Genomic DNA, 45,012 nt, shown 5'->3' on the forward strand with positions numbered 1-45,012 from the left:
GCCTTACGGACCTTTGCAGTTAAGAACGGATTAAATGAATCTTTTGTAGAAGTATTCAAAAAATTTCCTCCTTTTAAATCTGAATATGGAGCATATTCTGCCAAGGCAATAAAGAAATTGTTGCCTTTGATGAGATGTGGAAAGTATTGGGATACATCTTTGATTGATGATGCGACGAGAGATAGGATAGAAAGGATAATAACAGGTGAGTATGATAGGAATATAGCTGCTAAGGTTAGAGAAAAGGCGATAAACTTGTCGGATATATATTGTTTTAAGAGACTTCCGCTATGGTTGGCTTGCTATGTTGTATATAATCGTCATTCTGAAAATAAAGAAATTGCTAAATGGGAAACTCCGGCGGATATTGATGCTTATTTGGCTTCTTTCAAACAACATTCACTACGCAATCCTATTGTAGAACAGGTGATAACAGAAACACTGAGGGTTGTTAGGGATATTTGGAAACAGGTTGGGAAAATTGATGAAATTCATATTGAATTAGGACGTGAGATGAAGAGTCCTGCGGACAAACGAAAAAGAATGACTGCACAAATTCAAGAGAATGAAAAAGCTAATCTACGTATAAAGACATTACTTGTTGAATTTATGAATCCGGAATATGAGGTTGAGAATATTCGTCCCTATTCACCAAGTCAGCAAGAAATATTGCGAATTTATGAGGATACGGTTTTGAAAAGAGAAGAACCGATTCCGGAAGATATAGATGCAATATTGAAAAAATTCAATAATAGCAAATTACCGACAAAATCAGAGTTTTTACGTTATAAATTATGGCTGGAGCAGAAGTATCGTTCGCCTTATACCGGTGAGTTGATACCTTTAGGAAAATTGTTCACGACTGCGTATGAGATAGAACATATAATTCCTCAGTCTCGCTATTTTGATGATTCTTTTTCTAACAAAGTGATATGTGAATCTGCTGTGAATAAACTGAAAGATAATCAATTGGGGTATGAGTTTATTAAGAATCATCATGGGCAGAAAGTTGAAGTGGGTTTTGGGAAAAAGGTAGAAATTCTTTCTGTGGATAGTTACGAACGATTTGTAAAAGAACAATATGCTAAATCAAGCGTGAAAATGAAGAAATTGTTGATGGATGATATTCCCGAACAATTTATTGAACGCCAATTGAACGATAGTCGGTATATCAGTAAGGTTGTCAAAGGGCTTTTATCGAATATTGTTCGTGAAAAGAATGATAATGATGGATATGAACCAGAGGCTGTTTCAAGAAATGTGTTAGTTTGTACGGGAAACGTGACGGACAGGTTGAAAAAGGATTGGGGAATGAATGATGTTTGGAACTGTATTGTATATCCTCGTTTTGAACGTTTAAACGCTTTGACTGGAACACAGTGCTTTGGACATTGGGAGAATAAAGATGGAAAAAAAGTTTTTCAGACGGAATTACCCCTTGAATATCAGAAAGGGTTTAGCAAGAAGCGTATTGACCATAGGCATCATGCTATGGATGCAATAGTGATAGCTTGCGCTACGCGGAATCATGTGAATTATTTGAGTAATGAGTCTGCAAGCCGGAATACCAATATTTCCCGTTATGATTTGCAGAGATTGTTGTGTGATAAGAATAGAGTAGATGGTGGTGGTAATTATAGATGGGTTATAAAGAAGCCATGGAATACTTTTACGCAAGATACAAGGGAGGCATTGGATAAAATAGTGATTAGTTTAAAGCAGAATTTACGTATAATAAATAAAACAACTAATATTTATCAACATTTTGATATAACAGGAAATCGTATTTATAAAAAACAGGAAATTGGTGATAATTGGGCTGTTCGTAAGCCAATGCATAAGGATACAGTTTTTGGGGCGGTGAATTTGCGAAAAGTAAAAAGGGTACGGTTGTCTGTAGCTTTGGATACTCCTACTATGATTGTTGATAAGAGAGTGAAAGGTAAGGTTCTTGAATTGTTATCATATAAATATGATAAGAAGAAAATTGAAAAATATTTCAAAGAGAATGTTTTCTTTTGGAAAGATTTGGACATAGCTGAAGTTGCAGTCTATTATTTTACAGAAAATACTTCTGAACCTTTGGTCGCAGTACGTAAATCACTTGATTCAACTTTCAATGAGAAGAAAATAAAAGAATCAGTAACGGACACTGGCATACAGAAAATTCTTTTGAATCATTTATCTGTAAAGGGGGGAAAAGCGGATTGGGCTTTTTCTGCAGAAGGAATAGAAGAAATGAATCGTAATATTTTACAGTTGAATGATGGAAAAAAGCATCAGCCAATATATAAGGTGAGAGTGTATGAATCACGTGGAAATAAATTTAGCGTTGGTGTATCAGGTAATAAAGGAACTAAATGGGTAGGAGCTGCTAAAGGTACTAATTTATTTTTTGCTATTTATGTAACAGAAAATGGAAAAAGGACGTATGTGACTGTCCCTTTAGACGTGGCTATAGAACGTGAGAAACAAGGGCTTATTCCTGTTCCTGATAGAAACGATAAAGGGGATAAACTATTGTTTTGGTTATCTCCTAATGATTTGGTGTATCTGCCAACTGAAGAAGAACGGGAGTTGGGTAGGATAAATGAACCAATAGATAGGGGGAGGATTTATAAAATTGTAAGTTTTACAGGAAATCGTCTGTATGGAGTCCCTTGTAATGTTGCTAATGTAATAGTTGATAAATTAGAATATTCTTCATTAAATAAAGTGGAATTGACAGATGCTAAAGAGTCAATAAAAGAAATATGTATTCCTATAAGAGTTGATAGATTGGGGCATATAATAGAAGTTAAGTATAGAATAAATGAATAGTATAAAGTTATTTCAAGAAAAGAAAATCCGTTCTATGTGGAATGAAGAAGAACAACAGTGGTACTTTTCAGTTGTTTATGTAGTTGGTGTGTTGGCTGATATCGTGAATTCTACGGACTATTTGAAGAAGATGCGAAAATGGGATGAAGAATTGGCTACTTATCTGGGGACAAATTGTCCCCAAGTAGAAATGTTGACAGATACAGAAAAAAAGAAAAACTTTGGTAACAAATGTATAGGAAATAGAAAATTCGGAATTAGTTCAGGAGTGTATGAAAGAACTGTATGAGCAGAAAGGTTATCCAAAGGATTGGATTGACAAACGTTTGAGAGGACCTACCATTCATCAGAATTTGACGGATGAGTGGAAAGAAAGGGGAGCTATGGAAAAGTGACTATGCTATTCTTACGCCAGAAATATCTAAGGCAACGTTGGGATTAAGCCCTTCGGATTAAAATATATAAAGGACTGACAAAGAAGAATTAGAACCTTTGTGACTATATGCTCGATTTAGAATTGATATTCGCGATGCTTGGCGAACACGTCACTACGGAAATTTCTCAGAAAGAAAAACCATATACATTTACTATTGAAAAGTAAGTTGTACAGTGTGGTGGAAATGTTGTTGAAGTAGTGCGTGAACAAGCTGAAAAAGAACTAGGTAGAAGTATTATTTTTTCCGACAATTTTTGTTGGATTCAGATAATCATGATGATACCTTAAAACTTCCTTTTGAGGAAAACAACGAATGAATAACTTTAAAATCTGTATACTATGATTAAGAAAACATTTTATTTTGGAAGTCCAGTTTATCTCTCTTTGAAAAATGCTCAGTTAGTGATTAAATTACCAGAGGTCATAAAAAACGGTGCTTTGTCCGAGGGTTTCAAGCAAATATCTGAGGTGACTAAGCCGATAGAGGATATTGGGATAGTGGTATTGGATAACAAGCAGATAACCATTACTTCGGGAGTGTTGGAGGCTTTACTTGAAAAGAATTGTGCAGTTATAACTTGCGATTCTAAAAGTATGCCGGTTGGTTTGATGCTTCCTTTGTATGGAAATACGACACAAAATGAGAGGTTCCGACAGCAAATTGGTGCTTCTTTGCCATTAATGAAACAACTTTGGCAACAAACGGTAAAAGCTAAAATAGAAAATCAGGCAGCGGTATTGAATAAATGTGTTGGAGAGGAAATAAAGTGTATGAAGATATGGGCTACTGATGTGAAAAGTGGAGATCCGGACAATTTGGAGGCTCGTGCAGCTGCTTATTATTGGAAAAAATTGTTTAAGATAGAAGGTTTTACAAGGGATAGGGAAGGTATTCCACCTAATAATCTGTTGAATTATGGGTATGCTATTTTGCGGGCAGTCGTTGCCCGTGGTTTGGTTGCAAGTGGACTTTTGCCCACTTTGGGAATACATCATCACAACCGTTATAATGCTTATTGCCTGGCAGATGATATAATGGAGCCTTATCGCCCCTATGTGGATAGGTTGGTATATGATATGATTAAGGGAGGAGAAATAAATTGTAGAGAATTGGCTAAAGAACAAAAAGTACAACTGCTTACTATTCCTACGTTGGATACTATTATTTCGGGAAAACGTAGTCCGTTGATGGTAGCTGTTGGGCAAACTACAGCTTCTCTGTATAAATGTTTCAGCGGTGAGTTGCGCAGAATATCTTATCCTGAGATGTAATGGAACGGTTTAGCGAATATCGTGTTATGTGGGTACTTGTACTATTTGATTTGCCAACCGAAACAAAGAAAGATAAAAAGGCATATGCAGATTTTAGAAAAAATCTGCAAAAAGATGGATTTACAATGTTTCAATTTTCTATATATGTTCGTCATTGTGCAAGTAGTGAAAATGCGGAGGTACATATAAAAAGAGTCAAATCGATTTTACCTGAACATGGAAATGTTGGAATAATGTGTATTACAGACAAACAATTTGGGAGTATAGAACTTTTCTATGGGAAAAAGACTATAGATGTGAATACTCCCGGACAACAGTTAGAATTATTCTGAAAAGAAAATCCCGCTATATGGCGGGATTTTTTTGGGGGAAACCACATCTTTTTTTAATTCTAATATTTAATATAAATCTTTGTATATTAGGTTACTATTAATAATGAGCTGTTTCCAATGGTTCAAAGATACTAAAACTCGCCCGATTTCGGATGGATTTAGGAAGAATAATGTAAACTATTGGGCTTTCAGGGAGATACGCAGCATTATTCCGCATTTGTAAATGTGTGCTTTGAAGCCGTTTTTTGAATAGTTAAGCGAAAAAATTGCTACCTATCCGTTGCCCATTCCAGTTGTATGGATTTGTTTGAAAATCCTTTCTGCTCCGACCGTAAAGAACGCAGTTTCATCATTTTGGCTTAGCGAAGGTACTTATTTTTTTTGAGATATGAAAAATATAGGTTCCGGAAGTCAATGGTGATAGCTTTGTCGATGTCTGACGATATTTTACATGCCGATGATTAACTCTGTCTCTGTTAATTTTGCAAACAATGGAACAGATTATGAATCAGACAGATGTAAAGGTTTCGTTCTACCTTAAAAAGAGCGAGGCGGATGCCGGGGGAAACTGTCCCGTGATGGCACGGCTTATTGTCGGCAAGCACTCTGAAACAGCATTCAGTGTCAAGTTTCGTGTGCCACAGTCATTGTGGTCATCCGGACGGGCGTGTGGAAAAAGTGTTGCGGCAAGAGACATAAACAACAGACTGGATGAAATACGTGCTGCCGCGCTCGGCATCTATGCGGAACAATCTGCAATCCGTGAGGATGTAACAGCAGAGGATGTAAAGCATCAACTTTTGGGTATGGCTTCGGAACAAGAAACCCTATTAAGCTATTTCAGACTTTTCATTAGAAATTTCGAGAAACGCGTTGGGATCAATCGTACGGAAAAGACATTGAGGGCTTACCGCAATTCCTACAATCATCTGGTACGTTTTTTACAGATGCAATATAAGCTGTCAGATATCCCTTTTGCCGCATTGGACCGTTCTTTCATTGAAAAATATGACTTGTATCTACGTACGGAATGTTGTCTGGCTTCAGGCACAATAGTCAATCTTACCGTCCAACTGAAAACAATTGTCGGAGAAGCTATTGCTGACGGTATAATAACAGTATTCCCGTTTGTCGGATATGAACCGATACATCCGAAACCGGAACAGAAATATCTCACCTCCGAAGAATTGAATAGGATTATGACAACACCTCTCCATGATCAGATTCTTTATCATGTGAGAGATATGTTCCTGTTTTCCTGTTATACGGGTATTCCCTATAGCGACATGTGTCTGCTGACAAATGAAAACCTTTCTCTCGCGGAAGATGGTACCTGGTGGATCAGGAGTTCTCGCAAGAAAACCGGTGTAGATTTTGAAATACCGCTTATGGAACTGCCGTTCCATATTATTGAAAAATACCGCGATATGGCTCCTGAAGGAAAGCTTCTCCCCATGTATTCCAACAGTTCATTGAATCGTTATTTGAAACGCATCGCCGAAATTTGCGGTATAGGACGTAAGCTGGTCTTCCATGCAGCCCGTCATACCTATGCGACAGAAATTACACTTTCCCATGGCGTACCGCTTGAAACGGTCAGCAAGATGTTGGGGCACAGTCGTATTGAGACCACACAGCATTACGCAAAGGTGACAGACAATAAGATAGATACAGATACGAAAGCATTGGATAAAATAATTGCTGAGCGGTTTTCTGTAGTTATTTGATAATGGCAAAAAATAGGATATGAAAAGAAATACTGACAATATGGAAATCAAACGTCGCAGTACATTTGCGATACTGTTTTATATAAACCGCACCAAAGTCCGTAAGGATGGAACGTGCCAGTTGCTGTGCAAGATAAGCATAGATGCCAAATGGGAACAGATAGGAACGAAAGTATCCGTCAATCCGGCCATCTGGAATCCTGAAAAAGGACGGGCTGACGGCCGCAGTGAGAATGCAATTACCGTCAACCGGGCTATTGATGATCTGACCAAAGAAATCAAGGAGCATTACAGGCGGATTAAGAACAGTCTGGGATTTATTACGGCAGAGCAGGTGAAGAATGCCGTGATGGGAGTCGGTCAGAAACCGCTAACTCTGCTGGCTCTTTTCAGAGAGCATAACGAGGAGTTTAAGAAACGTATCGGTGTGGATCGTATAAAGGAGAGTTATGATTCCTACTTACGTTCATATAAGCACCTTTCGGCTTTCGTGCAGGAAAAACGCGGCGTAGAGGATGTACTGCTACGTAGTCTTGACCGTGTGTTCTACGATGACTTTGAACTTTTTCTCAGGACGGACAGGAATTTAAGCCCGAAGAGCGTGCATGAACATCTTTACAGGCTGAAGAAGATGACCATGCGGGCTGTCAGCCAGGGAACAATCCGCCGTGATCCGTATTGTCGCCTTCATCCTGAACTGCCCAAACGGAAAAGTCGTCATCTGAAGCTGGAAGATCTGAAGACGCTGCTTACAACACCTGTCGAGAAGCCACAGCTTCAGTTTGTAAGGGATATGTTCATCTTCTCCACTTTTACCGGACTTGCCTATACGGATTTGAAAAAATTGAGGGTAAATGATATTACCCAATCTGAAGACGGTTCATGGTGGATCCATATCCATCGCCAGAAAACAGGAACACTGTCTTCTGTCCGATTGCTGGATATTCCGTTGAAGATAATAGAAAAATATCGGGAACAGAGAAAGGATGACAAGGTCTTCAATCTGTATAGTCGTACGTATTTCATTATGCTCGCCCACCAGTTGGGTGAAGTTTACGGATTTGAACTTACATTTCATAAGGCACGACACAATTTCGGAACCCATATAACCCTTTCATTAGGTGTTCCAATCGAGACAGTCGGTAAAATGATGGGGCACATGCGTATTGAGACCACGCAGCTTTACGCCAAAGTGACTGACAGGAAAGTGGACGAGGACATGAAACGGCTGAAAGCAGCCGGAATGGATCGGATTCCTGGTCTGTATGAAGAAGATGTTATTGTCAGGAAACGAAGAAGGAGATTCGGATACCAATTGTCCGACAACAAAGAAACGACCTTGTAAAGAGGCCGTTTCTTTTACTTTTGCTTCATACCCATCGCTGTTCTTCCCTGCATCTTTTATAAGCGTCATCAAGAACTTTTTGTATGTCTGACTCTTTGTAAAGGGCTTTTCCCTGCACAAGATAGTAAGGTATCACACCGAGGGTCCGGTATTCCTGCAATGTACGCCGGCTTACTTTCAACAGCTTTGAAAGTTCCTCGTCCGTGAGGAAATAATCACCGTGAAATGTGGGCCTTGGAGTCGTCCGTATTGCGTCTATCATGCGCTCCATGTTTTCCAGCCCTTTGAAAATAGTATCAATCCGCTGGTCTTTTCTGTTTATAAGATCGTAACTCATGGCTTTCTTTTTTGTGGGTGATAACTTGATTCCAACAGGCTTTGTACATCTTCCGGTTTGTAGAAGAACTTGTTCTTGATCCGGGTGAAAGGCAACAGTCCTTTCTCGCGATATACCTGAAGTGTTCTTTTGGATATTCGGAGAATCCCGCATACCTCCTGATTGTCCATCCATTTTTTCAGTCCCGCGTCTTTGGTCTGACTACATAGACCGATGACTTTTTTCTCAATCAGGCTGAGGCGGACAACCAATTCGTCAAAGGTCTGTTTTTCCATACATATAATTTCCATACCGTCATTTTATTAGGATTGAAGACCGAGTTCCTTTTTTATTTTCGCCGGCAGCACCTTTCCCTTTTTGTTCAGGAAGTCCTGGACTTCCGAAGCTTTGTAATAGGTACGTCCGTCAATCATGTAGTATGTGACGAGCTTCTTCTGGCGGTAGCGTGCAAGGGTACGCTTGGTAACACCAAGGAGTTCGCACATATCCTGGTTGTCAAGCAGCTTGTCACCCTCAAGGGCGGCCGTCTGCCTGTTCATGCGGTTCAGTCTGTCATCTATCCTGTCAAACCGTTCCATTATCTGATGGAGCATCATCTGGAATGTCTCCCTGTCTATCTGTATCATAATGAATTCTGTTTTTAGTGTAATAATTCCATTTTTTACACCGTGTTGCGCAACAGGTTTCATTATGATATAGGCCAAAACATGGACCAATGCAGCAATACACACCCACATAAAAATATATCCCACTGGATTACAGTGAGATAAAAAATAGAAATTCAAAAAGACATGTTTGGGTAACGTTGCAGAAACATTGCAGTTGCGAGAAGCTATTGCAATGTTTTGCGATATATCAGACGGCAAATACCGTTACGGAAACTTTTTGAGGAGTGCAGATTCCAGGAGCAGGAATCAAGAAAATCAGATATTCGTATTCCATGGCCGGAAATTACAGGCAGCATATAGATGACAATTTCGTCGGGAAGGTGATATACAGACAGTCTGCGTAATATTTCCGTATCTTCACGTTCGGATATTATTGCCTGGAATATGGAATCAGAGGAAGTGGTATCCTTGAAACAGATAAGATCGACCATCGGGTAGTCAGGGGCTATGGAAAATGTGCTGTGCTGTTTCCAGAGAAGGAATCCGTTCCTGTCTTCTCTTATCCATTCCATCAGCCTGTCATCATCCGGGAAGTAACCGTCGATGGTCATTGCGAATACGATCTGAATTTTTGCCATACCTCTACCTGTTATAAATAAAAGCGTGAAACTCACACATTTTCAGGTAGGGGCTCTGGTAAGCCCATTGTAGATAATGCATGAGCTCACGCTATTTTTAGGCATAGCATAAGCTGCACGCAAAAGTCTCTACAATTTGAAATTTACCAGATTCCTACCTGAGACGTCTTGCGACTTATGTATAATAGGCGACAGCCGCTTTGCGGCGTCGTCATATTTTATTTCAAAATACAGACATGGCCAATAGACCAGTCTGTTACAAAATTAGTCATTTTGCTGGAATTACAGGCAATTCACTGCAAAAAATATTCATTTCAGCCCATATTTGTTCATCTTACGGTACAGTGTAGCAGGATTGATGCCGAGCAGTTCTGCCGTTTTTTTCCGGTGGCCGCCTGTGGCTTTTAGAGCCTTGATGATGGACAGTTTTTCTTCTGTCATGCCATCATAATAGACAGAATTTGCAGATACGGTATTCGTATTGATGCCGATATCCATGCACTCCGGTTCGATGACCGGTTTTTCTGTCAGCAGCACGGCCCTTTTTATCTTGTTCTGCAACTCCCTGATGTTCCCCGGCCATTCGTAGGAAAGGAGAAGCTGCTGGGCTTCTATGGAAAATCCTTCCGTATTTCTTCTCAGTTTGGTGGAAGATTCTTTCCTGAAAAATTCCGCGAGTGGCAGAATGTCTTCGGGACACTGGCGTAATGGAGGTTGCGTTATCTCAAATTCTCCCAGTCTGTGATAAAGGTCTTCACGGAAGCGTCTTTCCGCTATGGCTTTGGGAATATCCTCGTTCGTGGCCGCAACTATTCTTACATCCGCATGTCTTTCCTTGCTGTCCCCTACAGGTATGTACGTGTTTTCCTGCAAGACTCTTAAAAGGACAGACTGTACGGAATAAGGCAGCGTCCCTATTTCATCCAGAAACAGTGTCCCTCCTTTTGCAAGATCGAAATATCCCTGTCTGGCTGTATCAGCTCCGGTGAATGCCCCTTTTGCATGGCCGAACAGAAGTGAAGCCGCGAGCTCCCCGGGAATGGCTCCGCAGTTTACCGCGACAAACGGAGCTTCATGCCTGTCGCTGTAGTTATGTATCATCCTCGCAACCGATTCCTTACCGGTACCGTTTTCCCCCAATATCAGTACCGACATATCGGATGGAGCGACCAGTTTTGCCTGTTTTTCACATTTTACGGCTTGTGCGCTTGTCCTTTTGAACAGATGCTTTTCACCGTTCCAGATAGCGGACATGTGCTTGAGGAATGTATCCACAAGTTCAAGGAGTTGTTCCCTGTGAACCGGTTTCACCAGATAGTCCTTTGCTCCGAGTTTGATCGCACGCACCGCGTCAGGATAGGAAGCGTATTCGGTCATTACCACAAATGGAATATGAATGTGTTCCCGGTTTATCCATTCAAGCAGTTCTATGCCATTTCCTTGAGGCAGTCTTACATCTGAAAGAATCAGGGCAATATTTTCGGCTTTCAGTACTCTTTTTGCCGCAGGTTCATCCATGGCGGTTGTGACAGCATAGCCGCAACGTTCAAGCCAGTCCCTTTGCAGTTGGGACAAGGCTACGTTATCTTCAACTATCAGTATTTTCCTTTTCATTTTCCTGTCTGATTAAACTGTTTATCTCATTTTCTGCTGCCGAGACAAGTCTGTCAAGGCTGGTTGTTATTTTCAAGGTCCATTCTTTCATGACCTGATCTCCGGAGCTGTCATCGTGGACAAGGTTTCTGTATTCTTGCAATTCTTCTGCAATTCCGAGCATTTCCCACATGGGAAACATCCGGTGTATTATCTCCTTTATCCGCATTCTATCCTTATTCCTTATTGCTTCCACAAGTTCTTCCTTGTTCGTTTCGGATTCTTTTACAAGCATTGTCAATACCTTGCGTTTGTTTCCGGAATCCGATATGAGCGGCCTGAAATCTATTGATTGTGATTCAGGCTTGTTCATCTTTTCCATAATAGAGGACAGGAACAGAAGCAGTTCCGGGCTTGAAAAAGGCTTATGGATACATCCGGTGAAACCAGCCTTGATGAAATTCTCCTTCTCTTCATCTCCTCTTGCAGTCATGGCAGCTATCGGAATGCTTCGTGAACTGCCAATATTGGAGTTGCGCAGCAGATTGAGCAGACTGAAGCCGTTGGTTCCCGGCATTTGTATATCTGTAAGTATCAGATCATAATCCTCTTTTCTCAAAAGACAGACCACTTCTTTTACATTTTGGCAGGCATGACAACTGACTCCATTCCTTTCCAGGATGTCGCGTGTTATTTCCATCTGGACAGGATCGTCTTCCACGACTATGATACGGTGTGGAAGTCTTTTTGCCGGATCTGGAAGCGTTGTGCATTTTTCCTCAATTGTTTCTGATGTTTCTTTCAGCGGAATGCTCACCTTGAATGTACTGCCTTCTCCGATTTTGCTTTCCACGGAGATATTTCCTTTCAGTAAGGTTACGAGTCCTTTTGTAATGGAGAGGCCAAGTCCGAAACCTTCAGGACAAATCTCTACTGCTGCCCTTTCAAATGGAGAAAATATGCGTTTTAAGGTTTCTTCGCTCATGCCGATACCTGTATCCCTGACTGTTACTGTCAGAATATCGTTTCTGAATATGGCAAAGAATCCAATAGAACCGGATTCTGTAAATTTTATGGCATTGGACAGCAGGTTGCTGATTATTTGCTCTATGCGGTCCGCATCGCCGGTAACGGTAATGTCGGTTCCGATAAAGTCTCCGGATAGCATTATTCCCTTGTCATTGGCTATGCGTCCATATTCTTTTTCGATGTCTGAAAGGAAGGTATTCAAGCGGAATGGAATTTCATTTAGAGTTTCCTTGGCCTCATTCAGGCGTGACAGGTCCAGAAGGCTGTTTACCAGCCGCATGATATGTCCAGTAGAGCTCAGGATGTTGTTCAGATAGGAATTTCGCCGTTTTCTGTCTTTGGTATCCATTGCCAGTTCTGCACTTCCCCGGATGGCATTCAGGGGGCCCCGAATGTCATGAGAGAGCGTGATGATAATCTTTTTGCGTATCTCCAGCATTTTACGGTTATGCAGGTCTGAGTCCTCAAGTTCTTTTCTCTTGCGGTGTTTTCTGTGTATATCCTTGGTTATGAATATGGATAGGAACAAGGCGCATAATAAGGCTGCTGATGATATGATACATATTGTGTCGAATGCTTCTTCCCTAAGTTCAGAAACCCTTTGATGCCGTTCTGCAGTACGCTCCAGGGCGTCTTTTTCCAATTCATTGATCAGTCTGGAGATGTTCCGGTTGAGAATATGGTTCTTATGCTCAAGAGAGTCCGCGAGTGATTCAAAAAGCCGGTTTTGCCTTTCCAGTACCTCGTACATTTCATCCCCGAACTTTCGGATGTTATGGGCGTTATCGGTTTGTCCGGCTTTTTGCTGTATTGATGTTTCTGTTTCCTTCTGTTTCCTTTTCCGGGAAAAAAGGCGGCTCAGAAAATTTTTCTTTTCAGGTTTCGTCGGTTCCGTATGTAATATTGTAGCGGAAGAAGTCATTTTTCTTTCCAGTACCGGAAGCTGACTTGAGAGGATACTGTCCATCTGTGTGAGTACGGAAGGGATATTCTTCAAAGAACGGATATGGTCATGCTTTTGATTGAGTAGGAACTCGACTGTATCAATGCGTGCCTGCTGAAGGGAGTCGGTATATACTTTTCTCAGTTCATCAAGCATGAAGAAGACCCTGTTCTCTTTTTCATTGTACTCTTTTTGGTCCGATATGTCACGCAGATATGCCGATTCGTTGTCCAGAAAGAGTGAAACAAGCGCTTTGAATGTCCTGCTGGTCAGTTCCCGTTGTGCAAGCATTGCGTTCTCTTCCGCTTCTGCTTCCGCAAAAACCTTTTTTTCATGCCATAAAGCAGCGATGATTCCTATAACCAGCAGTGTCAGGATAGTGTAACCGGCAAATATTTTTATTAGCAGGGAACCCGAAGGTTTTATTGGATTTTCTTTTTTCGTTTCCATAACCTTGTATCGTGATTTTTACAAAGTTACGGAGGTGACGATGAAGTGATGTTCTGATTACTAACGGATTTTTTCTGATTTTTATCGGACTGTGTCGGCAAGCAGTTCTTTTCTTAACTGCAAGGGAGTTTTGTTAAAATTCCGTTTGCAATAGTCGGAGAAGGTTGACTCTGACTTGAAGCCGTTGTTTTCCGCTACCCGATATAACGGTATCGCCGGATTTTTTAGCATTCCTGCTATTCTCTTTTTCTTCCTTTCACGTAGCCATTGTGATACGTTCATGCCGAATTCATGCTTGAACCGTTCCCGGAATACGGTATTCGACATGTGGCATTTTTTCGCGAGCTCCTCTCCGGTCATATTTGCTGTAACCCGCAAAAGGACTGTTTCTCTGAAACCTGCTCCCTTGAAATCCGGGATATATTTTTCTGCAAGACGGAAATCGGATTCGGTCATGAAAGAATCGTTTGTTTTCATGTGCCGTTTGAATTCGCTGATGACATTTCCGGCCATAAGGTTATACAGGAAGTTCAGGTGCGGATATTCTTCTTCCGGGCTTATTGCATGAAGAATTTTAGCGCAAACCAACAGGCCGTGGGCATTACGGTTTTTGTATTGGTACATATAGGTATCGATTACGTAGCCGAGCACTCTATTGTTCCGACAGAAACTTGCCAGTATGTATAGCGCGGTTTCAGTCTTGTTTTCAAGCGAAGGGACTGACTGTAGTTTTCTCAGTTTTTCTGTCAGCCATATCATGGCCGGTATGTTCTCGGACAAAGGTTTCAGGATGGTCCAAGTCCGTGGAATACGGATATCTGTCTGCCGGACAGCTTCGGCAACTTTGAGTACCCATTCCTCCCATTGTGTCCGGAATGAGTCGTGTTTAAGAGATTCTATAAGTATGTATTCCATGATTCGTAAGTTTCTGTGCAAAAATAAAATTTCTTGTATGACAGAGCAAATAATGGTTACCGAAACTTTTTGATTCTGTGCACTTTTCGTTAAATTTGCAAACGGCAGATGCCGTTGTTTTCTTAAAAGTATTATTATGGAATGGTTTGAAAAGGTCAAAGAATTCATAACCGGTTTCCCGCAGTTGCTTCAGACAAGCCCGAGGTACGGTTATCTGGTAGTGGCGGCAATACTGCTGCTGTGGCTTTTGGGTATAATCTGCGGATGGAAGTGGACCTATACACGTCCGGGTAGCTGGGGCGGGAATTTCTGGCTGGATACACTCGGACCAAAGGCTTTCCGTTTCTGGCTGGGGGTGATCCTTGCCGTCGGGATAGGACTGGCTTTGTTTCTGTTCTCTATTTCCGGCAAGTAGCCGAACATTCTTTCCTCAGATGAAATCTGTAAACATAAAAAAGAGATTGAGTATGAAAACAATTCCAATTATGACCTTCTTCCTGTGTACGGCGATGTATGCCCAGGCACAGCTTAACATCGTTCCCAAGAGCAATGGACTGAAAGAGTACACGGTGACAAATGCCCTTCCCTATGACAGCCTGACGAACGTGGAGAAGCGGAGTTTCGCTTCCCTTCCGGGACAGACCCTGTACATGCACGGGGCGAAAAATGACGGGGACGGCTACTGGGATGCCTTCTACACATCCAACTTCCTTGCCGGGGATGACCGGACGGTGTACAAGGCGGTCAATATCAGTTCGACCCCCGCTAAAGAGGTGGTCGGAAAATATTACGAGGTGGTGAAGGTCTGGACCAAGACAGACTACCTGTCGGCAGGATGCTGCCTGCTGCTTCGTGAAAAAGAAAGCGGCGATGAGATGTATTATAACCCGTTCAGGTATCCGCTGAGCATGACCTGTTTAGGGTATTATGAGAAACTGAAACGCTTTGTCGGGCAGACATTCCTGTCGCTTGCCAAGGCCGTGGAGACCGAGGACGGTCAGGTCATTACCCCGGCTGAAGGTGCGGAGTACCGTTGTGTGGACGTCGGCCTGAAGATGAACAGTGACGGGGCGTTTCTGCTGATGGAGGATGCTGACGGTGTACGAGTGGAAGCATTTCCTATAGGCGGTGACGAGGTGTATGAGTTTGTAAGCACTGCACGTATCGGCCAGCTGGAAAAACGGTACGGCAAGAAATACGGGAAGCTGATTGCCTTCCGCAAGGTCGATACCGGCATGACGAGGGAAATGGTCATCTCCGCATGGGGTGAACCATACCACAAATCGGAAGTCAAAAAGGAAGGCAGGACTCTGGAGACTTTGCGCTTTTCCGACGACCGCTGTGTGGAACTGCTTGACGGGAAAGTACAGTATGTGCACGTCTATTGAATGGAGGCGCATCTTTGCCTGTAAAGTCCCAGGCGAGATTTGCGTTTATCGTTTATTAACAGACAAAAGCACCAAAAAATCAGGGAAAAATACCTATCTTGCGTAACCCTATTTAATAGAGGAAACATTGTCCAAAACAGTAATTAAAAAAGAATTGATATGGACATATACCAGAACAAGCCCAGAATCAAACTTACGCCTACCGTCAGGTATGGTAGGAAGTTCATTGAGGCAGCCTTTGATGATGACAGCCTGCGGATACCTTTGTCTAAAGAGGAAGGCATTCAACTTGTGGGCGGCAAAGCCTATTTGCCGGAAGAGCACTTTGTGCTTGCGGAGTTCTTTGACCGTTATGTAAAGATGGCTTTTATCGACTATTCCTCCATCAGGGAGCTGGGGCCCAGGAAACAGGAAGACAGTCGTCCGCCTCTTCCGGAAGGTTATCTGGAGAAATTGGAGCAGGTGCGGTACAGCGGACATACTGTCAGGGTTTATACATCCTATTTCCGGGATTTCCAGCAACATTTCAAAGGTCGTGACATCGGGACGATCACTTCCGGTGAGATAAATGACTATCTGCTTTACCTTATTCACGAGAAAAACATATCCTCTTGCCAGCAGAACCAGAGAATCAATGCCATCAAGTTTTATTATGAGAAGGTACTCGGACAGGAACGCCGATGCTACAAGGTGAACCGTGCAAAACGGGAAAAGACACTGCCCGACGTGTTAAGCAAGGAAGAGATAAAAAAGATACTTGATGTGACAGCGAAAGACCTGCGCTTCTTCTGTGTGTTTTCCATACTTTATTCCGCCGGGTTGAGAATCAGTGAACTTTTGAATTTGAAACCCGGAGACATCAGTGAGTCACGTTTCATGATCCGGGTGCGACAGGGAAAAGGCAGGAAAGACCGCTATACCCTGCTGTCCAAACCATTGATGAAGAAGTTGGCAGAATACAATCGACTGTACAGACCGAAAGTGTGGTTCTTTGAGCGCAGGCCTGGAGAGCCTTTCACGGAAAGCATCATATCGAAACGCTTGAAGGCTGCCGCACTTGAAGCCGGCATAACGAAACGTATTTATCCTCACCTGTTACGTCATTCCTTTGCCACGCATCTATTGGAGCAAGGCACTGACATTAAGATTGTAAAGGAGCTTATGGGACATAACAACATTAAGACAACGGAAAGATATGTACATATAGCTGATACATTCAAAAGCAATATCAAAAGCCCGTTGGATGACCTGTTGACAGAAGAGGAATAGATATGATACTTAGAAAAAATAACAGCCAAATCGGCTGATAGCATAACATTCAAGACAATAAACAACTAATAATCAAAAGATTAGATGTTGAAATAGAGTAAAAAAGGATTTGTGTGCGAGCTATGAAAGAAGTGCTAAACGACATATATACAGACGGTTGCAAAGAAAAGAAGTACCGCTTGTCCGATTTCTTCAATCGGTGGTGGGATGAATACGCACAGCACCCGGCGGAGTACATCACCCCCGAACAGTACAAGGCGGTGAACGCTATCCGTGTATGTCGCACAACCACTTTGGGGATAGACACATACGTTTGTCCCGATTGTGGGGAAGTACGGGAAATCAGCCATAGTTGCAAACACCGTTTTTGCCCGTCATGCGGCTGGCGTGACACGCTGAAATGGGCGGCACGCATGAAAGAAAAGATGCTGCGGGTGCCGCACCGCCATGTGGTGATGACCTTGCCGCATATCCTGCTGGACTTGGTGAAGCGCAACAGGAAAGAAATGCTGAATATACTGATGCGTACTTCGGCTGAAACGCTGAAAGACTGGATGATGCACAAGTTCGGCTTGAAAACCGGAGTGATTGCCGTACTGCATACCTACGGGGAAACGAAACAGCTCCATGTACACACGCACATGATTATGTCATGGGGCGGCATAGATAACGACGGTAAGATAGTCATCCCCGAACATGACTACGTGCATATCCCCTCTATCTGTAAGGTATTCCGCTACAAGTTTGAACACGCCCTGATAGGGTTGTTCGATGCGGGCAGGTTGGAGCATGATTTCCACGACCGCATGGAGTTTATGGGCTTCATCAAAAAGGTGGTGAACAAAAAGGACTGGATTGTACATTTGGAGCAGCCCATACAGATGCCGGAACAGGTGATACAATATGTGGGCAGGTATTCCAAACGGGCGTGTCTGAGCGAGTACAAGATTACGGCAATGGACGGCGAAAACATTTCATTCCGTTACCGTGATTACAAAAACTCACCCGACAGGAGGAACCCGGTTGAAAAGGAACTGACGCTGCATTACCGGGAGTTCTTCCCCCGGCTGCTGCAACACGTTCCACTGCGCTATTTCCGCATCGTGAGGTACTACGGCTTCTATTCCAATAAAGGCAGCCTGCCGGAAGAATACTTCGGGCAGGATGAAAGCGAGATAGAGGAAGCCGAGTTGCAACAGGCAGAAAGCGGATATGAAAACCCGTATTTCTGCGAGCGTTGCGGACGGACGAGAGTTTACAGCCATACCACGGTAACGGGTGGCGGCATGACATACACGGTAATACTGGAGCATTGCGACATACACCGGAAAAAAGCGGCATGACAGCAACATGGGATAGCTATGTCCTGCCGTGAACAAGAACAGTGAAATCCCATGAAAAGAAAGAAAGGAGAACTGAAAAATGAATGAAATACGGATAAGAGCAGTAATGAAACGAACGGGGTGCGGGCATGAACTTCACACCTCTTTCTGCCGGAAACAGCAGTCAAAAATTGAAGTTCTATATAGTATGTAATAAAGGAAATAAAAATTGTCTCGAACATGAGGATGAACCGCCCTAAACGGTCGGCTATCCTCTAAACATTATTGATGAATATGAAAGAACAAAAATTAATACCTAAAGATAAAATGGATATAGATATAGCTCCCAAGCCGCCAAAATACATAGATGTGGACTATATGACTTTGCCTAACATCGACAACAACCCGCTGTTCTATGATGAGGACGCGCAGGAGATCCTGGACTATTGGACGGACGGGAAAATGGTCTACTGGGGTTTTGACCCGGTGTCCAAGGATGTAGAGCATTTTGTCTGGTTCAATCGGCGCTTTGCCAAGGATAGCAAACACTGTTTTCTCCAGTGCAAAAAGCTGCGGAATGTGGATCACGCCTCGTTCACGGCACTCAATAACTGCTACGCCAGGGATTGTAAAAGTGTCTGGACGACCGGCGGCCGGTTTGAGCCGGAGGACATCAGCTCTTTCGTTGTCTGTGATGATGGAGTCAAACTGATTGAAGAGATCCGGACCATGTCCGATGGGACACAGCGCCCCATCCGAGTGCGGATTCCCTACGGATATGCCAAGGACAGCAAGGCCGTGTACTATGAAAACTTTGCCGGCAAGATCAAGATACTGAAAAAAGCAGACCCTGCCACCTTCGTTTCCAACAATGACGCCCATTTCGCATGGGATGCCAAGTCCATCTTCTGGGGCGGTTATCTTCTGCCGAAAGCCGACTTGCAATCCTGGCGAATCGTGAATGCACAAAAGAGTCTCTCAAGGGATGATAAGCACTTCTATATCCTGAATAAACTGGTCACAGAAGAAGAATGGAACCAAAAACTGCTCGGATAAGAAAGGACAAACCCTATGGCACTACAAGATAAGAAAATCATGCCTCCCCCTTGGCTGGCCCACCGGGAGATCGAGCGATACTCCATTGGCTGGCGCATGGGATATGGGGAGGATTACATAGACCGATTTGGCGATTGGCTGGACACCCTCTCCCCGGAGGAGCGGACGGAATACCGCACTCTCTTTCCCGAGCCAGTGACCTGGAAGGGCTGGTGGGATGACGAGGACAGCAGCGAGGTACTGGAGCATGGTGACTTCTTGGTGGATGCGTGGCAGCCGGAAGGCCAGCCAAAGTACACCCGCCAGTGGCTCCAGCAGGAGTTTGCCGCCGGGCGGAAGCGGGAGCTGTGCCTGTTCTGGGGCCATCAGCCTTCCGAGGACGGCCAACTGACAAAAAGCTGCCTCAGCCAGTGGTGGATGGAGGACTTCTATACGATGGCTGACTCCTACCTCTGCATGGAGCAGTATATGATGGCTGCCAAGGCCGAGCTCTTTGGTGACAAAGAGATCCGAGACCAGATTTTGAAATGCAGCGACCAAAAGCAGATCAAGGCCCTGGGCCGCAAGGTGCGGGGCTTTGAGCAGAAGGTATGGGACAAGTTCAAGTACGCCATTGTGCTGCTTGGCAACTGGCACAAATTCAGCCAGAACCGCGAACTGCGGGAGTTTCTCCTTTCCACCGGGGACAGCGTGCTGGTGGAGGCCAGCCCCTACGATGCCATCTGGGGCATCCGCCTCGCGGCCAGTTCGCCGGAGGCCCAGGACCCCATGAAGTGGCGTGGACAAAACCTGCTGGGCTTTGCGCTGATGGAGGTGCGGGACGAGCTACGCCGAGTGACACAGAACGAAATGCTTTGCGATTGGAGCACAGTATGGGAACAGAAAGGAACTGGTGCGCGTCCGGGCTGAGAATAGCCTCCCCCAGTGGGATAGTTTCTGTGATATCCTGATGGACTATCTTAAGAGGGGCGTTATTTCCTTTGCGACAGCAACAAGAACTATCCCTACCATAAACCGGAGGAACCGCAGACAAAGGAATATCCATTTGGAAATATGGATTAGTACAACAAAAAAGAACATTCATCAATAACAAACAGCACTACCGCTTAAAGCGGAACGCTGCCAAACATTAGCATCAAATAAAAAAGAATGAAAACAATAAAAGAATTGCTTGATGAAGTCATTGATTTAGAAGGTAAGGTTCAAATAAGCCAAGCTATCGACTTTCATAAGGGAGTGCCTACCCTTGAAAAAGGAGTTTATAGAAATGTCTCTCCTATGTTGAAAATCAGGTATGGGGCATTTGGTAAATGGATTAATGCGACACATGGAGATTGGCTTGATACAAAAGAAATGGAAAGTCTATGGAATGAAGATGAAAAGGATGAACGGTTGATAGGAATTGTTCGCGACATAAAAGCTTCAAAGGATTATTGGGAAGACCATGCTACTGGACTATTTGCGCCAAACAGAATTTCCATTTTTGCAGCAAGCGATAATGGCTATGAAATGATTTGCCTAATATGGTTTGACGGTACAGAAGAACCGGAATTATGGGTATATGATTGCAACGGTGAAAGTCGATATAAAGATTTAGCTGCTTATTTGCAAGCATATATTGATGATGATGTATCAGCTTCTGAAGTAAAGTGGAAATTAGCTGATATGTGATTCTTTTATTAGAAGTGATGCTAACATACACCTTAATCGCCCAAAATGGCGATTAGCTGCCGAACATTAGCGATATAATAGAAAAAACATGAATGCTTTAGAAAAGATATTAGAAAATATACCCTACTTGTCAGCAGATGACATAATTCAAACATTAGGGGCAGAAATGTATAAAGGAGAAGATAAGGATTTTCCAGAACTCGACAAGTTAGGAAATTATCCTAACTTTATTCAAGATGCAATCTATATTATAGCATTTGATACAGAACTTGCAGTAAATGGGATAGGTGGAGTTCTTGATAATATGATTGACAGCATTATCCTTAAAATAATTAAAGCATTCCAAAATATAGGGGCGAATCAAGAGGCTGACATATTATCTAAAATAAATGTAATTAATCAAACATCTCCTTTTAGTAATGAAATAGAGACTTTGAGAAAGTCATTATACTTATATACAGATTTTGATATTTGGTCTTTACTTGAAATATACGTTGAACAAGAAAAGAATAAATATATCGCTAACATACACCTTAATCACCTATAAAAGTTGATTAGTTGCCAAACATTAGTTGCTTGATAAACTTAAAGTTAAAAATGTATGAAAAGGTTTATAACACAAAAGGAATTTAATTATAGTACGGAAATTTTTTATTCCTTATATCTATATGATGTAATTCTAAAAATTCCGCAATATGATTGGGTGAATAGAATTTATGATTTCTTGAATCATATTGGAGTTCCGTTAAAATCTGTTTCTTGGGGAAATTCAGAGCATTATGGATTGTGTTCAATAAGCAAATATCTGGAAAGAGGTTGTTCTACCATAAATGAGGATCATTTAATAAGTTTGTATAGCTCCATTGTACAAAGATATTGTGCGGAGTGCTATTTAAGATGTTCTTACATTCATAGTAATTTTTTGAACTATGATATGAGTACAGATATAGAGTTCAAAATTGCAGATACTGCGTTGAGAAAAGTTCAACTGTCTCCGATTCAATTTTATGAGCAATTTATGGAAAATGTATGCGAATTGTTTGAAATACCATATGGAATTTATTTTTGGGGAACATATCAACTCCAACATGAAAAATACCCGAAGGATATTTTTATATATAATAAAAGTGAAAACTTAAATAATTGGTATTTTAATTACTGGAATAAGACTTTAAATGATACCGATAAGAGGAAAAACCATATATGTGCTCCCAATTTACATCAGCAAGGCTATTTCCGAAAAATATATGAATTTAATATAATAACAGATAGACATCTTTGTAAGAAAATAGATGGTGTTACATTGAAAGAATGGATTGTGAACTCTCAGGAAAACGGTAGGCTGCAATTATTAAACTCAAATGTTTATTCCTGGATAATAGAAAAAAATGAAATCCAAAGGATTCAAGTAATCCTTGCTAAAGAAAATCTTATAATTACAGATAAAAACTTTGATTGGAATAATACACAACTAACAAACATATCAATCTCCTAAAGTAGATTATCTGATAAACATTATGTGCAACTAAAAAACAATATAAATATGAAAACTGAAAAAATTAGTGATGTCCTGCAAGGAATGGATGTCAATACAGAAGATGCGATTGTAACCTTATCTGACAAGATTTGGGAGATAGGTAGCATTGATGAAATTAGGCAACAAGTATCCGATGTTACTTTTACTTTTCATGTTGTAACTAATGTGATAGGAAATTGTCAAGGCGATGGTTGGATGTCTATTGTAGAATATCATGCAGACTTGTTACCTTACATATCTTCTGCGATGTATGAAATTGGATTAGACAAGGTTGGTGAAGCAACCAAAAATATAGCGAATATCTTCCCTTTGGATATATCGGTTCTTAGCGATAGTGAGTTTTGTAAGGTTGTAAACTTTATGAAAGGACATAAAACGGACTTAGAGGAGCTAAAAAAATATAGTGAATCGGAACAAGAAAAAATGAGTGAACAATACTTTGATACTATTGACAAGCTGGATGAAATAGCAGAAAAACTATGGTATTATGGCTGCCCAGATAACGAAGGTTGGGGAGTTGTAAGCCGTTATTTAGAGAAGCACTTGCAGGACAATTTTTGGAAATAAATGCACATAACAAGCACCTGTGCCACCTAACGGCGGCAAGCTGCAAACCATTATAAATCAAAAGAAACGATGAAAGTAACAATAAACAAAACACATATATTACTCCCTGTTGCAGGTTTTGTGACGGGTGGCTTATATGTGCTTCTATATGCTTTTATCGATTATTGCGATACTGCACCTTTGGATGAGTCTTTTTATGATATAATATCCCAAATACTATCTCACAATGATGTACGGTTAGCTATTTATTTGTGGGGATTCATTGGATTTACTTTAGGATGTATTGCAAATCTTTTGATCGGTTTTCTTCAAAAACATATTAAACGAGCTAAATAACGGCAGATAACAAGTGGCTGAATTTCCCCTGAAAGGTTTTTACCAACAAAACAAGAAATATAAAATGACTGCAAGATTGAGACGACATAAAGAAATGATAATCATAGCCATTATAGTGGTTCTTGTATTGTTTGGATGGCTATATCGGGAACTTCATCCGACAATTGTTTTTCATAGCCCACAAGAGAGCAAATATCTGGGAAAGGTATCAGGAACAGACGGTAGCATAGAAAAGCTATACATTAAAGACCATACAGTAAAGTACAGGTTGCCGTATATATGGGAGTGGCAAGAAGATGATGAAGTGGCAATTTTCATAAACAATTATGGAGAGGTCATTCATAAAGAGGATTTGTGCTTTTGGAAGCTGGATGTCTATCTGGATGAAAACAATTGCTGTCTAAACCAACGCACGACAGAATACTGTTATGGTTTACGTCGTATTTTGCAGTTCCAAACGGATAAGTAGGTGATGGCATTCTCTTAAATATTTTGAACGATGTCTATTGATTGAGAACCTTTATAAATGAATAGTGGTATGAAAAAATATATACCTGCCATACTAAGTATAATATTCTGCATGGTGTATTGCTTTTGCATCAGTCTGGTCAATATATACAGACCGATTGAACACATGGATATTTCAATAGGAATACTTTTGCGATTAAGTGTAATAGTCATGTTCCTGACTTTATTGACGGGAATGCTAATAGTACAATTCACTAAAAGAAAATATTCAGCGGTAATTCCCGTAATCATACCAATTCTATTATGGGGTTCTTATATGAAGTTATTTCCTTACCGCTCGTTTATCTATATGGGAATATCCGTCCTGATCTATTTTACATACATATCTATCTTATGGCATTTTGGGAAAGTGGATAAGCAGATTAAGTATAAATAAGTGTTTTCTGAAAATTGACTATGTCTCAGATAATAACAATAAAGATGAATAATATAAAGAACATTGCAAAGCATATGAGATACTTCTTGCTGTTTGTTTTTATGGCTTGGTCTTCTTTCTTATATGCCAGTGAAAACAAAACAGATACTGTGAGTATCCATATCAACAATCAGGTTTATGAACTTACCGTATCAGTGGACTCTGCTAAGGTAGAATGCGGAAAGAAGCCAGCTGCATATGTGAAACTTACCAAGGATGGAAGTGCGGCAGGAGAAAGTGCCTTTCCAATGTCTGGCAACTGTCCGATTGAAGAGGATATAGGTATTGAAGTCTCTGGCAAGGAATTTATAATCAGAATTCCGTATTGCGACGGTTTTCTGTTCCGTATCGGCTATGCCCGATTTGGCTATTCAGAAAAATACGATGATTTTGTTTTAACAGAATACAGGGAAGAAAACATAGACAGACTGAATACGGAACAGGAAAGCAAGAGTGTAGGATACAGTATCTTATCCAAAAAACCGATTGTATTCTCCATGTTTTCTCCCGAAACAATAAAAAGAATAATCCGGCAGAATCTGATTCGGGAGCATGAGATTATCCAAGCTTGTACGACCCAATATCCTATTTTCGGTTACTCTTCCAAAGAGAACAAACTGATGTGGATAGAAATTCCGGCCGAATTTGTCATACAGAATAACAGCCCCCAAAGGATATATGTATTTAATCCTTCTTATTATGGCTATGCTTATGAAGCCGGATACAGATTAAAAGAAAATCCTACCAAAGGATGGAGTTTGGTTCTTTTTTATAGGATTGAAAAAGACTCTATAGGCAGTTATTTGCGTAATTCTGAATCCATTTTTCCAAAAGAATCCAACCGTTATATAATTAATTCACGAATATTTGTCTATAAGAATCCTGAATTTCAGAAACTGTTTGGGGATACGGTTGCCTCAATGTTCCAGAGACATAAGGAATCCCACTGGCAGGTTACCCCGTCTGCACTTTCCACAAACCAGCGAAAGTTTCTCAGACAGCTCATTTCGGGTGACTCCCTAAGAGTCCGGCTTTATTCGGATTCACTGGATCGACATCATTCGGTAAATATTCCGCTTGATGTCGGGAAAAGGCTTCCCACATTCTGATACATTTTAGAATGTGGGAAATGATTCTGTTCACAGGTATTTTTCACTTTCTGTCAAGAAATGCAAGATAGTCTGCAACAGCCTTATGGCATCCGGTAAAGTCGGGAGTACGGCGACCTTTGTATTTCCTGAAACTGACGGTTCCGTTCCGGTCGATTGCTGCCACATGTCGGCTGAATGTCCCTTTGGTTCTGATATGGATGTCAAATCCGTCCCTACCGGTAATTTCAAGAAGCTTTTCTGCCGTTATTTTCTCACCATTCAGGAATTTCCGCTTGTTCTCGTCAAGCAATTGTTGCCATCGGGCTTCTTTCTCCTTTCTTTCCAGTTCTTCTTTTCTTTTCCGTTCCAGACGCTTTTCTTCCTGCCTTTTTGCATACGTCTCACGAGCCTGTACCAAAGGAGTGGAGTCAAGACCGAGGGCATTGAATACATGAACAGACAAGAGGGGGATGATTTTTCCATTCTCCGCATCCTTCAGGGTGTTTTCAATCCAGTTCTTGCAATAGGCTGACGCTTCTTCACGGTGCCCCTCCTTGTCAAGTATTCTGCGTGAATACTGTCCGCAGGAAAAATGGACATCACCTATCTTGCAGATCACATGGAAACTGTCTTCACTTTCGTTTCCGTATTCGTTTTTTCTTGCCAGCGAGATAAATACATTCTCCGCATACGGCTCAAGTTCCATGTATGGGGCAACGATGGTGTTGCCGTCAAACTTGTATTTCAATACTTTTGCTTTCATACTTCTATTCTGTTTTTCTGTCGGTACATATTTCATCTATTATCTCTTTCTCTTTTTTCTCACCTTTGAGGAAGGCAAGCATCCGCCCGAAAAAGAACGGGGCTTGGTCTGTCCCCAGCTGTGAGCTTTCCCCGTTCCGGGTGGCGCATATTGCAAACCGTCCCAGTCCGAGACTCTCCTGTGGCGGTACGATATGGAATGACAGGTTTCCCGTACCGTTGATGTGAAGCCCGCCACGGTAGGTGTAGAAAGTCTTTGCGGCTCTACTGTCCGTATCAATGTCCACCCGGCTGTATCCGCGGAGTTTCAGTTCTCTGATGATTTCCCTATTTGTCATAATTGTAACTGTCTGATTGGATTTGAAATGTTCTGGTGTACTGTTCCCGTATTTGGGGATATGCCGTGTTCAGACACCCACTTCCGGTATGCCGTGGCATATTCCTGCCTTTCCCGTTCCAGACTGTTTTCCGTTTCCGGGGTATATCCGAGCAGACGTATGTATCCGCCGTTGCAGCCTGTCAGTTCGCAGCACATTCCTGCTGCCTCCAGTTTCCCGATGCGTTTCTGTGCCGTCTTCGCGCTTGAATACTCCTTGGGCCAGAAATAATGTTCGCCCTGTGAGCCGTAAAAGTCCTCTCCGAGTATCATTTCCCCGACATGTCTCCGGCTTTCGATGAAGCCGAACCGGGCCTTGCCCAGTGCCTGACGCATGGCCTTGTGTGCAGGTCCTTCGGGATGCCTGAACACTTCAGGACTGTCTTTTCCCGTAATCTTCGGCAGTTCCATCCGGTACGGCTGTCTGTAGCTGCCGATTCCGAGTGTCAGATAGAAATTGGTGTGGAAATAGTCAGTCATGGGGTCGCTTTCATCAAAGTTATACGACATGACAAAGTCCCTGACGTTTGTCATCACCTCCTTGGCCCGGTCGGTCAGACTGTCCGATGCCTGGATGTTGTAGTGGTTGATGTCTCCCTGTACCTTTCCGGACTCTCTGGTGAAAGCCTCGAAGTCCGCTTTCATCAGCCGGATAAGGATTGAACTGTATCCGTCCCTGCGGACCGAGAAGGTGTATCTCGGATAGGTTTCCTTGAGCCATGTCCTGACCAGTTCCGTGATTTCTGGCGCGGACTGCCCGTTGTAGTTGCGTCCTTTCCAGCGGTATTCATTGTACACGTATTCGGTGTATTCCCTTGCGGTGGCACCCTGAAAGTCGTGTTCGTAGCCTGTCGGGGCTGTGGAAACGCAGGGCTTGTCTTTCCAGACCTCGAACAGCCTTCCGAATTCGGTGTTCAACTGCTGCATGAGGGCAGTGTCACCACCCTTGTCCGGGTGGTGAAGCATTGCCAGACGGCGGTATTCCTTTTTCAGGTTCGCCAGTGAGTGTATGTTCTGAAAATAAGTCATAAACATTAGTCTTATGCCCCTGCGAGGCGATTGATAAAATATTCCTGGCAGTCAAGGTCAAGTCCGAGGTTGCCGCATGCCGTTTCAATGTCCTCTTCCCTGAGATCCTCGGCTTCCTGTAATTGTTGCAGGTAGTGAACTTCTGCATTCAGGTATTCCTGTGCTTCTTCCTTGCTGCAACTGCATGAATTGCAGATCAGGTCAATGATGTTCCGTGCCATATCCGTTGTCTTTAATTGTTTGTCAGGTATATGTTCCGTTTCTCGTCATAGCTCTTGCCGTTCCACCACTCATCGGTTGCCTCGGCAAATGTCTGCCCGGAATTGGCTGAAGGGAAATCGGAAGTCTTGAATCCGGTCAGGTATTCCAGGTTTTCGGTGTTGTTGGACTTCCACCATTCCTGCATCTTTTCCAGATAGGATTGTCTGGAGCAGGTTTCCACATAATCTTTGCACAACAGACACCATATGTCATCGTCCACGTCATTGTGATATTCATTCGTGTTGACATCCACCCATGCCTGGATTTCAATCTTTGTAGAGCCGCAGTCACTGCATACCCTGATTTTGGAATCGTCGGGGATTTTGCGTCTGGCCTTGCCGTCATAAAGGCTGACGGCCCGTTCCACCAGTTTTTCCCTGTAACGGTCTGTCAGTTCCGCATAGAACCGTTCGGCTGCCCCGAATATACCCTTGTCCGTCATCAGAGACCATTTTTCCCAAAAATGTGGGTGCATTTCCTTGAATACTGTCCTGCACTCTTCCTCGCTCCAGGCATTCCACATGTAGTAGAAGAAACTGGATACTGCATTTTCCGCTTGATATTTCATAATGTGTTCTTATTTGAGGTTATACATCCTTGCAAAATGGCTGTTCACTTCAGGGATCCTTTTCTTGTAATAGGGCTGGTTGTCCCTGCACCAGTCCGCCAGTTCCTGTTTGTTCCTGAACGGTTCCCTCCAGCTTTGTCCGCTCATGATCATTTCCACCTGCGGGGCCAGCTCCCTGATGAACGCTCCGACAGTCCATCCTTCCCGAATATGCCTGTCCATGTTGATTTTTGTTGCCATATCGTCTTTCATTTCAAGAGTTTCCGTTTGTATTTTCAAGTTGAAGCCTGACTGCTTCGTACATTTGATTGAGCCAATCAATGTTGCTGGCTCCGATTTCGAAAGGACCCTGACAGAAAACCTCTTCCATACTGTCCTTTATTGTTGCCAACACGGTAATGAACTTGTCAGTAACCTCAATTCCTGTAACATAACACTCGTATGGTTCTGCATTATCGTCAAACCAGATAATCCATACAGGGTCTTCTTCGTTATCGGTAAATGTGATTTTTTTCAGGCCGTGTACATCAAGCAACTGCCTGATGGCTTCGATTATGTCCTTACGCAGTTCTTCAATCCTGTCGCTGAAACACATGGATGTGTATCTGACCTTGCCTTTACCGTCCCGTTCCCTGACAGACAGGATCTGCATGTCGGGGTGAGAGCCGAATCTCCAGTCTGTCACCTCGTCGTCATCGCGGGTAGTATGGATGTTGCCGCCCAGTACCAGGCCGCAGTCTTCCGCTATCATTCTTTCCGCCTCGTCGCGGTCTTCCGCCACGACCTTGTAGGTACCCTCGAAGGTGTACCTTACTCTTACATCGTACTTTGCCATAATTCCTATAATTTGGTTAATGATTTCTGTTGTTTATTCTTGTTCGAGGTTTTTGAACGATTCCGGTGATAACCGGTACAGTTCAGCCAGGTTCAGCCTTGCCATCGGGTATTCCACCCATCCGCTTTTGCGTCTGTAGCCCGTATCTTCGGCAAGGCTGTTCCTTGTGAGGAATTCCATCGCTTCCGGATTGTTGTTGGTGTCAATGAATGCCTTGTCGGGAATCCCGAATGCCGGGGATTCTTCCAGATTGACGGTAAGCACCGTGTATAGTTCCCCGTTGTCCGGTGATTCCAGACTCAGTGCCGGCCATCCGTTCGGGTAGAAGCCGGTGACAAGCCTGAATTCCTTTCCATGATACAGGAATGTCCTTCCGGACCGGTCTTTTCCGGATTCCTGGATTTTGAAGTCGTCTTCTCCTTCAGTGAATGTCCTTACCGGGCAGGATACATCGTAATGGCAGTCGTCTTCGTGGCCGCACAGGTATTCTTTTCCCTTGAAGAGGATGATTGCATATTTCTTTTCCATGACTTGATTTCTTTAAGTGACCATACTTGATTTATGAAGCGACAAGGCCGATCCTTTCACCGAAGAAGAAATCGCATACCCCGTACACATGCTTGATGGAGCATTCATATTCCGACCTTTCGTTATCAAGACGGAATCGGAATCCGTGACAGTCCCTGACTTCCAGTTTCAGTCTGACGTCTTTCCGGAGTTCCATCTCCAGGAGACTTCCACCGCCGTACATGGAGCTGAAGATGCCGCAGCAGTTGCCTTTGGGAATAATGACTTCCTTGAGCGAGAATCCGGCATCATAAAGTTCCTGCAGGCTTACCTTGCCGATATAGGTCAGCAGATTGGCACCGCAGCAGGAGTTGATGAGTTCCTGATAGAACTGTTCATAGGATACCTGTTCCTTGCCGTCCCTGTATTTTTTGTCGGGGAACCGGCCATATACCGTGTAGCCTTTCTCCACCAGCATTCTTTTCACTCTGGCAGGATTGAGGTTCAGTGCGTCTATCATATCCCCGAAATAGGATTCCTTGTACCGGTAGCCTTCCTGCGATTCCAGCCAGTTGGAATTGATGCAGTCGTAGTTGGAAAGCATCTCTACACGCACGGGGATGTCTCCCGTGTTCTTGAGCAGTCCTTTCATCACGTTGGAGTCGTCACGGCTGTATATCTCGTTCCTGATCTCGTCCTCATGGCAGTCGAAAAAGTCCTCGACTTCCGATTCCTCAAAATCCCGGAAAACAATGCATTCCTCTTTCAGCTTTTCGATGATTGTCCGGACGGCCTCCCATTCAGTCTCGCCGTACCAGTCATCCGTTTTCTCCCACAGGCTGTCACAGTTTCCCCTGTCCAGGCATTTCTGGATAATGTCCAGGTTGTCGTCGAGATTGTCCCGGTAATCCACCCATACCAGCGTGTAGGAAGGTTCCATCAGGCCCTTCACGAAATCCATTGTCAATGTTTTCTTTTCTTCCATATCCGTTACCTGTGTACGGCAGGATTTCTTTTCCCGTACATGTCGTTTATAAATGGGAAGAGCGACCTTTCGGCCGCCCTCCGGTTATCTGTCCTCTTCATAGAATGTCTGCCGGAATCGGTCACGCTCCATTACCGTTTTCCCTTCGAAGTTGAAATGGGCAGAATGCCCGTATCCGGTCTTCGGCTCGCCGCCGTATCTTTGCAAGGCCGTATCTATGTCCCAGTCCGTGTCACCTATACCGAGAGATATGCTCTCATGGTGCAGCAAGTGGTGTGCAAGGCGCAATGCCGGAACAGTCTTGCGTTCATGACGCAGGTAATCGAATGCCCGTATTGCGATTTCCCTGTTGGGAACTTTGATTGTTGTTGTCATATCCGTTGTCTTTTAATTGAAAATGTCAGAGTCTTTCCTGTTGTCTTTCGCAGCAAGGACACCGAAAGGCAGGTCGAGTATCCTGTGGCTGAAGCACATTGTTGAATTGTAGTCCGTGCGTTGCCAGAGGGTGAAACGGTCTCCGGCGAACGACCATCTGAAATAGCCTGACAGTGAGCCGAACTGAGGATTGACATTCCTGCTTATAAGGAAGCGGTTCACGTCCACGATGTGTCCCGCCGTCAGTAGTATGTTCAGTATCTCCACGAATGCCAGCTGCGAGTATGGGTCGATGGGCATTACCGGTCCTTTGAAGTTGATTTCCATATCTTTTGTCTTTTAGTCATAATTGTCATCAAATATCTCGTATCGGAAGGGAAGCATGTCGCAGTAGTAGCCTGAGGCACCCGTGTATATCAGTGCGTCTTCTCCCGTATCTGCGGGGTCGTCTTCCCGTTCCGTGACGGAATTCCCGTACAGGTCATGGTAGTGTGATACCATCATATGCGGGTCGTCCGTGGTGATGTCATATCCGTAGCTTCTGCTCCAGCTTATGAAAAACTCCGTTTCTTCCTCTTCGAGCCTTTCAAGGGCATCCCTGATCTCGAAGAAGTTCGGACAGAGCCATTCACGGCTGATCAGTGTGTCCGGAATGTTCTCCCATTTCGGATACCGGTATTCCGGTTCCTCCTCCCCGGGAAACAGGTCGGAACAGGCACTCAGGAACTCGCCCATGTCGCTGTATTCGGACATGTGCAGCCAGTAGTCCCTGTAATCCTTTATGTCAATGAGATGCTGTGTGGTCACGGCAATCTCTGCATTGTTCAGATCCATATTACTTGTCTTTTATGTATGTGGATGCCGGGGATTCCATTCCACCGACCTCGACAAGGTGCCGTGTCCCGGCTGTGCAGGGTTTTTCGGGAAAATACCGCAGCCCCCGCGAGGATGATTTTCCCGAAAACCGCCTGCGGCCTGACCTTGCTCAGCCGATGGGGACGCGGCTTACCTTTGTCGGTGGGAATGGAACTCCCGGTCTTCTTCATACGGTTCATGTTCATTCTGTTATACGCTGGCTTCCCCAGCTGATGTGTATTTTGCCTTCACTGTCCTGCGTGCGGATGAGCAGGCTGTCGATGACGGACATCGTGATGTCGAACTCTTCGAAGATTTCTGACTGTTCCTTGACTTCACCGGTCTTGATGAATTCGTTCAGACGCTCCTTGGTCAGTACCAGTGCCATCAGGTTCTGTTCGACCGAATCTTCGTAGGTGACGTAGTGGACATCCTTCATTTCTTTGGAGTCCAGACGGATGAAGCGGAAATAGAACTGTTCCATACGGGGGATGTTCCATTGCAGGGACTCCAGTATCACGTCGTTGCAGGTAGGTATGTTCACGGAACTGCTCAGGCTCTGCTGCGTGCATATCAGGATGCCGTTGATGGTGGAATCGAATTCCGTCACGATGCCCTGCCTTTTTTTGAAGGCGACATCCCCCTTGACCACAAATACAGGCCTGTCGGGGAAATGTTCCCGGATATAGTTCTCGTAGAGGTCAAAGGCTGTCAGTGTGGTACATCCGATGGCTACCTTCCCCGGTATTGTCCTTATGAGCCTTTCAATGTAGCGGGTCTTGGAGGGATACCTGTCACCGTAGTATCCCTCTATCAGGTGCGGTACCGAGCAGGACTTGATAAGCAGCTTGATCTGTCTCATGAGTCTCAGACCTGCATCCTTTTTCGTGTCTCCCGTGCTGTTGTAGTACAGCTCGCATATGCGGCAGAATTCCTCGATGATGACACGGTACACTTCGTGTTCCCCTTCCGAGGGGCGGACCGTATGTGTCCGTATCCGGTACTTCTCTCCCGCGAAATCCCTGAATTTACGGGTGATGACCGTCTTGCCGATAAGTTCGGAGAGCTCGTTCTTGTTATAGACATCTTGGTTCTGTTTCTCTATGCCGAATACGGTGGCTTTCCCCGGACAGTGGCAGGCACGGAAAAGGACATGCCCCCTGAAGGCGGGGAACGGTGTTCCGTAATCCGGATTGTTCTCTTCCTCTATTTCGCGGTCCCTGTTTTCGTGGTAGACCTGCGGGCTCCAGCATATCATGTTTACGGAGTTGTTGTAGAGTAGTTCGAACTGGCTATACAGTTCCGCGATGTTGTTGCGGGTGGTTGTTCCCGTGTCGAGGATCTTGTACCTGAGCCTCCTGAATATGCACAGGATGTTTCTTGTACGCTGCGATGTGGGATTGGTGATTTCGTCCGACTCGTCGAACACAAGGCACAGTTTGCCGGAAGTGCGTTTTACGAAACGCATCAGTCCTCTTTTCAGTTTCCGGAGCATGGAGGTGGAGACGACAAGGAATGTTCCTTCCGGTACATTGTCGAGGTCTCCGGCGGTCTGTATTGTACGGAAACGTTCCTTGTTTACGGTAAGGAACGGTATCCAGGTCATGTTGGTGGCGATGGCCGGTGCGAGTATGATGACATTCCTTGCTTTCCGGAACTTTAGCAGGTATTTCGCCCTGTGATAGACGGCGGCGGTCTTGCCAGAGCCCTGTTGCCAGTTCAGCAGGGCGTAGCGTTTCTGCAGCACGAGGTTCAGGTCGTGTTTCTGCAAGTCCGTGAATTCGCAGACTTCACCGTCCTTGTTGATGAACCTGGTACGGTCCAGGTATTCCTTCAGGCCGGAATCTTCCTGCATCTCTGCGAACAGGAGATTCTGGGTCTCGTATTGCCTCTGTTTGCGTCGTATCAGTTTTCTGGCGGCACGGATCTGCCGCATGTTCTTTTCCGTGACGTTTTCCGGCATCGGGAGTTCGGCCCTTCCGAGTATGAGGTCGTTGATGCCTGCGGCCTTGTGCGTGACCTTGTCGAGCAGATGCGGGGCATATTGCTTCAGCTTGAAGCCGTAGGATGTCTTCACAAGTGCCACTTCCTTGCGCGGCACCACGTTCTGCGAGGTGATGTACCTGCGGATGATGCCGAGAACCTTGCCGGTGGTCAGCTTCTTGCGTTCCCATTCCTTCATCTGTTCCCGTGTGGCATTTTCCGGCGGTTTCTGGTTGCGGAATTTGGACACCAGCGCCTCCGCCTTTTCGACATGCCTGTTCAGCACGGCATGGGCTTTCAGCTCGTACATGTATTTGGCGAGCCTGTACTCGAACTGTTCCAGCTCGTCCTTGTCTATATGGTTGCACTCCCGCATCAGCTGGAGGCGCAGCCGGTGTTTCATTTTCCGCACTTCGGCTATGCGTTTCTTCAGCTCATCCATGCTGACAAACTCTTCCGCGTTGTAGGGCTGCATTTCAATATGGAGGGAACGGCGGAGGAATACCATGATTTTTGTTGCGAAATTCTGCACGCCCACCGTAGAGAAGGCTGAATGTTCCAGCCTGGTCTGGCCGATGAAGGAGAAATTCGAGTTGATTTTCGCCACGCGTGTCTTTTCCCAGAACTCGTTCTGCATGAAGGAGAGAGGGACGATGACCATCAGGATTCCGGCAGGGCTGAGCACGTCATAGGCCTTGTCCATGTAGAATTCCTGCGACAGCCTGTAATCAAATTTCAGGTTGAAGGGCGGATTTCCGACAATTATGTCGAAACGCTGTTCGGGATTGTACAGCTGTATGTCGCATTTCTCGATATGAGCTTCCGGGTAGAGGTATCTGGCAACGGCCACCGCCTTGCCGTCGATGTCGAAGCCGTAGGCGTTGTGCAGGTTGGGCAGATGGTTGAAGAAGTTGCCCATGCCGCAGCACATGTCAAGAACCATTTCCGTGGATGTAGGAGAAAGGGTCTCCACCATGCTCCGGCATATGTCATGTGGTGTGAAGAACTGGCCCATCTCGAATTCCTTCTTGGCCTCGGCATATTCATGGTAGCTGGCGAAGTCCGACTGTTTGAGACTGTGCAGTCCTCCGATTCCCGTGTAGCAGTTGTAGATGCTTTCCTTCGGGACGAGGTCCTTGCCGGAGTCTATGGCGAAAAGGATTTTCTCGTTGATCTCGGCACGCCTGTCCCGGGGAATCTGTTGGGGTATGATGGCATACATGTCTTTTCTTTTTTAATGGTTGGAAACGGAGACACCCCGCAAGGATGTCTTACGGGGTGCCTGAATAAGTATTTCATGAATCAGTCTTCTCTGAGTGTGATTTCATCCAGCCGCAGCCTTCTGTAGCAGTTCTCTGCGGCCTGGCTGTCCTTGAAGCGTATGTCGATACGTCCGTTCTTGTAGAACTTGATCTGCTCCGCGTTGGTCAGGGTGAGGTTGTACCATTCGGTTATATCCACATCGCGTCTGTCAAGGCCGATGACCATACCGCTTGAACCGTTTATCACGTCATCCGCCCCGTATGCGATACCTTCGCAGAAAATGTCCACCTTCCTTCCGCAGTCATACGAGAACTCGTATTCCCGGTGGTATTCCAGATGGATGCTGTCCCAGGACACGATGTCAGGGAAAGTTATCTTGTCCTTTTTCAGTTCGGGCTTCACCTTGCTCCAGCGGGAAGGCTGTACCGTTTTCAGGAAACGGGCCAGCAGTTCTTCCTCTGCGGTCTCACGGAAACTTTTTCCGCCGAGGTGTTCGATGACCATGTCCACGTAAGTCTGGTAGACCGGACGGAATCCCATGCGCATGGCCTTCTCGTCGATTACAGGAATGGGTACATCTACATTGTAGGTCCTGTTGAAATAGGAAATGATGCGATTCGCGAAATTCGCGTTGGCATTGCAGTTGTTGTCCGCAAGCTCGTTGATGAGGTCAAACGGTTTGAATTCGTTGTGGGTATAGTCATCCTCCCCGCTGCTGTTGAAATAGAAATTCCGTATGGAGACCTTACCGTTATCCTCATACTTGAAGTTTTTTGTTTCCCGATACCGTTCCGCCTCTTCCTTGAAGATGGCATACCATCGGTCAATACGGTCAAGTGTCCTGTAGAGCTGGTCCTGCTGTAGCTGGCAATACTGCCGGTCCTGTTCTGTAATCTTGTCCTCATTCCTTACTTGCACGTTCAGGATTCCAGTGAGCAGGTCTGTATGGCTGCCTGCTGTTCTTGTTGCTGTTGTCTGCATAATTGTATGTTTTTAGAATTTGTCATTTTCGGGTTTGATTCGGTAGCAGTAGGTGATGTGGCTGTCCATGTCCTTGACCAGTTTGACCTGTTCGGGATGGAAGTTGAGACGCCGTTCCACGGCCGGGGCATCTATCTTGTCCCATTCGTGCTGCGTCAGGAACCGGTTTTCATGACGGAAACACCAGAGTACGATCTGGTTTTCCCAGTTGCCCTTGAATACGGTCCCTTCATAGTCTTTCAGGAACTGCCGGAAGTCCTCTTCGGTCCTGAAAGCCATGTCGTAGCCCTGGTATAGGTTGCGTGCATCCGGACCCGTGTCCTTGGTCAAATAATATTGTCTCCATGTTTCCGTGGTGAAATCGCCGTAGAGCGGATCAGGTTCGGAATAGGACCATAACGGTACTTTTGCCGTGAATGTGACGGCACCGTTGGCACACGCTCCGCAGTTTCCCCAGTCCTTGAATGCACCTTCCGTCCATCTGACGAATTTCAACTGTTTGGGGTCAATATGGTGGAAGGCCCCTCCGCTGACGCTCAGCCGGATATTGGCATCCTGTTCCCATACAAACGGAATATAAGGTTCTTCACAGATGGAAATCCAGCCGTTTTCTTCATCCTTGTTTTCAATCAGGGAATTGCCGTAATACTTACCGTATCTGTCCACATAGATGAGTCTGTCACCGATCTGCGGAATCTTTTCCGAGCGTGTCCTTTCTATCAGTTCCACATAGCCGTTGGCCATATCCACGTCCTGCTGTGTCAGCCAGTGTTCATGATCGTACAGAATGTTCAGTGGCTTGAGTGTTTCCACCGTGTACTTGTTCTTTGTTGCCTGTAACATAACATTTGATTTTTTGTTAGTCCGGCTTCTGGGGCCGGAGTTCCCATAACTACAGGCTTAAAAAGGTCGTGTTCCGTACATGCAAGGCTTCGAGAAAAAATACCGCAAGCCCTCCGGGGCGAGGATGATTTTTTCCACGAACCCGAAGGGCTTGGCCTTGCTTGTACGGGAAGAACACGAATTACCTTTGCCTGTGGTTATGGGGACTCGGCTACGGTATGCCCGTTTTTCCCGATATGTTTTTATTCCGTAAGATTGCAGCCGTTTATATGGCCTTTTCAGAAAGAAATGTTATCTTTGCAAGTGAGATAAAGAGTTATTTGAAAGCATGAGAAATATGGCGGTTCGGAACAGTCCGGCTTTTTCTTATCCATTGCCCGTTCTCGTGCGAGTTTTATCCAATCTGTTGATAGTCAAATAAAACCTACCTGATTACAACAAATATACTAAAATGAAAGCAAATCACAACTTGGAACTTGCTGGTAAGTTACCTCTTATGCTGTTTCCAATGGTTCAAAGATACTAAAATGAAAGCAAATCACAACTTACTGTAAGTTCGCATATAGCAGCAATCTGCTGTTTCCAATGGTTCAAAGATACTAAAATGAAAGCAAATCACAACTTCTGTCCCCTATTTTATTACCCTCACTTAGCTGTTTCCAATGGTTCAAAGATACTAAAATGAAAGCAAATCACAACGGCAACTCCATGTCGTAAATGTGGTCTTTGGCTGTTTCCAATGGTTCAAAGATACTAAAATGAAAGCAAATCACAACACTCCCGCCCAAATGTATGAAGCTGCTAAAGCTGTTTCCAATGGTTCAAAGATACTAAAATGAAAGCAAATCACAACATCGGGTATGCGTCACGTTATTCGTAAATGCTGTTTCCAATGGTTCAAAGATACTAAAATGAAAGCAAATCACAACCATTAGTCAACAACAATGGAGCGTCATTGGGCTGTTTCCAATGGTTCAAAGATACTAAAATGAAAGCAAATCACAACGATGGGACTGGCTGGACATACTTGCGAATGCTGTTTCCAATGGTTCAAAGATACTAAAATAAGAAATAACTCACAACTATATGCAAGATTTCAAACTACGGTAGAAAACTGTTTTTGATGGTGTAAAATATAAAAGATATTGACATAAGAACTAATTATAGTGCATTCAAATGTGTTTTGGAAACAAATATTTCCTTCTGAAAAATCTTCTTAATGATTGTGTAGTTGTCTAAGTTTGACTACTTTTGCTCTCCTATAAATGGAGGCGGCTATGAAAGACACATTAATTATTGAGCATTTACGTAGGGGGGATGAAGAAGCATTTAAGTACATTTATGAACGTCATTATGTTCTGCTTTGCCGCTTTGCCAATCAGATATTGAATGATGCAGCTCTTTCGGAAGAGGTGGTGGACGATGCTATATTTTATTTATGGGAGCATCGTCGGGAGATAGAAATCACGTATTCTGTCCGTGCTTATCTGATGCGCGCTGTACGTAATCGTTGTCTGAATGAATTGCAATCCTTGCGTCATCGTGAGGAACTGCACTTCTCATCTTTTATGTTACCGGAAAATATGGATTTTCTTGATTCTGTTTTTGTGGAAGAGAATCAGCCCTTGGGTGTATTGCTCGAACGGGAGTTGGAAGATGAGTTGACCCGCAGTATAGAAGAACTGCCTGTGGAATGTCGTACCGTATTTAAGAAAAGTCGTTTTGAACAAAAAAAGTACGAAGAGATTGCTTTAGAGTTGGGAATCTCCATCAATACGGTTAAGTATCATATAAAGAATGCTTTATCTCTTCTTCAAAAGCGTTTGGACAACTATTTGCATTTATTGATTATTTATATTTTTATGGATATTTGAAAAAATATAAAATTTCGACTACCCTCATTCTTGATTTTTTTGTCTTATATATAAAGCAACGGAATTATGCAACTGGAAGAACATACTGATATAGATTTATTGATAACTCGATATCTTTCGGGAAAAATGGATAAAGAATCTTTTGCCGAACTGAAACGTTGGAGTTTGGAGTCTGAGTCTAATCGGAAATATGTACGGAATAAGTTAGAGGTTTGGTTTTCTTCAGGAGTTGCTGATACTGCTGTGCAGTTTGATAAAGACAAGGCATTTTCTTTATTCAAGCAACGTATTATCGGGGCTGAGAAGAAACAAAAACAGATGTTCCGCTTCTCATGGAAGACATTTATGCGGGCGGCGGCAGTTGTACTGATTCTGATGATTCCATTTGCTGCGTATTGGCAGGGAAAGCAGGCTGTAAAGCAAAGCTTTGCAGATATGGTTGTAGAGGCGCCTATGGGAGCGCATACAAAACTCTATTTACCGGATGGGACATTGGTATGGTTGAACGCAGGATCGAAAATTATATATTCGCAAGGCTTTGGAGTAGACGACCGTCGGTTGCGCTTGGAAGGAGAAGGCTATTTTGAGGTGATGAAGAACGAAGAAGTACCTTTTGAGATAGACACGAAAGAGTTGGATTTGAGAGTATTGGGTACAAAGTTCAATTTCAGGAACTATCCGGATGATGAAGAGGTGACGGTAAATCTGATGGAAGGAAAAGTTGCTTTGAGGAACGGTATCAGGGAAATGCCTGAACTTTATCTGACTCCGGACGAGAAAATGGTTCTTAATAAGGCGACCGGACAAATGGTAAAAAGCAGTACGAAAGCTGCCAAAGCCAATGTCTGGATTAACGACGAACTTTTCTTTGATGAAGAGCTGCTGGAAGATATAGCCAAGAAGCTGATGCGTAGCTATAATGTCAAGGTGGAAGTTGCCGATTCTTTACGTAACAAGCGTTTTTATGGAAGCTTCGGTATTTCGGGCAATACGATTGATAAGATTCTGGATGTGATGGCTTCGACCCAGCAAATGAATTATAAATACGAAAACGGTGTATATATACTATATTAATGTTGAACTTAAAAAATAAAACATGAGAAACAGGAGTTGTATGAAATTTACTTTTTCCGGCTGACGTTGGCATTTTGCTTCCCGGACAATAGTCTGGAAGTCAGCTTTACTTGGTAATTTATTACCAAACCTTATTTCTATTCATTAATTAAAAATTCAAAACGTTTATGGGAAACTTCAGTAAGGCTATTTTAATAGCCTCAGTAGCTCTTTGTCTTCATATTTCCGCTTTTTCTCAAGGTATATCGTTGAAAAATAGGGAAATAACTGTAAAAGAGGCAATGGAACTATTGAAAGAAAAATCTGGTTACTCGTTTGTGTTTTCATCTGCGGATGTAAATACGAATAAGCGAATTTCAATATCTACGGACAAAGCGACAATTGATGATGTCGTTAAGCAAATTCTCCAGGGACAAAATAATCTGACTTATGAAATTCAGAATAAGCGAATAATAGTAAAGAAGATACAATCGGGGGACAAGACTAAGAATAAACGAATTAAAGCCATTGGTAAGGTTGTAGATGATGCGGGGGAGCCGATCATTGGTGCAACTATAAGAGAACAAGGAACAATTAACGGAACAGTTACAGGCATTGACGGTAGTTTTTCGTTGGATGTTGCAGATAACGTAAATTTGGAAATATCCTATATTGGTTATGAGACACGTAAAGTAAGGGCTCAACAGGGCAAGAAGCTGGATATAACTATGCGTGAGGATGCAAATGTATTGGATGAAATTGTTGTATTGGGTTATGGTAACATACGTCGTAGTGATGTAACGGGGTCCATTGCATCTGTTTCATCCGAGTCTATATCCAAAGTTGCTTCGGCTTCTGTGGCCGATGCTTTGGCTGGAAAGATGGCCGGTGTACAGATTACTACTGCGGATGGTGCGTTGGATGCTGAAATCAGTGTTCGCGTGCGTGGTGGTGGTTCCATAACCCAAGATAATTCACCATTATTTTTGGTGGATGGTTTTCCGGTAGATGATTTAAGCGGTATTCCGCCAACGGATATTGAATCTATTGATGTTTTGAAAGAGGCATCAATGACAGCTATCTACGGTGCAAGAGGTGCAAACGGTGTTGTTATCGTGACTACCAAAAACCCTAAAATGGGTAAAACAACCGTACAGTTTAATAGCTATTTGCAGATGCGTACATTGGCGCGTAAAATACCGGTAATGAACAACTATGAGTTTGTAATGGCCGAATATGAATATCAGATGATTCGTAAAGGTTCGGATGAGGGTTTTATCAAAAATTTCGGCTACTATGATGATATTGATTTATACAAATACACGAACACTACTGATTGGCAGGATGAAATTCTAGGCAGTAATCCTATTTCGCAGTATTATAATATAACCGTTAATGGCGGTAATGAAAAAACCAAATTCAATTTGAGTTATACCCGCAATAAAGACGAGGGACAGTTGATTGGTTCGGGACTGACACGTAATAACATTAATCTAAAATTGAATCATCAGTTGTTCAAGAATCTGAAACTGGAAACAAATGCAACTTATCGTACGCGTACTATCGATGGTGCCGGAACTTCGGGGACAAATATTGTTACTGCGCTTCGTTTTCGTCCTACCAATGGGTTGTCGGCAGGAGTTGCCGTCGACCCTGATGATGACGAGGAAAACCTGGATGGAGATGGAAATTCCCTGAACCAGAAATATACTCCGGTGGAAGAGAATAAACAGAATTACAGAAAACGTGACGAACAGGCTCTCAGCCTGAAAGCTGCTTTGGTATGGGATGTGATAAAAGGATTGCAATTTCGTTCCGAGTATGGAATAAGCACGACTCATGCAAATGACAATCAGTTTTACGGTCCATTGTCCAGTACGGCTTCTGCGGCCGGTATGAATAATATGCCTTCTGCTAAACGCACCAAAACCCATAAGGAATCATATCGTTTGGCAAATACGCTGACCTATCGTAACTCCTTTAATAAGTCTCACAATGTCAATGTAATGCTGGGACAGGAAATTAACCATGCGCAGAACGATAATACGTTTATGAGTGCAAAGCTCTTTCCGGTTTCTGTAACGGCAGAGGCAGCGTTGGAGAATTTTGCTTTGGGAACTCCCAATCAGAGTACCAGTTATAAAAGTGCTCCCGACAGAACCGCTTCTTTCTTCGGACGTGCATTGTATGATTACAAAAATCGTTATTATGCTACTCTGACGGTTCGTGCCGACGGGTCTACCAAGTTTGCTCCCGGTAAGCAGTGGGGATATTTTCCGGCAGGTTCCATCGCCTGGAGAATTTCCAATGAAAAGTGGATGAAGCCTATAAAGTTCATCTCTGATTTGAAGTTGAGAGCCAGCTACGGTTTGGCTGGTAATAACCGTATTGGTAATGATTTGTGGCATAATATCTATCGTGTATACAGTGGAACAAGTGCTCCCGCTTTCGGTAATGAGGAATATAATTATTATCAGTTTGCAGACCAGACTTATCTTTACGATCCAGACTTGAAGTGGGAGACGACAATAACCCGTAATATCGGTTTGGATTTCGGATTCTTTAGAAACCGTCTGAGCGGTACGGTTGATGTGTATTGGAATACAACCAAGGACTTGTTGGTTCCTTCCATCATTCCTAATTCATCAGGTTATTCCCGTCAGATGACAAATGTGGGACAGACTTCAAACAAGGGAGTTGAAATCTCTTTGGATGCAAAAATCATTCAGACAAAGGATTTCCAGCTATCGGCAAACTTCAACGTTGCGTTCAACAAGAATAAGGTAGACAAGTTGGCTACCGGTGAAACCGAATGGAAAACCAAAGCTTCATTATCCAACTGGTATGGAACGTATAACTATAAAATGGAAGTAGGCAAAAGTATGGGGTTGATTTACGGATTCGTCAACGACGGGTTCTATAAGGTAGATGATTTTGATTTCGATGCAACTACTAAAAAATGGACTTTGAAGCCGGGTATACCCGATAATTCATCGTTCAGTTCCGGTAACTTTGCTTTTAAACCCGGAGCTATGAAATTTAAGAAACTGTCCGATTCCGAATCGAACTTGATTACTGAAGATGATATGACGGTTATCGGTGATACCAATCCTAAAGTGACCGGCGGTTTCGGACTTTCCGGCAACTGGAAGAATCTGGACTTCACGGCATTCTTCAATTACATGTGTGATTTTGATGTGCTCAATGTGAATAAACTCTACCTGCACTCGGCTGTCCGTCGTAATTATTCCAACTTATCTACGGATATGAACCTTGCCAATCGTTTCCGTTATGTGGACGATGCCGGTGTGAATGTTTCCAGTGACCCTGTTGCCTTAGCGGCATTAAATGAGAACGCCAAAACCTATTCTTGGATGTCCGTAACTCAGGGTATAACAATGATCGATTTGGTTGAAGACGGTTCTTTCCTTCGTTTGAGTACTTTGACGGTTGGTTATACGCTTCCTAAGCATTGGTTGAGATCTTTAGGAGTTAAGAGCCTGCGTTTATATTTTTCCGGAAGCAACTTGTTTACAATAACAGGATATAGCGGTTATGATCCGGAAGTGAATATCCAAAAAGGTTTGACGCCAGGCATTGATAATAATGTAACTCCGCGTAGCCGTGTTTATACAGTCGGTGTTAATTTGAATTTTTAAATTATATAGGATATGAAAAAAATATATATATCGGTAATGGCGAGCTTATTATTGTTCGCATCCTGTTCAGACTATCTGGATGTAAATTCTCCGTCTACGTTTGATAAGGAGTATGTATTTGGCAGTGAATCCGAAATAACTACTGCTGTCAATGGCATGTATGTGCCTATGGTCAGCGGTAAGGGTTGGGTAGGAGTTCTGCTTAAGAAGATGCTGTTTAATACGGATGTGGAGTTCAGTGGATTATCTACAGCATCCAATCTCAATGAGCGTGCATTTGTTCCGAGTACAGGCGATATAAAGTCGTATGGTGATATTTGGACGGGTATGTATGACGGGGTAAACCGTACGAACGATGTCATAGAGGGTATTGAACAGAGTCCTCTGTTTGCCGCTGCCGACAAAACTAAACCGTCGCGTCTGATGCATTATTACGGAGAAGCGAAAGTCCTGCGTGCCATGTATTATTTGGAGCTTGTCAGAAACTGGGGTGATGTGCCTTACAGAAGAAAACCTGCCGGAAATAAGGATGAATTGTTTATCGGAGCGACCGACCGCAATACAATATTGACCGATATGATTAATGATTTGATAGAGGTAGAACCTTTGATGTTGTATGCAGAAGAATCCGACAGAGGAGTAGAGGCTGCTTCAAGAGAATTCTGTCAGGCATTGATAGCTCGCATTGCTTTGCAAAGAGGTGGTTGGAGCCTCAGGCCGGATTATGATAATCCTTCTGCTGTGGGTACGATGGAGCGGAGCGACGATTGGAAAGAATATTATAAAATAGCTGAGGAATATGCCGGAAAGGTTATCTCTGAGGGTAAACATTCCTTGACTCGTTCTTTCCGTCAGGTTTGGGTAGATGAATGTAGTTGGATAGTACCGGTTGGTGATGATAATATTTTTGATGTACCGGCTAAAGTAGGTGGTTCCGGAGAATTGGCTTATTCCTGGGGAACATATATTGTATCGTCAAAGAACTCAGAGGGCGTGAATGCGTCCAATGCTCCTCACGGATATTCGTCCGGTGGCGCCAGATTGGCTCTTACCTATATGTTGTCTTTTGATAGAGAGGATTTACGTAGGGATATTACTTGTCAATACTTCGGTAAATTTTTACCGAAAGATTAAAAGTTAAACAATAGAACCGGCAAAAGCTGGTTCGGAAACACTAA

General features: G+C 43.6%; 46 protein-coding genes and 1 CRISPR repeat array. Of the genes, 24 read left to right on the plus strand and 22 right to left on the minus strand.

Going from position 1 to position 45,012, the window contains the following annotated elements; all coding sequences use genetic code 11:
- From cas9 to AB5903_RS12400, 7 genes are all read left to right on the plus strand, one after another.
- The coding region (gene cas9, locus AB5903_RS12370; protein ID WP_368117865.1) for a type II CRISPR RNA-guided endonuclease Cas9 at positions 1 to 2,820 on the plus strand (2,820 nt) is incomplete at its 5' end.
- On the plus strand, positions 2,813 to 3,109 hold the full coding sequence (locus tag AB5903_RS12375) for a hypothetical protein (protein WP_272709776.1): 297 nt from the start codon (positions 2,813 to 2,815) through the stop codon (positions 3,107 to 3,109). The genes cas9 and AB5903_RS12375, both read left to right, overlap by 8 nt.
- A complete protein-coding gene (locus AB5903_RS12380; protein WP_272709777.1) occupies positions 3,093 to 3,215 on the plus strand; it encodes a hypothetical protein in 123 nt (40 codons plus the stop codon). The genes AB5903_RS12375 and AB5903_RS12380 overlap by 17 nt, the downstream gene beginning before the upstream one ends.
- 380 nt (positions 3,216 to 3,595) lie before the next feature.
- A complete protein-coding gene (cas1, locus tag AB5903_RS12385; protein WP_272709778.1) occupies positions 3,596 to 4,528 on the plus strand; it encodes a type II CRISPR-associated endonuclease Cas1 in 933 nt (310 codons plus the stop codon).
- Positions 4,528 to 4,860 carry a CRISPR-associated endonuclease Cas2 gene (cas2, locus tag AB5903_RS12390; RefSeq protein ID WP_195658193.1) on the plus strand — a complete coding sequence of 111 codons (333 nt, stop codon included), beginning with the start codon at positions 4,528 to 4,530 and terminating at the stop codon, positions 4,858 to 4,860. Before cas1 ends, cas2 begins: the two co-directional genes overlap by 1 nt.
- Positions 4,861 to 5,363: 503 nt before the next feature.
- Positions 5,364 to 6,587 carry a site-specific integrase gene (locus tag AB5903_RS12395; RefSeq protein WP_368117893.1) on the plus strand — a complete coding sequence of 408 codons (1,224 nt, stop codon included), beginning with the start codon at positions 5,364 to 5,366 and terminating at the stop codon, positions 6,585 to 6,587.
- 19 nt (positions 6,588 to 6,606) lie between these two features.
- Positions 6,607 to 7,932, plus strand: a complete 1,326-nt coding sequence (locus tag AB5903_RS12400; RefSeq protein WP_022161962.1) for a site-specific integrase — start codon at positions 6,607 to 6,609, stop codon at positions 7,930 to 7,932.
- 25 nt (positions 7,933 to 7,957) lie between these two features.
- Here the strand turns inward: AB5903_RS12400 and AB5903_RS12405 are convergent, their stop codons facing one another.
- The 7 genes from AB5903_RS12405 to AB5903_RS12435 all read right to left on the minus strand — a co-directional run bounded on the left by AB5903_RS12405 (position 7,958) and on the right by AB5903_RS12435 (position 14,445).
- Positions 7,958 to 8,269, minus strand: a complete 312-nt coding sequence (locus tag AB5903_RS12405) for a helix-turn-helix domain-containing protein (RefSeq protein WP_368117866.1) — start codon at positions 8,267 to 8,269, stop codon at positions 7,958 to 7,960.
- Positions 8,266 to 8,559, minus strand: coding sequence for a helix-turn-helix domain-containing protein (locus AB5903_RS12410; RefSeq protein WP_368117867.1), 294 nt, complete (start codon positions 8,557 to 8,559; stop codon positions 8,266 to 8,268). The genes AB5903_RS12405 and AB5903_RS12410 overlap by 4 nt, the downstream gene beginning before the upstream one ends.
- 12 nt (positions 8,560 to 8,571) lie before the next feature.
- Positions 8,572 to 8,895: a helix-turn-helix domain-containing protein gene (locus AB5903_RS12415; protein WP_022161965.1), complete on the minus strand. Its 324-nt coding sequence runs from the start codon at positions 8,893 to 8,895 to the stop codon at positions 8,572 to 8,574.
- 206 nt (positions 8,896 to 9,101) lie between these two features.
- Entirely contained in the window at positions 9,102 to 9,515 is a 414-nt protein-coding gene (locus AB5903_RS12420) for a hypothetical protein (protein ID WP_368117868.1), read from the minus strand.
- Between the two features lie 309 nt (positions 9,516 to 9,824).
- Entirely contained in the window at positions 9,825 to 11,129 is a 1,305-nt protein-coding gene (locus tag AB5903_RS12425; RefSeq protein ID WP_368117869.1) for a sigma-54-dependent transcriptional regulator, read from the minus strand.
- On the minus strand, positions 11,104 to 13,530 hold the full coding sequence (locus AB5903_RS12430; RefSeq protein ID WP_368117871.1) for a hybrid sensor histidine kinase/response regulator: 2,427 nt from the start codon (positions 13,528 to 13,530) through the stop codon (positions 11,104 to 11,106). The genes AB5903_RS12425 and AB5903_RS12430 overlap by 26 nt, the downstream gene beginning before the upstream one ends.
- Positions 13,531 to 13,611: 81 nt before the next feature.
- Positions 13,612 to 14,445 carry a helix-turn-helix transcriptional regulator gene (locus AB5903_RS12435; protein WP_368117872.1) on the minus strand — a complete coding sequence of 278 codons (834 nt, stop codon included), beginning with the start codon at positions 14,443 to 14,445 and terminating at the stop codon, positions 13,612 to 13,614.
- Positions 14,446 to 14,581: 136 nt separating this feature from the next.
- Between AB5903_RS12435 and AB5903_RS12440 the strand changes: the two genes are divergently transcribed.
- From AB5903_RS12440 to AB5903_RS12500, 13 genes are all read left to right on the plus strand, one after another.
- Positions 14,582 to 14,860 carry an immunity 17 family protein gene (locus AB5903_RS12440; protein WP_368117873.1) on the plus strand — a complete coding sequence of 93 codons (279 nt, stop codon included), beginning with the start codon at positions 14,582 to 14,584 and terminating at the stop codon, positions 14,858 to 14,860.
- Between the two features lie 52 nt (positions 14,861 to 14,912).
- On the plus strand, positions 14,913 to 15,833 hold the full coding sequence (locus tag AB5903_RS12445; RefSeq protein ID WP_368117874.1) for a hypothetical protein: 921 nt from the start codon (positions 14,913 to 14,915) through the stop codon (positions 15,831 to 15,833).
- A gap of 159 nt (positions 15,834 to 15,992) precedes the next feature.
- On the plus strand, positions 15,993 to 17,102 hold the full coding sequence (locus AB5903_RS12450; protein ID WP_022161673.1) for a site-specific integrase: 1,110 nt from the start codon (positions 15,993 to 15,995) through the stop codon (positions 17,100 to 17,102).
- A 122-nt stretch (positions 17,103 to 17,224) separates the two neighbouring features.
- Complete coding sequence (locus tag AB5903_RS12455) at positions 17,225 to 18,445, plus strand: transposase (RefSeq protein ID WP_287711147.1); 1,221 nt, start codon at positions 17,225 to 17,227, stop codon at positions 18,443 to 18,445.
- Positions 18,446 to 18,718: 273 nt separating this feature from the next.
- Entirely contained in the window at positions 18,719 to 19,480 is a 762-nt protein-coding gene (locus AB5903_RS12460; protein ID WP_368117875.1) for a DKNYY domain-containing protein, read from the plus strand.
- Positions 19,481 to 19,495: 15 nt separating this feature from the next.
- The gene (locus AB5903_RS12465; protein ID WP_368117876.1) at positions 19,496 to 20,389 is read left to right on the plus strand and encodes an NADAR family protein; all 894 of its coding nucleotides are present in this window, start codon (positions 19,496 to 19,498) and stop codon (positions 20,387 to 20,389) included.
- Between the two features lie 240 nt (positions 20,390 to 20,629).
- Positions 20,630 to 21,151, plus strand: coding sequence for a hypothetical protein (locus tag AB5903_RS12470; protein WP_117685424.1), 522 nt, complete (start codon positions 20,630 to 20,632; stop codon positions 21,149 to 21,151).
- Positions 21,152 to 21,239: 88 nt separating this feature from the next.
- The gene (locus AB5903_RS12475) at positions 21,240 to 21,698 is read left to right on the plus strand and encodes a hypothetical protein (protein ID WP_368117878.1); all 459 of its coding nucleotides are present in this window, start codon (positions 21,240 to 21,242) and stop codon (positions 21,696 to 21,698) included.
- Between the two features lie 54 nt (positions 21,699 to 21,752).
- Positions 21,753 to 22,646, plus strand: a complete 894-nt coding sequence (locus AB5903_RS12480; RefSeq protein ID WP_368117879.1) for a hypothetical protein — start codon at positions 21,753 to 21,755, stop codon at positions 22,644 to 22,646.
- A 48-nt stretch (positions 22,647 to 22,694) separates the two neighbouring features.
- The gene (locus tag AB5903_RS12485) at positions 22,695 to 23,255 is read left to right on the plus strand and encodes a hypothetical protein (protein ID WP_195530440.1); all 561 of its coding nucleotides are present in this window, start codon (positions 22,695 to 22,697) and stop codon (positions 23,253 to 23,255) included.
- A 69-nt stretch (positions 23,256 to 23,324) separates the two neighbouring features.
- The gene (locus tag AB5903_RS12490) at positions 23,325 to 23,591 is read left to right on the plus strand and encodes a hypothetical protein (RefSeq protein WP_087208355.1); all 267 of its coding nucleotides are present in this window, start codon (positions 23,325 to 23,327) and stop codon (positions 23,589 to 23,591) included.
- Between the two features lie 64 nt (positions 23,592 to 23,655).
- On the plus strand, positions 23,656 to 24,060 hold the full coding sequence (locus tag AB5903_RS12495; RefSeq protein ID WP_368117880.1) for a hypothetical protein: 405 nt from the start codon (positions 23,656 to 23,658) through the stop codon (positions 24,058 to 24,060).
- A gap of 479 nt (positions 24,061 to 24,539) precedes the next feature.
- Complete coding sequence (locus AB5903_RS12500) at positions 24,540 to 25,643, plus strand: hypothetical protein (protein WP_087208352.1); 1,104 nt, start codon at positions 24,540 to 24,542, stop codon at positions 25,641 to 25,643.
- Between the two features lie 43 nt (positions 25,644 to 25,686).
- Here the strand turns inward: AB5903_RS12500 and AB5903_RS12505 are convergent, their stop codons facing one another.
- The 15 genes from AB5903_RS12505 to AB5903_RS12575 form a co-directional block, all read right to left on the minus strand.
- Positions 25,687 to 26,388, minus strand: coding sequence for a hypothetical protein (locus AB5903_RS12505; protein ID WP_087208349.1), 702 nt, complete (start codon positions 26,386 to 26,388; stop codon positions 25,687 to 25,689).
- A gap of 4 nt (positions 26,389 to 26,392) precedes the next feature.
- Entirely contained in the window at positions 26,393 to 26,725 is a 333-nt protein-coding gene (locus AB5903_RS12510) for a hypothetical protein (RefSeq protein ID WP_368117881.1), read from the minus strand.
- Positions 26,722 to 27,792: an LPD29 domain-containing protein gene (locus AB5903_RS12515; RefSeq protein WP_368117882.1), complete on the minus strand. Its 1,071-nt coding sequence runs from the start codon at positions 27,790 to 27,792 to the stop codon at positions 26,722 to 26,724. The genes AB5903_RS12510 and AB5903_RS12515 overlap by 4 nt, the downstream gene beginning before the upstream one ends.
- Positions 27,793 to 27,803: 11 nt before the next feature.
- Entirely contained in the window at positions 27,804 to 28,013 is a 210-nt protein-coding gene (locus AB5903_RS12520; protein WP_168948118.1) for a hypothetical protein, read from the minus strand.
- Between the two features lie 11 nt (positions 28,014 to 28,024).
- Positions 28,025 to 28,621, minus strand: coding sequence for a hypothetical protein (locus tag AB5903_RS12525; protein WP_368117883.1), 597 nt, complete (start codon positions 28,619 to 28,621; stop codon positions 28,025 to 28,027).
- 9 nt (positions 28,622 to 28,630) lie between these two features.
- On the minus strand, positions 28,631 to 28,861 hold the full coding sequence (locus tag AB5903_RS12530) for a hypothetical protein (protein ID WP_368117884.1): 231 nt from the start codon (positions 28,859 to 28,861) through the stop codon (positions 28,631 to 28,633).
- Between the two features lie 13 nt (positions 28,862 to 28,874).
- A complete protein-coding gene (locus AB5903_RS12535; protein ID WP_368117885.1) occupies positions 28,875 to 29,456 on the minus strand; it encodes a hypothetical protein in 582 nt (193 codons plus the stop codon).
- 33 nt (positions 29,457 to 29,489) lie between these two features.
- Complete coding sequence (locus AB5903_RS12540) at positions 29,490 to 29,984, minus strand: DUF4313 domain-containing protein (RefSeq protein ID WP_168948114.1); 495 nt, start codon at positions 29,982 to 29,984, stop codon at positions 29,490 to 29,492.
- 31 nt (positions 29,985 to 30,015) lie between these two features.
- Entirely contained in the window at positions 30,016 to 30,948 is a 933-nt protein-coding gene (locus AB5903_RS12545; protein ID WP_368117886.1) for a hypothetical protein, read from the minus strand.
- An 84-nt stretch (positions 30,949 to 31,032) separates the two neighbouring features.
- On the minus strand, positions 31,033 to 31,323 hold the full coding sequence (locus AB5903_RS12550; protein WP_368117887.1) for a hypothetical protein: 291 nt from the start codon (positions 31,321 to 31,323) through the stop codon (positions 31,033 to 31,035).
- Positions 31,324 to 31,335: 12 nt separating this feature from the next.
- Positions 31,336 to 31,650, minus strand: coding sequence for a hypothetical protein (locus AB5903_RS12555; RefSeq protein WP_168948111.1), 315 nt, complete (start codon positions 31,648 to 31,650; stop codon positions 31,336 to 31,338).
- Positions 31,651 to 31,662: 12 nt separating this feature from the next.
- Complete coding sequence (locus AB5903_RS12560; protein WP_168948110.1) at positions 31,663 to 32,157, minus strand: hypothetical protein; 495 nt, start codon at positions 32,155 to 32,157, stop codon at positions 31,663 to 31,665.
- 223 nt (positions 32,158 to 32,380) lie between these two features.
- Entirely contained in the window at positions 32,381 to 35,383 is a 3,003-nt protein-coding gene (locus tag AB5903_RS12565) for an N-6 DNA methylase (RefSeq protein ID WP_368117888.1), read from the minus strand.
- An 80-nt stretch (positions 35,384 to 35,463) separates the two neighbouring features.
- The gene (locus tag AB5903_RS12570) at positions 35,464 to 36,405 is read right to left on the minus strand and encodes a hypothetical protein (protein ID WP_368117889.1); all 942 of its coding nucleotides are present in this window, start codon (positions 36,403 to 36,405) and stop codon (positions 35,464 to 35,466) included.
- 12 nt (positions 36,406 to 36,417) lie between these two features.
- Positions 36,418 to 37,248, minus strand: coding sequence for a DUF4121 family protein (locus AB5903_RS12575; protein WP_368117890.1), 831 nt, complete (start codon positions 37,246 to 37,248; stop codon positions 36,418 to 36,420).
- Positions 37,249 to 37,746: 498 nt separating this feature from the next.
- Positions 37,747 to 38,314: a CRISPR direct-repeat array (repeat unit 31 nt; unit sequence GCTGTTTCCAATGGTTCAAAGATACTAAAAT).
- 211 nt (positions 38,315 to 38,525) lie between these two features.
- Here AB5903_RS12575 and AB5903_RS12580 point away from each other — a divergent pair.
- From AB5903_RS12580 to AB5903_RS12595, 4 genes are all read left to right on the plus strand, one after another.
- The gene (locus AB5903_RS12580; RefSeq protein WP_162487325.1) at positions 38,526 to 39,122 is read left to right on the plus strand and encodes an RNA polymerase sigma-70 factor; all 597 of its coding nucleotides are present in this window, start codon (positions 38,526 to 38,528) and stop codon (positions 39,120 to 39,122) included.
- A gap of 66 nt (positions 39,123 to 39,188) precedes the next feature.
- Entirely contained in the window at positions 39,189 to 40,196 is a 1,008-nt protein-coding gene (locus AB5903_RS12585; RefSeq protein WP_195658192.1) for a FecR family protein, read from the plus strand.
- Positions 40,197 to 40,363: 167 nt separating this feature from the next.
- Positions 40,364 to 43,834, plus strand: a complete 3,471-nt coding sequence (locus AB5903_RS12590; protein WP_195658191.1) for a TonB-dependent receptor — start codon at positions 40,364 to 40,366, stop codon at positions 43,832 to 43,834.
- Positions 43,835 to 43,846: 12 nt separating this feature from the next.
- Positions 43,847 to 44,968, plus strand: a complete 1,122-nt coding sequence (locus AB5903_RS12595) for a RagB/SusD family nutrient uptake outer membrane protein (RefSeq protein WP_368117892.1) — start codon at positions 43,847 to 43,849, stop codon at positions 44,966 to 44,968.
- The last annotated feature ends 44 nt before the right edge of the window (positions 44,969 to 45,012 follow it).

This window comes from Bacteroides sp. 2201st1_D9_2201SCRN_220225 (assembly GCF_040928965.1).
GTDB lineage: Bacteria > Bacteroidota > Bacteroidia > Bacteroidales > Bacteroidaceae > Bacteroides > Bacteroides stercoris.

Excerpts from the sequence above, each read along its gene's own strand:
- AB5903_RS12460 (WP_368117875.1), top strand. The coding sequence starts at position 18,719 with ATGAAAGAACAAAAATTAATACCTAAAGATAAAATGGATATAGATATA.
- AB5903_RS12585 (WP_195658192.1), top strand. The coding sequence starts at position 39,189 with ATGCAACTGGAAGAACATACTGATATAGATTTATTGATAACTCGATAT.
- cas1 (WP_272709778.1), top strand. The coding sequence starts at position 3,596 with ATGATTAAGAAAACATTTTATTTTGGAAGTCCAGTTTATCTCTCTTTG.
- AB5903_RS12525 (WP_368117883.1), bottom strand. The coding sequence starts at position 28,621 with ATGAAATATCAAGCGGAAAATGCAGTATCCAGTTTCTTCTACTACATG.
- AB5903_RS12575 (WP_368117890.1), bottom strand. The coding sequence starts at position 37,248 with ATGTTACAGGCAACAAAGAACAAGTACACGGTGGAAACACTCAAGCCA.
- AB5903_RS12545 (WP_368117886.1), bottom strand. The coding sequence starts at position 30,948 with ATGGAAGAAAAGAAAACATTGACAATGGATTTCGTGAAGGGCCTGATG.
- AB5903_RS12410 (WP_368117867.1), bottom strand. The coding sequence starts at position 8,559 with ATGGAAATTATATGTATGGAAAAACAGACCTTTGACGAATTGGTTGTC.
- AB5903_RS12595 (WP_368117892.1), top strand. The coding sequence starts at position 43,847 with ATGAAAAAAATATATATATCGGTAATGGCGAGCTTATTATTGTTCGCA.
- AB5903_RS12445 (WP_368117874.1), top strand. The coding sequence starts at position 14,913 with ATGAAAACAATTCCAATTATGACCTTCTTCCTGTGTACGGCGATGTAT.
- AB5903_RS12425 (WP_368117869.1), bottom strand. The coding sequence starts at position 11,129 with ATGAAAAGGAAAATACTGATAGTTGAAGATAACGTAGCCTTGTCCCAA.
- AB5903_RS12590 (WP_195658191.1), top strand. The coding sequence starts at position 40,364 with ATGGGAAACTTCAGTAAGGCTATTTTAATAGCCTCAGTAGCTCTTTGT.
- cas2 (WP_195658193.1), top strand. The coding sequence starts at position 4,528 with ATGGAACGGTTTAGCGAATATCGTGTTATGTGGGTACTTGTACTATTT.
- AB5903_RS12550 (WP_368117887.1), bottom strand. The coding sequence starts at position 31,323 with ATGACAACAACAATCAAAGTTCCCAACAGGGAAATCGCAATACGGGCA.
- AB5903_RS12455 (WP_287711147.1), top strand. The coding sequence starts at position 17,225 with ATGAAAGAAGTGCTAAACGACATATATACAGACGGTTGCAAAGAAAAG.
- AB5903_RS12485 (WP_195530440.1), top strand. The coding sequence starts at position 22,695 with ATGAAAACTGAAAAAATTAGTGATGTCCTGCAAGGAATGGATGTCAAT.
- AB5903_RS12540 (WP_168948114.1), bottom strand. The coding sequence starts at position 29,984 with ATGGAAAAGAAATATGCAATCATCCTCTTCAAGGGAAAAGAATACCTG.
- AB5903_RS12580 (WP_162487325.1), top strand. The coding sequence starts at position 38,526 with ATGAAAGACACATTAATTATTGAGCATTTACGTAGGGGGGATGAAGAA.
- AB5903_RS12530 (WP_368117884.1), bottom strand. The coding sequence starts at position 28,861 with ATGGCAACAAAAATCAACATGGACAGGCATATTCGGGAAGGATGGACT.
- AB5903_RS12510 (WP_368117881.1), bottom strand. The coding sequence starts at position 26,725 with ATGACAAATAGGGAAATCATCAGAGAACTGAAACTCCGCGGATACAGC.
- AB5903_RS12570 (WP_368117889.1), bottom strand. The coding sequence starts at position 36,405 with ATGCAGACAACAGCAACAAGAACAGCAGGCAGCCATACAGACCTGCTC.
- AB5903_RS12535 (WP_368117885.1), bottom strand. The coding sequence starts at position 29,456 with ATGGCAAAGTACGATGTAAGAGTAAGGTACACCTTCGAGGGTACCTAC.
- AB5903_RS12500 (WP_087208352.1), top strand. The coding sequence starts at position 24,540 with ATGAATAATATAAAGAACATTGCAAAGCATATGAGATACTTCTTGCTG.
- AB5903_RS12480 (WP_368117879.1), top strand. The coding sequence starts at position 21,753 with ATGAAAAGGTTTATAACACAAAAGGAATTTAATTATAGTACGGAAATT.
- AB5903_RS12465 (WP_368117876.1), top strand. The coding sequence starts at position 19,496 with ATGGCACTACAAGATAAGAAAATCATGCCTCCCCCTTGGCTGGCCCAC.
- AB5903_RS12400 (WP_022161962.1), top strand. The coding sequence starts at position 6,607 with ATGAAAAGAAATACTGACAATATGGAAATCAAACGTCGCAGTACATTT.
- AB5903_RS12560 (WP_168948110.1), bottom strand. The coding sequence starts at position 32,157 with ATGGATCTGAACAATGCAGAGATTGCCGTGACCACACAGCATCTCATT.
- AB5903_RS12405 (WP_368117866.1), bottom strand. The coding sequence starts at position 8,269 with ATGAGTTACGATCTTATAAACAGAAAAGACCAGCGGATTGATACTATT.
- AB5903_RS12470 (WP_117685424.1), top strand. The coding sequence starts at position 20,630 with ATGAAAACAATAAAAGAATTGCTTGATGAAGTCATTGATTTAGAAGGT.
- AB5903_RS12475 (WP_368117878.1), top strand. The coding sequence starts at position 21,240 with ATGAATGCTTTAGAAAAGATATTAGAAAATATACCCTACTTGTCAGCA.
- AB5903_RS12395 (WP_368117893.1), top strand. The coding sequence starts at position 5,364 with ATGAATCAGACAGATGTAAAGGTTTCGTTCTACCTTAAAAAGAGCGAG.
- AB5903_RS12565 (WP_368117888.1), bottom strand. The coding sequence starts at position 35,383 with ATGTATGCCATCATACCCCAACAGATTCCCCGGGACAGGCGTGCCGAG.
- AB5903_RS12515 (WP_368117882.1), bottom strand. The coding sequence starts at position 27,792 with ATGACTTATTTTCAGAACATACACTCACTGGCGAACCTGAAAAAGGAA.
- AB5903_RS12520 (WP_168948118.1), bottom strand. The coding sequence starts at position 28,013 with ATGGCACGGAACATCATTGACCTGATCTGCAATTCATGCAGTTGCAGC.
- AB5903_RS12380 (WP_272709777.1), top strand. The coding sequence starts at position 3,093 with ATGAAAGAACTGTATGAGCAGAAAGGTTATCCAAAGGATTGGATTGAC.
- AB5903_RS12505 (WP_087208349.1), bottom strand. The coding sequence starts at position 26,388 with ATGAAAGCAAAAGTATTGAAATACAAGTTTGACGGCAACACCATCGTT.
- AB5903_RS12440 (WP_368117873.1), top strand. The coding sequence starts at position 14,582 with ATGGAATGGTTTGAAAAGGTCAAAGAATTCATAACCGGTTTCCCGCAG.
- AB5903_RS12420 (WP_368117868.1), bottom strand. The coding sequence starts at position 9,515 with ATGGCAAAAATTCAGATCGTATTCGCAATGACCATCGACGGTTACTTC.
- AB5903_RS12435 (WP_368117872.1), bottom strand. The coding sequence starts at position 14,445 with ATGGAATACATACTTATAGAATCTCTTAAACACGACTCATTCCGGACA.
- AB5903_RS12450 (WP_022161673.1), top strand. The coding sequence starts at position 15,993 with ATGGACATATACCAGAACAAGCCCAGAATCAAACTTACGCCTACCGTC.
- AB5903_RS12490 (WP_087208355.1), top strand. The coding sequence starts at position 23,325 with ATGAAAGTAACAATAAACAAAACACATATATTACTCCCTGTTGCAGGT.
- AB5903_RS12495 (WP_368117880.1), top strand. The coding sequence starts at position 23,656 with ATGACTGCAAGATTGAGACGACATAAAGAAATGATAATCATAGCCATT.
- AB5903_RS12555 (WP_168948111.1), bottom strand. The coding sequence starts at position 31,650 with ATGGAAATCAACTTCAAAGGACCGGTAATGCCCATCGACCCATACTCG.
- AB5903_RS12375 (WP_272709776.1), top strand. The coding sequence starts at position 2,813 with ATGAATAGTATAAAGTTATTTCAAGAAAAGAAAATCCGTTCTATGTGG.
- AB5903_RS12415 (WP_022161965.1), bottom strand. The coding sequence starts at position 8,895 with ATGATACAGATAGACAGGGAGACATTCCAGATGATGCTCCATCAGATA.
- AB5903_RS12430 (WP_368117871.1), bottom strand. The coding sequence starts at position 13,530 with ATGGAAACGAAAAAAGAAAATCCAATAAAACCTTCGGGTTCCCTGCTA.